The following is a 57,110-nucleotide window of genomic DNA, read 5'->3' as shown; positions in this document are numbered from 1 at the left end:
TTGCCTGTAGGTGTTGATCGGCGCGGGTGACGCTGTCCAGGCCGCGCCAGGCGATCAGGCTGACCACCGCCATCAGCAAAATCGCCACCATCACTTCGATCAGGGTGAAGCCTTGCTGCGCGCGGTTCATGGTGCGCTCACCACGCGCAGCACACCGGCGGCGTCCCGTTGCAGGCTGAGGCGGTGTTGCCCGTTGGAAAGCAGCACTCGCAACGGCGGGTTGATCCATTCGGCGTCAAGCACCAGGGTTTGGCGGGGCTCGATATCGATGTGCATGGGGGGGCTTTGCCACGGGCGCGGGCGCAATTGAGGGTCGCCTTGGAAGGTGTCCAGGCTTAAACCATCGTCGCTGCGGCGGCTGAAGCGAAAGCCCTTGGCGTCCGCGCGCCAGGTAATCGGGCGACCGTCCGCGCGGGCTTCGGCCTGGGCCACTTGGAGCAATTGGCTCAGGCGTTCGGCGTCCTGGCGCAGCAGGTGCAGCGGGTCGGGCTTGATGCTCAGGCTGATGGCGGCACTGGCGATGCCGATGATCACCAGCACCACCATCAGCTCGATCAGGGTGAAGCCGCGTTGGTTCATCGGTCGGTGCCCGGTAAGTCAGGGTGTTTGTGAAATAAAAACGTGCGAATTGCGCGGTAGGCTGATGGCACGGACAAACAGGAGGTCCCGCTCATGGCAATTTCCCTGCGTCTTTGCGCAGCCCACGGCGTGCAGGTCGGCGCGCTGCTGGCCGCGTTGGCTGCGGTGGTGGTGTGGACGCCGCTGTTGCTCACGTCCGCCGAATCCCATACGCCCGCTGCCACGCCCCAGGCCCTGGCGGCGCGCAGCGATAACCCGGCATTGCAATGGTTCTCCACCACGCCGACGGCGGTGCAGGTCAAGGTCACCGGGGTGCTGGCCGGGGCCCGTGGCGCGGTGGCGATCCTCAGCCTCAACGACGGCCCGCCGCGCAGTTTCCAGGTGGGCGAACGCCTCGCCCCAGGGGTGCGCTTGACGCTCATTGAAGGCGACGCGGTGCAGATCGAGCGCGGCGGCGAAACCCTGCAGGTCAAGATGAACAAATTGCCGGATGCGCCGGCGCTGGCGCCGCTCACTCGTCCCTGACCTGGGTGGTCAGGCGCGCCAGCGGTGGCGCCTCGTGGCTGGCGTCGAGTACTTGCACCTGCACCTGATACAGCGGGCCCGCACGATCGATGGTCTGCTCGCAGCGTAATTTCAAGCGACCCTGATCGCAGTCGAAGGTCTTTCTGCCACTGCGCAGTTGCCCCTCCAGACGCAGCTCCGCCAGGCGACTCTGCGCCGCGAGCAAAGCCATGGACTTGTCCCGCAGCAGGCCGTTGCTCTGGGTCATCACCCCGGCCACGCGCACGGCGGCGGCCATGGCCACGGCGATAATTGCCAGCGCCACCAGCACTTCAATCAACGTAAAACCTTGTGCGTGGCGATAGCCGTGCATGGCGCTCTCCAAGCCCGGAAACAGGCCCGCAGACTAGCGCGGCGAGTTGACCGATTGGCGACCGAAACTCCCGAGGATTTTCAATACGACTGACATGTCTTCTTGCAACACTGCGCCCCGAACTGCACTCACCCCAAGGAATGTCGAGATGGATATCGCGCGCCTGACCTGCCCACTGCCCAGCCCTCGCGGCCAGCGTGGTTTTACCCTGATCGAGATCATGGTGGTGGTGGTGATCCTCGGGATTCTCGCCGCAATGGTGGTGCCCAAAGTGCTCGACCGTCCGGACCAGGCCCGCGCCACCGCCGCCCGGCAGGACATCGGCGGGTTGATGCAGGCGCTGAAGCTCTATCGCCTCGATCACGGCACTTACCCGAGCATGAACCAGGGCCTGAAAGTGCTGGTGGAGCGCCCGGCGGATGCCAAGAACAGCAACTGGCGCGCCTACCTCGACCGCTTGCCCAACGATCCTTGGGGCCACCCGTATCACTACCTCAACCCGGGTGCCAATGGTGAAATCGACGTGTTCTCCCTGGGCGCCGACGGCCAACCCGATGGCGACGGTGTAAATGCCGATATCGGCTCCTGGCAGTTGTAAGGCCCGCCATGAAACGGCATTCGCCCATGACGGCGAAGCAGCGCGGCATGGCGATTATCAGCGCCTTGCTGATCGCGGCGGTGGTGGCGGTGATTGCCGCCGGTCTGCTGACGCGCCAGCGCGTGTTCACCCGCAGCCTGGAGGCCGAGCAATTGCGTATCCAGGGCCAGTGGTTATTGCTTGGTGCGTTGGAGGACAGTCGGCAGCGGCTATGGGAGGCGCGTCAGAAGGACGTGCTGACCCGTCTCGACCAACCGTGGGCGCGTGCTCAAAAAGGCCTATTTGAAGGGCGCCTGGAAGACGAGCAGGGCAAGTTCAACCTGCGCAATCTGGTCAACCGGGGGCGGCCGGATGCCGAGCAGGTGCAGAACTTCGAACGGTTGTGCGGCTTGATCGGCGTCGACGGGGCGTTGAGTCGCCGCATCAGTCAGCGGGTGATCGCCTCGTATGACCAAACCGAGCAACCAGCCAAGTACCCGATGCTGCGCAGCCTTGACGACCTGAGTGGTGTGGAAGGGCTCGACCCGCTGCTGTTACAGCGCATGCAGGGGTTTGTCAGCGTGTTGCCCGGGGTCACCTGGGTCAACGGCAACACCGCCCGCGCCGAAGTGCTCAGCGCGGTGGTACCGGGCTTGAGCCTGAGCCAAGCCCAGGCGCTGGTGGCCGAACGGGACGGCGGGCGCTGGTTTATCAACCGTGGCGATTTCGTCAACCGCCTGCACTTGCCCCAGGTGGCGGTGGAGTCGGTGCTGGTGGGCATCACCAGTGAGTGGTTTCGCCTGCAAGGCCAGACCCGCCGCGAACAGCGCCGGGTAACCCTCGATGCCTTGCTGCACCGCCCAGAAAATCGCCAGCCCCAAGTGATCTGGTCGCGGGTGGGGGCATGAAGCGCCTGCGTATCGGCTTGCCGCCCCTCGACCAACTGAGTGTCGACAGCCCGGTGACCTTCGCCTGGCTTGAACGTGGCGCGGTGGTGGCCCACGGGCAGGCCAGCCTGGCCGAACTGGGCAAGACTCGCCAGCCCTTGGATTGTTTTCTGCACCCGCGTGACAGCCTGCTGACCTGTCTGGATCTGCCGCCGCTGCCGCCGAGCAAAACCCATGCAGCGGTGACCTGCGCGGCGCAGGCGCTGGTGCTGGGGCCGCTGGAGCAGATGCACGTCGCTCACGGCCCACGGGGCAGCGACGGGCGCGTGCAGGTGGGCTGGGTGCCCAAGGCCGGGTTGGCGCGGTTGGCTCAAGTGTTGAGTCAGGCGCAACTGAAGCTGCGCGGTCTGTATCCGGCGCCCTATGCCTTGCCGGTGGGCGGCGCAGCGTTAGAGGACGGCTACGGCCTGAATCGTGACAGCCTGCACCTGGCGACGGTGCATCCGCTGGGCTTGCCGCCACTGGCGACGCCCCCGCTGGAGCCCGCGCAGCGCTGGAGCGGTGCGCTGCCCGGCTGGGGCTTGCAGGCGCGCCCAAGCCAACCGTCGGGCGCCGGCTGGGGTAGGGCGCTGGCGTGCGTCGCGCTGGCCGTCGCCCTCTGGACCCTCGGCCTCAACCTGTACGCTGCCCGCCAGGCGGACGAGGGCCAACGGCTCAAGACGCAGATGAGCCAGCAAGTGCGCCAGGCGTTTCCCGAATTGCCGGTGGTGCTCAACCCCTTGCAGCAGGCGCGACAACAATTGGCCGCGCGCCAGGGCGGTACGGACACCGGCCCACGTTTCAGCGCCTTGCTGCAACTGGTCGGCAACCACCTGCCGTTTATGGTCGGCAGTGTTGAGCAATTGACCTTTGAGCAAGGCCGCCTGAACCTGGCGCTGCTGGCCGGCAGTCGTCAGCCCGCGCAGCCGGGGGATTGGCAAGCGGCGTTGGCCCAGGCCGGGTTTGCCGCCACGCGCGATGAGCAGGGCTGGAGCATCGGCCCCGCACAACCTGTCGAGAACGCCGAGGCCAGCGATGAATAAGTGGCTGCGCGTGCGCGGTCAGGCCCAGGTGTTCTGGGCCGGTCTGGCCCAGCGTGAAAAACGCCTGCTGATCGGTGCCGGGCTGCTGCTGGCCAGCCTGTTGACCTGGCTGGTGCTGGTGCAGCCGGCCTTGAAAAAAATCGCTTACTGGCAGGCCGAAACCCCCAAGCTGCGTGCCCAGGCCGAAGCCCTGCAGTTGCTGCTGCAGGATATCGCCGCACCCCAGGTCGCCGACGACAATGCGCTGCGCCAGGCCCTTGATGGCGCCGGTCTGCACGGCCATTACCAATTGCAGCCGCTGGACCCCGGCGCATGGCGCCTGACCTTCGACAATGCCCCGGCCGACGCGGCGCTGGGCTGGCTGCTGGGCAATGTACGCACGTTTTCTCTGGAGGTGTCCGAGGCGCGTCTACAACGTGCCGAGGATGCTGTCGACAACTCGGCCGGCACTGTGTCCGGGACCGTTCGCATGGATCAGGCGCTTGGCGCTAAGGACGCTTCATGAAGTGGTCAGTCCCCCCGTTTCGCACCGTTGCGCCGCTGCTGTTGCTGGCCCTCAGTGCGTGCAGTTCCCAGGAGGCGCACAAACCCTTGCTGGTGGACAGCGAACTCGGCCAGCCCTTGGCCGACACTCGCCGTAGCGGTGCAACCGCTCTGGATCGCCAACGCGAGCCGGCCGCCAGGCCCCCGGTCAAGCACGCGGTGACCAGCAGCGCCCGTGGCCAGGCCCCGGCCACCGTGAAGGTGCGCAACCCGCTGGGGGACCAGCCGGTGCAGCTCAACTTTGTCGATGCCGATATCCAGGCGGTGGTGCGCGCGTTGTCCCGTGCCACCGGCCAGCAATTCCTGGTGGACCCTCGGGTCAAAGGCAACCTGACCCTGGTCAGCGAAGGCCAGGTGCCGGCCCATCAGGCTTACGACATGCTGCTGGCGGCACTGCGCATGCAGGGTTTCAGCGTGGTGGATGTGGGCGGCGTGGCCCAAGTGGTGCCGGAGGCGGATGCCAAGCTGCTCGGCGGGCCGATCTATAGCGCCGGCAGCAGCGGCATGCAGACCCGCACCTTTCGCCTGCAATATGAGAACGCGGTCAACCTGATCCCGGTGCTGCGCCCGATCGTGTCGCCAAACAACCCGATCAACGCATACCCCGGCAATAACAGCATCGTGATCACCGATTACGCCGATAACCTCGCGCGCGTCGCGCAGATCATCAGCGGTATCGACACCCCCAGTGCCATCGACACCGATGTGGTACAGGTGCAGAACGGCATCGCCGTGGACATCGCGGCCATGGTAGCCGAACTGTTGGAGACCCAGGGCGCGGACCCCACCCAGAAGATCAATGTGGTGGGCGACCCGCGGTCCAACTCCATCATCATCCGCGCCGGCAGCCCCGAGCGCACCGAGCTGGCGCGCAACCTGATCTACAAACTCGACAACGCCCAGAGCAACCCCAGCAATATGCATGTGGTGTATTTGCGCAACGCCCAGGCCGGCAAACTGGCGCAGTCGTTGCGCGGGTTGCTGACCGGCGAAAGTGAGTCGGGGGTCAGTGATGAAGCGCGCAACAAGCTCAGCGCCATGGGCGGCAATAGCCTGAACACGACAGCCGGCGGTGCAGCCCAGACCGGCAGCGGCACGCCCACCGGCAGCAGCGTGCAGCCGGTCTATGGGCAAACCGGCGCGGCCACCACCGCAACCAGCGGCACCAGCGCCGCCAGCGATCAAAACACCGCGTTCAGTGCCGGCGGGGTGACCATCCAGGCCGACGCTACCACGAACACCTTGCTGATCTCCGCGCCGGACCCGCTGTACCGCAACCTGCGCGAGGTGATCGACATGCTCGATCAGCGCCGCGCCCAGGTGGTGATCGAAAGCCTCATCGTCGAGGTGGGGGAAGATGACGCCACCGAGTTTGGCGTGCAATGGCAGGCCGGCAACCTGGGGGGCAACGGCGCGTTTGGCGGGGTCAACCTGGGCGGCACTGGTATCAATGGCAGCCCCGCCAGCAAAACCACTATCGACGTGCTGCCCAAGGGCCTGAATATCGGCCTGGTGGACGGCACCGTGGATATCCCGGGGATCGGCAAAGTGCTGGACCTCAAGGTGCTGGCCCGTGCGTTGAAAAGCAAAGGCGGCACCAATGTGCTGTCCACGCCGAACCTGCTGACACTGGACAACGAAGCCGCGAGTATTTTCGTCGGCCAGACCATTCCCTTCGTCACCGGCAGCTATGTGACCGGCGGCGGAGGCACCAGCAACAACCCGTTCCAGACCGTCACGCGCGAAGAGGTCGGGCTCAAGCTCAACGTACGCCCGCAGATTTCCGAAGGCGGTACGGTGAAGCTGGATATCTATCAAGAGGTCAGCAGCCTGGATGCGCGGGCAACCGTGAGTGCCGGCGCGGTGACCAACAAGCGCGCGATCGACACCAGCATCCTCTTGGATGACGGGCAGATCATGGTGCTCGGCGGTCTGTTGCAGGACGGCTACAGCCAAAGCAACGACGCGGTGCCGTGGCTGTCGGATATCCCCGGGCTGGGGGCGCTGTTCCGCAATCAAAAGCGCAGCGTCAACAAGACTAACCTGATGGTGTTCCTGCGGCCCTACATCATCCGCGACAGCGGCGCCGGGCGCAGCATCACCGTGAACCGCTACAACTTCATGCGCCGCGCCCAGGGCGCATTGCAACCGGAACACAGTTGGGCCATGCCGGACGTGCAGGCGCCGCAGTTGCCGGCGGTGGAGAAGGCGATTCCGGGCGCGCAGCCGGGGCCGAGGGCTGCTATCCGCGCAGTGCCGGTGGGCGCACGACCATGAATTTAAATGAAGATCCAAATGTGGGAGGGGGCTTGCCCCCGCTGAGGGTGTGTCAGCCACAGATGTACAAACTGATCCACCGCTATCGCGGGCAAGCCCGCTCCCACATTTGCACCGTGCTCGGTCAGGAAGATGCCTTGTGAGCCTTCTCCCTTACGCCTGGGCCAAGGCCCAACGCATCCTGCTGCGCCACGGCGACAGCGGCATGTTGCTCACCGTGTGCCCCTCGACACCCGGTTGGGCCATCAGTGAAGCGCGCCGCCAGTTCGGCGAGTCGCCCGTGGAGCAGGTGCGCGACGACGAACTGAACGGCCTGCTCGCCACTGCCTATGCCGACACCGGCAGCGCCGCCGCGGTGGTGGGCGCGGCGGAAAACGAAGTCGACCTCGACCGCCTGATGCAGGCCATCCCCGAGATCACCGACCTGCTCGACACCCAGGACGGCGCGCCGGTGATCCGCATGATCAACGCCTTGCTGACCCAGGCTGCGCGGGACGAGGCCAGCGATATTCATATCGAACCCTATGAAAGCCACTCGGTGGTGCGCTACCGCGTCGACGGCACCCTGCGCGACGTGGTGTCGCCGCGCAAGGCGTTGCACGGCGCGTTGGTGTCGCGGATCAAGATCATGGCGCAGCTGGACATCGCCGAAAAACGCCTGCCCCAGGACGGCCGTATCGCCCTGCGCGTGGCCGGGCGGCCGATTGATATCCGCGTGTCGACGGTGCCGACCGGCCACGGCGAGCGCGTGGTGATGCGCCTGCTCGACAAACAGGCTGGGCGCTTGCAGTTGGAAACCCTGGGCATGGACCCGCAGTTGCTGGCGCGCCTCGATACGCTGATCCGCCAACCCCACGGCATCGTGTTGGTGACCGGCCCCACCGGCAGCGGCAAAACCACCAGCCTCTACGCCGCCCTGGCGCGGTTGGACGCCAGCACGCGCAATATCCTCACCGTGGAAGACCCGGTGGAGTACGACCTGCCGGGCATCAGCCAGATCCAGGTCAACGCCAAGATCGACATGACCTTCGCCCTGGCCCTGCGCGCAATCCTGCGCCAGGACCCGGACATCATCATGATCGGTGAGATCCGTGACCTGGAAACCGCGCAGATCGCCGTGCAAGCCTCGCTGACCGGGCACCTGGTGCTCGCCACCCTGCACACCAACGACGCGGTGTCGGCGGTCAACCGCCTGGTGGACATGGGCGTGGAACCGTTTCTGTTGGCGTCGTCGTTGCTGGGGGTGTTGGCCCAGCGTTTGGTGCGGCGGCTGTGCCCGCACTGTAAGCAGCCGGACCCGACCGCGCCGGGCACCTGGCGCCCGGTGGGTTGTGCGCAGTGCAATCAGGTGGGCTACAGCGGACGCACGGGGATCCATGAGTTGTTTTATGTCGACGATGCGGTGCGCGGGCTGATCCATCAAGGTGCCGGGGAACAGGACCTGCGAGTGGCGGCACGCCGCGCCGGCATGTTCAGCCTGCGCGAAGACGGCGAGCGCTGGGTGCGCAGCGGCACCACCGCGCCGGAAGAAATCCTGCGCGTGACCCGGGACGCCGGATGAATCGCTATCGCTATGAAGCCGCCGATGCCAGCGGCCGCATCGAGACCGGGCAAACCGAAGCCGACAGCCAGAGCGCGGCCTTCAGCCTGTTGCGCGGTCGCGGCCTGACCGTGCTGGCGTTACAGGAGCAAACCCCGGCAACGGCAGGCGGCGGCCTGTTCACTGCCAAGCTCTCCGACAACGACCTGGCCTGGGCCACCCGGCAATTGGCGAGCCTGCTCGGTGCCAGCCTGCCCCTGGAAGCGGCCTTGAGCGCCACGGTGGAGCAGGCCGAGAAAAAACACATCGCCCAGACCCTCAGTGCGGTACGCACCGATGTGCGCGGCGGCATGCGCCTGGCCGATGCCCTGGCTGCGCGGCCACGGGATTTTCCGTCGATTTACCGCGCGCTGATCGCGGCGGGGGAGGAGTCTGGCGACCTGGCACAGGTCATGGAGCGTCTGGCCGACTACATCGAAGAGCGCAACAACCTGCGGGGCAAGATCCTCACCGCGTTTATCTACCCCGGCGTGGTGGGGCTGGTGTCCATCGGCATCGTGATCTTCCTGCTCAGCTACGTGGTGCCCCAGGTGGTCAGCGCGTTCTCCCAGGCACGCCAGGACCTGCCGGGGCTGACCCTGGCCATGCTCAACGCCAGCGACTTCATTCGCGCCTGGGGCTGGCTGTGCTTTAGCGGCCTGGTCGGTGCGTTCTGGGGCTGGCGCCTATACCTGCGCAATCCGCTGGCGCGCCTCAACTGGCATAGCCGCGTGCTGCGCTTGCCACTGATCGGGCGCTTCGTGCTGGGCTTGAACACTGCACGCTTTGCCTCGACCCTGGCCATCCTCGGCGGTGCCGGCGTGCCGTTGCTGCGCGCCCTGGAAGCGGCGCGGCAAACCCTGTCCAACGAGCGCCTGAGCCAATGCGTGAGCGACGCCACGGCCAAGGTGCGCGAAGGGGTCAACCTGGCGCCGGCGCTGGCGGTGGAGAAAGTCTTTCCGCCGGTGCTGATCCACCTGATCGCCAGTGGCGAAAAAACCGGGTCGCTGCCGCCGATGCTCGAACGCGCCGCGCAAACCCTGTCCAAGGACATCGAACGTCGCGCCATGGGAATGACCGCGCTGCTGGAGCCGCTGATGATCGTGGTGATGGGCGCGGTGGTGCTGGTGATCGTGATGGCGGTGCTGTTGCCGATCATCGAAATCAACCAATTGGTCACCTGATACGCGCCGGGTTTTGCCTGGCTCCCGATGGCGCGGGGCCAAGCTCGGGTTCCTCATTCCGTCATCTTTCAACCCCGTGCATGGCCCTGCGGCCAGTGGCGAAAACCATTGCGCTCGGCGGCGCCCAAACCGCTCAAAACGATGACCGAAACACCCGAGAATCTTTTTCAAAATCAAGCGCTTTCTCCCGAGGTTTTTTCCTTTAGCTGTCATCGGATGCTGCGAAATTTCCTACCCATGGCCTCCGCCTTCGCCACCCCCGGAACACGGCCTGGGTCCGAAGCCATGGCGTCATGCAAGAGCCATCTACCTCAAACGTACAAACACGATGAAAGGAGATTCTTCATGTTTAAGCGCAACGTTCTCGCGGTATCCATGACCCTCGCTGCACTGTGCTCGGCCCAGGCGGCCATGGCGGACATCAACGGCGGCGGCGCCACGCTGCCACAACCGCTGTACCAGACCGCTGGCGTACTCACCACCGGCTTCGCACCCTACATCGGTGTGGGCAGCGGCAACGGCAAGTCGGCGTTCCTGAACAACGACTACACCAAGTTCGTGGCCGGCGTGACTAACAAGAACGTGCACTGGGCCGGCAGCGATTCCAAGCTGAGCGCCGCTGAGTTGCTGGCTTACAAAACCAACAAGCAACCGACCTGGGGCAAATTAATCCAGGTGCCGTCGGTGGCCACGTCGGTGGCGATTCCATTCAACAAAACGGGCACCAACGCTGTCGATTTGAGCGTCAACCAACTGTGCGGCGTGTTCTCCGGCCGCCTGACCGACTGGAGCCAGATCACCGGCGCTGGCCGCACCGGCCCGATCACCCTGGTGTATCGCAGCGAGTCCAGCGGCACCACTGAACTGTTCACGCGCTTCCTGAACGCCAAGTGCGCCGAAGCTCAACCGTTCGCCGTGACCACCACGTTCTCGTCCAGCTACGGTGGTGGCCTGCCGTCGACTGCTGTTGCCGCCGCCGGTAGCCAGGGCGTGATGGATGCGCTGAATGCAGCGCAAGGACGTATCACCTACATGAGCCCGGATTACGCCGCGACCACTCTGGCCGGCCTGGATGACGCCACCAAAGTCGCCAAAGTCGCCGGTGTTTCCCCTGCGCCTGCCAACGTGTCGACCGCCATCGGCCAGATTCCTGCGCCCACCGAAGCACGGGCTGACGGCTCGTTCATCGACGCGACCAACCAGGACAACTGGGTACCGGTCTTCGCGGCCACGGCCAGCGGCTCAGCCACCTTCGCTTACCCTTCCAGCGGCTACCCGATCCTGGGTTTCACCAACCTGATCTTCAGCCAGTGCTACGCCGATGCGACCCAGACCACCCAAGTGCGCGGCTTCTTCAACCGCCACTACGGCAGCCTGGTGAACAACGACACCGCCATCAACAACAACCGCTTCGTGCCGCTGCCAGCGAACTGGAAAAAAGCCGTGCGTGACACCTTCGCCACTGCCACCAGCGCTCAAGGCATCGGCAACACCAGCGTGTGCAACGCCATCGGTCGTCCGCTGTAACCCCCGCTGTTCAGCACCGCTTTACCGATCAGCAACGGCCCGTGCCGTTGCTGATTTTTTTTGCGCTAACAGCCGTATATGAACTTTGCGTGACAGAAGTTCAGTCCGGCCCCTCGCCAACCGCCTAACCCTCATACGTGAGCCTGTGTTGCTCCTGGCGATAACAAAGAAGGAAGTGTCCCGATGGTCCGCTGCAAACCCACGCTTAAGCTGAATGCCCAGGGCTCACGGGCCCAGACTGTGTTGCGTCTCAAGCCGCTGGCGCAGGTCATCGCCTTATGGGTGGTGGCGGGCAACGCCTCGGCGGCGACGGCGTTCAGTCCGGCCTGGTTCGCGGCCAAGGGGGCGACCCAGGCGACCACGGCGGCGCGCATCACTGCCGGGCAAATGCCGTCGGTGCCGACCTTGAACCAGCAGGCGCGGGTCAATCAGCAGTTGGCGCGTTCCATCAGCACCCTGAACACCAGCGTCGCGGCGATTGCGGCGCAGCAGGCCGCTCAGGCCGCCGGCCGGCAAGCGGCGTTCGGCCAGGTGTCGACGATTCCCGATGGCCTGGGCAAAGGCGGCCTGCAAGTGGACAACAGCCTGACCCAGGGCTGGACCAACGCCAAGGCGCCGACCCAGACCCAGGCCGGCGGCAAGACCACGGTGAGCATCGAGCAGACCGCCGACAAGGCGATCCTCAATTGGGAAACCTTCAACGTCGGGCGCAACACCACGGTGGACTTCCAGCAGCAGTCCACCTGGGCAGTACTCAACCGCGTCAACGACGCCCAGGCTCGCCCCAGCGAAATCCAGGGCCAGATCAAGGGCGCCGGGACGGTGATGATCATGAACCGTAACGGTGTGGTGTTCAGCGGCACCAGCCAGGTCAACGTGCGCAACCTGGTAGCGGCGGCGGCGAACATCACCGATGAACAGTTCACCCAGCGCGGCCTGTATGTCGACACCAATGGCACCCAACCGACATTCACCGACGCGGCGGGCAAGGTTCAGGTGCAGCGCGGCGCATTGATCCAGACCCACAACGCCGCCACCTCCACCGACGCCGGCGGCTATGCCTTGCTGCTGGGCAGCGACGTGGAAAACGCCGGCACCATCATCACCGCCAAGGGCCAGACTACCTTGGCGGCCGGTGACAGTTTCTACATCCGCAAAGGCGTGGGCACGGCGGGTAACGAGCGTTCCACCACCCGTGGCAATGAAGTCGCCACCAGCCTCAAGGCGGGCAGCACGGCGGGTGCGGTGACCAACAGCGGCCTGATCATGGCGTCCACCGGCGACGTCACCCTGACCGGCCATCAGGTGCAGCAGAACGGCGTGGCCCTGGCCAGCACCTCGGTGGACACCCGCGGCACCGTGCACTTGCTCAACGCGGCCAGCGACAGCAGCGGCAGCGTCAGCCTGGGGGAGGGCAGCACCACCGCGATCCTGCTGGACGCCAGTGGCAGCACCGCACTCAACAGTCAGAAAGACGATGGCCTGATCAAACTCGACGGCAGCCCCGCCAATTTGATCGGCGGCGCGTTCAACCACCTCAGCGCGGTAGTCGACCGCACGGACCAGTCACGGATCGAGATCGTCAGCGGCGGCACTGTGGATTTCCGCAAGGGCTCGATCACCCTCGCCACCGGCGGCCAGGTGGCCGTCAGTGCCGGCCAGCGCAGCCTGGTGCGCGACGGGGCGATGATCGATGTATCGGGGGCCGTCGGCGTCAAGGTGGCGATGGAAGCCAACAACATCAAGATCAACGTGCAGGGTAACGAGCAGCGCGATGCGTCGGTCAACCGCGACAACGGCCAACTGATCAACAGTGATGTGTGGGTCGACCTTCGCGACCTGGTGTTTGTGCCCGCCGGCACCAACGGCTACACCACCGACCGCTGGTACACCGCCGGTGGCCTGCTGGAAGTCGGCGGTTACCTCGGCACCCAGGGCCATTCGGTGGGTGAATGGATGGCCCAGGGCGGCACCGTGACCTTTACCGGCAAGGAAGCGGTGACCCAACAGGGCGCGCAGATCAATCTGTCGGGCGGCACCGTGGACGTGCAAGGCGGCTATATCCGCCAGACCTGGCTCAAAGGGCCGAATCGCCGTTTGTACGAGCTGTCCAAAGCGCCCGGCGACATTCTCTATTCCGGTATCTACAAGGGTTACGAAGACACTAGCGTGCGCTGGGGCCAGACCGAGTATTACTACAACCCGCTGATCGCCCCCCAAGGCCGCAATGAGGCCGGGTACACCGTGGGCCGGGACGCCGGCAAACTGGTGGTCGGCACCTCCAGCGCGGTGCTGGAAGGCCGCCTGATCAGCGATGTGTTCCAAGGCGATCGCCAGACTCAGGCGCCCATGCCCAACCTGGACGGTTACCAGCAATCCCAGAAGGCCATGGCCCAGCTCGCGCAGTTGATCGTGGGCCAGTACACGCCGTTCTACAACAAAGCCAACGGCACCTTGCGCTACGCCTTGGGGGCGAACGCCGATCAGGTGACGCTCGAAAACGACACGCAAGCGATTGCCGATGACCTGGACCTTGCCAATGCATTGCCGGCCGACCGCCAGGGCAAGATCGTGCTCGACAGCGACCTGCTCAATGCCGCGCCGTTGGGCGCCATCAAGGTCGCGGCTCGCCAGCAGGTCAGCGTCAGTGGCGCGCTGCGCGTGGCCGACGGCGGCGACATCACCCTGTTCGGGCCGCGCGTCGATATCAATGCCAACCTCACGGCCCACGGCGGCAGCCTTAACGCCGGCAACATTCTCAGCCAGGTCAACCCGTTCAAGGCCGGCGTGGTCGAGGACACCACCCTGGCCGGCGGCACGCAGGTCACGCTGGGCGCGGGTGTCAAACTCGATACCCGCGGGCGCTGGAATAACCTGCTGCTGGAACCCGGCAATGGCAGCGGCCTGGCGTATATCAACGGCGGCAAGGTTTCGCTGCGCAGTTCGAGCCAGTTGAATCTGGCGGCCGGCAGCGAGGTGGACGTGTCCTCCGGGGCCACCCTGGGAGTAGACGGCAAGCTGATCGGCGGCAAAGGCGGCAACGTGACCCTGGGCGCCCTCGGCGCTCTGGCCCTGGATGGCGACGTGCGCGGTTATGGCGTCAATGGCGGCGGCACCTTGGCCTTGCAGGCGCGCACGGTGCAGATCGGCAACCGTGTCGGCGCGATGGACCCGGACACCTTGCACCTGGCCGGCGACTTCTTCGACAAGGGCTTCTCGGCCTACGACATCACCGGCAACGAAGGGCTGATCGTCACCGACGGCACTCAAGTGAATGTCAGCCTGCCGACCTATCGATTGGGCGCGCAGGCATCCACGGTGGCGACCGGCGACGCACCGACCACGGCCCTGGAGCAGTGGACCTCGCCGCTGTATCAGGAAGATGCCGCCAAAGGCGTGCTGACCCAGCGTCGCGGCGCCGGTTTGAGCCTTACCGCCGGCAATGTATTCGCCACGGCGGCGCAACTGGCGAGCACGGCCTTGACCGTGGGCCAGGGGGCGGTGATCAACGTCGATCCTGGGCAGGCCATCAACTTGCGCAGCGTCGGTCAGTTGACAATGGATGGCACGCTCAATGCCTGGGGCGGCAGCGTCAGCCTTGAGGGGCTGACTGCAGCCACTTCGGAAGCGGTGAATGCGGCCGGTCATGGCCGCTCGATCTGGGTCGGCGAACACGCGCTGATCGACGTGGCAGCGCGAGCAGCCACGGCGGTGGACAGCCAAGGGCGCCGTTATGGCGTGGTGCGTGACGGCGGCAGCATCAGCCTGGGCGGCACGCTGGACCTGAACACCGGCCTGGCCAAGGCCAGCGACCTGTTTGTGGTGGTCCGCGACGGCGCACGACTGGACGCCTCCGGCACCCAAACCGAGCTGACAGTGCCGGGGCAGGGCACGGTGTCGGTAGCCAGTAACGGCGGCAGCATCAGCCTGGCCTCCAACAACGGCCTGTACCTGGAGGGCAGCGTGATGGCCCGGGCCGGTGGCGCTGGCGCGGCGGGCGGCAGTCTTAACCTGGCGCTGGAAAGTCCGTATTACACCAAGACCGGGGTCGCTGACCGGGTGCTCAAGGTGCGTGAACTGGTGCTCGGCCAAGGGCATTCACCGAGCGCTCTGGCTGGCACGGCCGAAGCGGCGGCCGATAGCCTGGACTATGGGCACGCACGTCTGGGCGTGGATCAAGTCCAGGCCGGCGGCTTCGATAACCTCGCGCTGCTGAGCAATGGTTTGCTGAGCTTTGACGGCGACATCCGCCTGAATATGGGCCAGAGCCTGCGTCTGTACAGCCGTGGCTATGGCCTGAGCGACAACGCCGCCGCCACGGCACGCATCGACCTGTCGGCGCCGCACCTGCTGCTGGCGGGCTATCTGCCGCCCCCCGAGAGCGGCAAGGATTTCTACGTGCGTCCGGTGCCGGTGCTGCCGGTGCCGTCCCAGCGTGCCACTCAGGCGCAGTTCAACGCCGAGGGGCAGTTGGTCGAAGTGCGTGGCAATGTGATCTTCGGTAACCGCAGCAGTCTGTACCGCGCCGACGCCAGCCAGGCCAGCCTTGAGCGCCGTGGCTTCGACCAGGTCAACCTGACCAGCCAGGGCGACTTGCGCTTTCTGGCGGGGACTTCCGTGAACGACATCATCACCGGCGTCAGCACCCAGTTGCTGACCCAGGGCGACATGACCTTGCGCGCGGCGCAGGTGTACCCCGCCACGGACGTCAGTGCCCGGGTGATTGCCGGCTACCTCGGTGAGTCCAGCACCATTACCCAGGGCCTGGACTTTAATCCGTTGCGCAGCTTGACCCTTGGCCGCGTCGGCAGCACGGAGGCGGCGTTGCCGTATTCGGCGTTCGGGCGCCTGCAACTGGGCGCCGCCACCGTCAAGCAAGGCGGCGTGGTGCGCGCGCCGCTGGGCTTGATCAATATCGGCAGCATGGGCAGCAGCCAGGTGCAATTGCTGCCGGGCAGCGTCACTTCGGTGAGCGGCAAGGGGTTGGTGCTGCCCTATGGCGGCACCCTGGACGGGCAGGTCTACACCTATAACGGCAAGACTGTGGCCTTTCTCGGGCAGGGCGGATTGGTCAATACCAACAGCGACCTGAGCGTCGGCGTGATTCTGGGCGGCCAGTCGGTGGCCGTGCAGGCGGGGGCGGTCGTCGATCTGTCGGGCGGTGGCGAGCTGCTGGGCGCCGGGTTTATCTCCGGACGCGGCGGCTCCACGGATGCGCGCTACAACCCCCTGGTGCAGTTCGGTGCCAGTGCCGGGTTCGTGCTGCCGGGGCTGTCCACCAACCCGGTCTACGCCATTGTGCCGGGGGCGCAGCCGGGTGCGGCGCCGGTTGCGGCCGAGGGCGGTGCCGTGGCGCCGTTGGTGGGCCAACAGGTCACCATCGGCGCCGGGGTGCCGGGCTTGCCGGCCGGCACCTACACCTTGATGCCGTCCACCTACGCGTTGATGCCGGGGGCTTATCGCGTGGAGATCAATGGCCTGGCGGGGCTGGGCAGCGACAACGCGACCACCTTGATGCGCAACGGCTCGTGGGCCACCTCCGGGCAGTTGTCGATTGCCCATACCGGCATCCGCAACAGCGTCGCCACCCCGTTGATCCTGACCTCGGCGGACACCCTGCGCCGCTATTCCCAATACAACGAAACCAGTTACGCCCAGTTCGCCAAGGCCGATGCCGCCCGGTTGGGCGTACCGCGCCCTCTGCTGGAAGCCGACGCCAAAACCCTGAAGTTGGCCTTGCGCCCCGGCGCGGGGGCCGATGGGTTTTCATTCAACGGTATCGGGCGCTTTGACGCCGCCACCGGCGGCTACGGCGGTACGGTCGCGGTGCTCGACCAGAGCCGGTTGGGTATCGAGGTGGTGGCGCCGCAGGCGTCTGCCACCGCCGGTTTCGGCGGCATTAGCCTCAGAGCCGACACCCTCAATGCTATCGGTGCCGCACGGTTGATGATCGGCGGCATGACGGTGGTGGATTACGGTCAGTCGGGTAACTTCATCAGCCTGGCCAGCGGGGTGAATGCCGCCAACAGCAACATCACTGTGCGGGCCGGTGCCACCCTGGCGGCGCCGGAAGTGTTCCTGGTCAGCGACACCGGCGCCATCGTGGTGGAGCAGGGCGCCTCCCTCAACACCTTGGGCCGGGGCAAGGCCAGCTACGATGCCCGCGACGGGTTTATTTATCAGGTCGCCAATATGCTCGGGGTGTCCAACGGCTTGCTCAACGTGGTCAGCGCCTCGCGGCCCGGCGGTGTGATCAGCGAGGGGATCAACATCGGCGCCTGCGCTGCCCAATCTTGCGTCGGCCAGACCGGGCTGTACTCCGAGGGCAGTATCGTGGCCCTGACCGACGGCACGTTCCAACTGGGCGACCAAGTGCGCTATGGCACCCGTCACCTCAACCTGGGCGTGAGCACCATCAACCTGGGCAGCGTCGAAGCCCTGGCCGCGGCGGCCGCCGGCAACCGCTTGCCGGCCGGTTTGACCCTGAACCAGGCACTGCTCGACCGCCTGCTGCGCGGCGACACGCAACTCGGCGCCCCGGCCTTGGAAACCCTGCAACTGTCGGCGCGCGACGGGTTCAACCTGTATGGCAACGCCAGCCTCGACACCTATGACCCGCTGACCGGCAAATCGCTGCTGAGCAACCTGATGCTGTCCACTCCGGCGCTGTACGGCGCCGGCGACGCCAACGACGTGGCGACCCTGCACACCGCCAATCTGATCTGGCTGGGCGCCACCCAGGCCCCGGGCGCAGTGGTAACGGGCGGTGCGGGCACCGGCAGCGGGCGCCTGGATATCAACGCCGAGCGCATTGAGTTCGGGTATGGCGCCTTCGGTCAGCCGAGCAACGTGAAAAGCTTCGACCGGTTGGCCCTGGGCTTTGCCACGGTGAACCTCAACGCCAGCGAACGCATTACCGCCAACCACAAAGGCAGCCTGTCGGTGTACCAGCGCCAGGGTGCCTATGACTCGGTCAGCGGTTACCAGTACAGCGGTGGCAACTTGACCATTCGCACGCCGTTGATGACCGGTGAGGCCGGTTCGGTGAACAGCATCAAGGCCGGCGGTGCGATTGACATCGGTGCGTCGTCAGGCCCCCGTGGCAACGCCAACGGCCAGGGCGCGCAACTGTCCCTGCAAGGCGACAGCCTGCGCGTGGCCAGTGCGGTGGTATTGCCCAGCGGCAAAGTCAGCCTCAGTACACGGGGTGATCTGGTGCTGACCGACGACGCCCTGATCGATGTGGCCGGCCGTGCGATGCGCTTCAACGACGTGACCCAATACGGCTGGGGCGGCGACGTGCTGCTGGACAGCCGCAGCGGCAATATCCTGCAGGCGGCGGGCTCGACCATCGATCTGTCGGCCCAGCATAACCAGGCCGGCAAATTGCGCGCGGTGGCCACGGATGCGGCGGGCGGTATCGTCGATCTGCAAGGCAAGATCCTCGGCAGCAGCAGTGGCTATTTCAACGCCGGCGGCACCTCGATGCCGCAACCGGCGGGCAGCGTGGAGATCCAGGCGCAGCGCCTGGGCAGCAGCGGTGCCTTGGACCAACAGTTCGCCGACCTCAACCAACGCCTGAACCAGGGCCAGGTGTTCGGCGCGCGCAGTTTCCAACTCAAACAAGGCGACCTGACCATAGGCGATGGGCTCAAGGCCGGCAGCATCAGTGTGTCGGTGGACAATGGCAGCCTGCGGGTCACTGGCTTGGTGGATGCCAGCGGCGAGCGCGTCGGCAGTATCAACCTGGCCGGCAAGCACGGCCTGACCCTGGACGGCAGCGCCGTGCTCGATGCCCACGGCAGCAAGTTGCGGGTGGACAGCTACGGCAAGATCATCGACGCGCCGAACCGCGCCATGGTGGTGCTGGGGTCCGGCGATGGCCAACTGACCCTGGCCGACGGCGTGCGCATCGACCTGCGCCACGGCACTGCCGCCACCGGCAACGACGGGCGCCTGCGCGGCACCCTGGAGCTGAATGCGCCGCGCCTGATCAACCCGGATGGCAGCAGCAATGACGTGGCCATCGACGCTCACGGGCGGTTAGCCATCCAAGGCGCGCGCTCCATCACCCTCAACGGCATGGCGCGCTATGACGATGCGCCGGAAAAAACCGACCCGACCGCCAGCGGCAGGCCGTACCAGGAAATCACCCAGGGCTACCTGGACCAGAAACACGCCCTGAGCGACGCCTTTATCAATGCGGCGCTGCTCAATCAGAACCTGCTGGATAACAAACTCGCCGGCCTGAACAACGCCACCTACGCCGATGCCTTGCACCTGCGCCCCGGGGTGGAAATCGTCAGTAAAACCCAGGACGGCGACCTGGTGGTGCAGGGTGACCTGGACCTGTCCGGCTACCGCTATGCCAGCCTCAACCCCCATAGCGTCAAGGACAACGCGGTCTACGGCTCCGGTGAATCCGGCAGCCTGACCCTGCGCGCCGGCGGCGACCTGAATATCTACGGCAGCCTCAACGATGGCTTCGCCAAACCGCCGGTGTCCGAGGATGACAAAGGCTGGGTGCTGCTACCGGGCGTCGACTTCAGCGGCGGCACTATCGTGGTGCCGGGCAACGGCGTGACCCTAGCCGATGGCACGGCGTTCCCGGCCGGCAGCACGTTGAATTACGACCTGCCTATCAAAGCGCTGACGATGGCCGCCGGCACCCGCTTGCCGGTGGCCGCGACGTTGGGCCAGGAGCTGGTATTGCCAGCGGGCAGCGTGGTCTCGGCCGATGTGCGCGATGCCGGCGGCAACCTGTTGCTCGCTGCGGGCACCTTGTTGCGTGAGGCGCAGACCCTGGCGATCGGCACCCAATTGGGCGCCGGCACACTGTTGGCCCAAGGCACCCGACTGGACGGTATGACCTGGCCTAAGGGTGTGCCGCTGCCGGCGATACACCAGGCGAACCCGGCCAATAACACGGTGCAGCTCAGTGGCAGCAAAGCCTTGCCCAAGGGCGCACTGATCCCGGCTGGGACCGATGTGAAACTGCCCAACAATGCGACCTCGGTCGCCCTGCGCGTCGGGGTTTCCGGCCCTGCCGGGCAGGTCTGGGCGATTTCGCCGATGCTGGCCGAAGGTACCCAGTCGTGGTCGTTGCGCCTGGTGGCGGGCGCCGATACCGAGGCGGCGGACAGCCGTCTGCTGCAAGCCCATCCGCGCAGCGGCGATATGCACTTGGCGGACAACCACTACGGGATGTTCGCCAAGCAATTGCCGAGCAAGGGCATTCAGACCTGGACCGCCCTGGCGGTGGCTGAACTGAGTGGCGCGGGTGTGGATGTCAAGGTAGGTGACCCCATCGAGCAATCGTTGCTCGACGCGATGGGCCAGGGTTCGATCGAGGATTTCTGTGCCAGTTCGCCGGACTACTGCGCAATGAAAGTGACCTACGTGTGGACTCAGAAAGCGGCCGATGAATTGTTGGAACAGGCCAGTATCGTGGTTCCGGTAGGGGGGGTGATCACCGAGGAGTTCCTGGCCAGCCTGCAGTTGCCGGGTGTGGACGAGCTGTGCGCCGTCGCGCCGGATTACTGCGCGGCCCAGAGCAAGACCGAATACGGCGCCACGCCGTCGAGTACGCGCTGGAGTGTGATCCGCACCGGCAGCGGCGACCTTGAACTGTTGAGCGCGGGCAACCTGCAGATGGACTCGTTGTTCGGCGTGTACACCGCGGGCACCTCATCGACCGGCACCTTCGCCGGTGACCCCTACAACCTGCCGAAGGCAAAACGGGCGGGCGCCGATCCGTTGACCAGTACGGTGCTGAACGACGCCGGCAGCTTCTTCGAACAGTTCGTCAACGGCTCGTCCACCAGTCTGTACCGCGCCTGGTACCCGGAAGCCGGCGGCAATCTGACCCTGAATGTGGGCGGTGACCTGACCGGGCATATCACCAGCAGCGTAGCCAGCAGCGTGCGCCCCAACCCCAAGGATGTCGGGGTCGACTCGGCGGCCGTCGGCAACTGGCTATGGCGCCAGGGCAGCGGTGCCGTGGCGACGGGCGGGCCGGCGCAACCGACGGCCTGGTGGATCAACTTCGGCAGTTACACCGCAACCGCGGCGGCGGACAAACTGCTCGGTTTCACCGGCTTCGGCACCCTGGGCGGCGGCAACCTGGACGTCAATGTGAGCGGCAACGCCGGGGTGCTGGATACCTTGGGCTACAGCGTGTATCGCCCCGAGGTGAACCCCCATAGCCAGGGCTTGGTTCTGGCCGTCGGCAGTACCGGACGGATCGCCGCCGATGGCAGCCAGCAGCTGACCGGTGGCGGCGATTTGCGTGTCCGCATCGGCGGCGCGCTGAACCCCGCCAGCGTGGCCGCCACCACGGACCACCGTGACGGCGTGCTGGTCAACCTGCGCGGCGACGTGCAGTTGCGCAGCGCCACCGTGGGCAGTGTCGACCTGCTGTACGGCAGCACGGCGCGCAGCCAAAGCCCGGGTGAAACCCGCGCGTTCGACCCGCAGGTCGCGACCCGTGGCGTTGCCCGTGGCGGCATGACCCTGGTCCCCGGTGATGCCACGTTCAACCTGCAGACACTGGGTGATTTGGTGGTGCAGAACGTCGAAGACCCAGGCCGGGTGGTGCTCTCCCATGTGTCGCCGTTTGCCCAAGGCGCCTCACTTGGCGGCGGTTCCAGCTGGTTTACGCTGTGGACCCGAGACACGGCCATCGACCTGTTTTCTCTGGGCGGCAACCTCACGCCCTTCAGCCGCATCGACGCGCTCCCCGACTTGGCGGTGGTGTATCCCTCGATCCTCAGGGCCACCGCCGCCGGCGGCAGCCTGTATTACGGTAAAGCGGCCGAGGCCCAGGCCAACGGCGATAACACCTACATGTTCCCCTTGCTATTGGCGCCCGCCGACAATGGCCAGTTGCAGTTCCTCGCCCAGGATTCGATCTACGCCGGCGGCATGACCGTCAGCCGCTCCGGCACTGCCAGCAGTGCCATGGCGACGCCGTGGAATCCGGCCTTCCAGGGCATGCTCGGCACCCAGGTGGTGGCGAGCAACCTGTCGGCCAGCGGCAACCTGGATGCTCGTGCGCTATTTGCGTTCGGGCCCGGCACCACGTCCGCATCCACCGGCGGGCGTGGTGAGCCCGCGCGGTTTTATGCCATGGACGGCGACCTAGTGGGCGTCAGCAGTGGCCGGATCATTCGGTTCGACACCTCCCCTGGCAGCTTGCATGAAGGTCAGACCTGGTACGAAGGCAGCGGCCCGGTCCGCATGCTGGCCGGGCGGGATATCGTCAGCAGCGGGCGCGCGTTCGGCGATGACATGATGTTTGGCCGTTCGAGCAATAACCTGTTTATGCACGACGCGACCCAGGACATCTCCATCGTGGCCGCGGGGCGCGACATTCTCTACAGCAGCTTCCAGGTGGCCGGCCCTGGCCTGCTGGAAGTCTCGGCCGGGCGCAATATCCTGCTTACCGGTGTCGGCGGTGAGCACAGCGTAACCAGCCTCGGCGCGGTGTTGCCGGGCGACAACCGCCCCGGCGCGAGCATCGTTATGCAGGCCGGTGTGGGCGCCAGCGGGCCGGATTACAGTCGGTTCGTCGAGGCTTACCTGAACCCGCTCAATCAGGCGCAGGCCGGTGAATCCTTGCAGAGCGGCAAAGTGGCCAAGACCTACGACGATGAATTGGTCAGTTGGCTCGCCGAGCGCTTCGGCTTTGTCGGCGACACCGCCCAGGCCCGCGCTTACTACGCTGCGTTGCCCGCCGAGCAGCAACGGGTGTTTGCCCGCGACGTGTATTTCGCCGAGCTCAAGGCCGCCGGTCGTGAATACACCCAGGCCGGCGGCGTGCGCCAGGGCAGTTACGTGCGAGGTCGCGCAGCGATTGCAGCGCTGTTCCCGACCAAGGACGTGGCCGGCAACCCGATCACGTATCAGGGCGATATCACCCTGTTCAACGGCTCGGGTGTGCACACCAACGCTGGCGGAGCGATTCAGATGCTCACTCCGGGCGGTAGCCAGACCTTCGGTATCGAAGGCGCGGCGCCACCGTCGACGGCGGGTGTGATCACCCAAGGCGCGGGTGATATCCAGCTGTACTCGATGGGCAGCATTCTCCTGGGGCAAAGCCGCATCATGACCACCTTCGGCGGCTCGATCCTAGGCTGGACCGCCCAGGGCGATATCAACGCCGGCCGTGGCTCCAAGACCACCGTGGTGTACACGCCGCCCAAGCGTGTCTATGACAACTGGGGCAACGTCGGCCTGTCGCCGTCGGTACCGAGCACCGGGGCAGGGATCGCCACCCTGAACCCGATCCCGGAAGTGCCGGCGGGGGATATCGACCTGATCGCGCCGCTGGGCACCATCGATGCGGGCGAGGCGGGCATTCGCGTGTCCGGCAACGTCAACATCGCCGCCTTGCGAGTGGTGAACGCGACGAATATCCAGACCCAGGGCAAATCCAGCGGCGTGCCGGTGACGGCCACGGTCAATACCGGCGCCCTGAGTTCGGCCAGCGCCGCCGGGGCGGCCGCCTCCCAGGCTGCGGAAGACGCGGCCCGCAGCCAGCAGGCGGCGGCCAGGCAGAGCCGGGCGTCGATCGTCACCGTGGAGGTGTTGAGCTTTGGCTCCGAGCCGGTGCCGCGTGAGCCGCAGGAGCAGCAGAAAACCTCGGCCTACAACCCCGACAGCCCTGTGCAGGTGCTGGGTGCCGGGCCGCTGAGCGAACAGGCGCGGGCGCGGTTGACCGACGAGGAGCGCAGACAGATCAGCCTTTGACGGGGTGCAAGAACCTCTCGATGGACCTTGGGGGCGATCTATGATCGCCCCGTTTTTTTGGGGCGCGCAGCCCTGGGTGATCAGCGCGTAAATGCCCCCGACCCAATTCCAAATGAAGCTTTCATGACAAAAGTTCGGTAGCCCATGGCCACTCCCGTCTCTCCTGTGTAACGCGCTCGACAGCATCCACAAGGTGCTCATCACGCGCATGCGGCAGGCCAGGAGTGGGGCAATGGGAACTATGGAACGTTATTCGAAAGTGGGCATGCAGGAGCTAGATCAGCGCCTGTCGAAGATCGTCGAAGCGGCGCGCAAGAAGCCGGTGTCGGTCTATCGCTACGGTGCGCCCTGGGTGTGGATCGTGTCCCAGGAAGATTGGCAGGGCGCGTTGAAAGAGGTCTCCAGCTATATCCCCGCCGGTCATTCCCTGGTGCTGCTGCGCCCGCAGATCGACGAGGCGCTCGACCAGCACCGCGACTGGCTGGCGGCCGAGCCGTCGATGACGATCGCGCCGCAGACCGTGCTGCAGATCCTGTTGCTGCAATTGCTGTATTCGGTGCCCAGCGAGCAGCAACTGCATGAACAACTCAATTACAACCTGTTGTTCCGCTGGTTCGTCGGCCTGGGGTTGAACCAGAAGGTCTGGAGCATCCAGGTGTTGACCCGCGACATCGCCACGCTGCTGAGCAACCCGCGCGCGGTGCAACTGATTCAGAAAATCATCGGTGAAGTGTTCTGTGGCGCCTTGCTGCACATGCCGGAGTTCTCCTTGAACTTCGCCCTGTTGCACACCTGGCTGGCACGGCATGGCAACCCTGCGATCGCCAGCCATTGAACCGGCCAGACGCAGTGCATAGCGCGGCGACGCACAACATAACTAGTTCAGGGGGCGGTGTGGAGCATCTGTTCAAATCAACGCTGGCGCTGTGCGGCCTGGTGCTGTGGAGTGCGGTTCAACCGGCGCTGGCCGAGGGCGACGCCCCGGTACGCCGGGTGGACGTCAACGAGTACTTCGTGCGCGGCAATACCGTGCTCGACGCGGCGACCATCGAGGAAGCGGTGTACCCGTTCCTGGGCCCGCAAAAGACCCTGGACGATATCGAAGGCGCCCGCGATGCGTTGCAGAAGATCTACCAGGCGCGCGGTTACCAGTCGGTGTTCGTCGAGCTGCCGGAGCAGAAGGTCGACGACGGTATCGTCTATTTGCAGGTCAGCGAAACCAAGGTCGGCCGGGTGCGCGTGGTGGGCGCCAAGCATTACTCGCCGGTGGAGATCCGTGAGCAGGTGCCGGCCCTGGAGGAGGGCGCCGTGCCGGACTTCGCCAGCGTGCAAACCCAACTGGCCGGCCTCAATCGCGGCACGGGGCGCCAGGTTACGCCGCTGGTGCGCGAAGGTCAGCGGCCCGGCACCATGGACGTGGACCTGCAAGTGGAAGACCAGAACCCCTGGCACGCCAGCCTGGGGCTGAACAACGACTACAGCGCCGACACCGAGAAGCTGCGTTCGGTCGCCACCCTGGGCTACGACAACCTCTGGCAATTGGGCCACAGCATTTCCCTGACCTACTTCACGGCGCCCCAGGACACCGAGAACGCCAAGGTCTGGTCGGCCACCTACAGCGCGCCGCTGGATGAGCGCTGGACCTTGCAGTTCTCCGGTTATCAGTCCGACAGCAACATCGCCACCATCGGCGGCAGCAACGTGCTGGGCAAGGGGCATTCGTACGGAGTGTCGGCGATCTACAACCTGCCGGCCGCCGACAACTGGGCCAACTCGTTCTCCCTCGGCGTGGATTTCAAGGACTTCGACGAGCAGCTCAACTTCGGCGCCAGCGGCGATCAAGTGCCGCTCAAGTACGCGCCGTTGACCCTGGGCTACAACGGCTATCGCTACACCGAACAGTCCCAACTGGGCCTGGGCCTGAACCTGGTGGTCGGCACCCGTGCGTTCTTTGGCTACGGCAGCGACGACGACGCATTTGCGTACAAGCGCTACAAGGCCAGCGCCAGTTTTGCCGTGCTCAAGGGCGACCTGAATTACACCTACACCTTCGCCAACGACTGGCAATCGGCGTCCAAGGCCGGCTTCCAGCTGGCCTCGGGGCCGCTGGTGTCCAACGAGCAGTACTCGGCCGGTGGCGCCACGTCAGTGCGCGGCTATCTGGCGGCCGAGCGCACCGGGGACGAGGGGTATTTGCTCTCCCAGGAACTGCGCACGCCGTCCCTGGCCAAGTTCCTCGGCAGTTATGTGCAGGAGTGGCGCTTTTACGCGTTCGCCGAGGGGGCGCGCCTGCGTCTGCACGACCCGCTGCCCGAGCAAGAAGACGAATACAGCCTGGCCAGCGTCGGCCTGGGCACCCGCGCCAGTTTGAGCAAATGGTTGTCCGGCAGCCTGGATTGGGGCTACCCGCTGCTCGATGGACCGAACACCCAGAAACAGGACTCGCGGCTGCACTTCAGTGTGCAGGCGACTTTCTGACTTTTTCTTCCGGAGACTTCACCCATGCAACGCCTATTTCTGAGCCTGTTGATCTGCCTGGGCTTCGCGCTCCCGGCCACCGCCCACGCCTGGTGGCAGGATGACTGGCATTACCGCAAACAGATTTCCGTGGACACCACCGCCCAAGGCGCCGCGATCAATCAGGCCCTGGGCCGTACCGCGCTGCTGGTGCGCCTGCATACCGGCAATTTCAGCTTTGACGGGGTCAAGGAAGACGGGGCCGACCTGCGCTTCGTGAGTGCCGATGACAAGACCGTGTTCAACCACCAGATCGAAAGCTTCGACCCGTTGATGGGCATGGCGCTGATCTGGGTCGATGTGCCCAAGGTCGAAGGCGGCCAACGCCAGGATTTGTGGATGTACTACGGCAACCAGAAGGCCCCGGCCACTGCCAATGGCCAACTGACCTTCGACCCCGATTACACCGCGCTGTACCACTTCGACGGAGCCCCGGCCACGCCGCCGCGCGACACCACGGCCTATGCCAACACCGCGTCGAACGCCACCGGCAGCAGCATCGACGGCGTGATCGGCCGCGCGCTGCAATTTGGCGGCCAGGCGCTGTTGCTGCCGGCCAGCCCCTCGCTGCAACACGCTGCCGGCGCGGCGTTTACCTTCAGTGCCTGGCTGCGTCTGGACCAGGCCAGTGGCGAGCAGATCGTCCTGGCCCGCCGCGACGGTGCTCACAGCCTGCTGCTGGGGTTGAACCAGGGTGTGCCGTTTGTGGAAGTCGATGGGCAACGTGCGGTGTCGACCCAGCCGTTGAACCCCGGCCAATGGCAGCACCTGGCGTTCACCGCCGAGGGCGCCAATGGGCTGCTGTTTGTGAACGGCCGCGAAACCGCACGTCTGGGCGTGGCGCTGCCGGCGTTCAATACGCCACTGGCCATCGGCGCCGACCTGCCGGACGCCGCGAGCAGGCACCTGCCGTTCGCCGGGGCTATCGATGAGCTGCGCCTCTCCAAGGTGGCGCGGCCGGCGGCCCTGTTGCTGGCCGATGCCAGTGCCCAGGGCGCCGAGTCCAAGCTGGTGGCGTATGGCGTGGATGAAGAACAGTCCGGCTTTGGCTTCGGCAGCCTGGGCTTTTTGCTCAACGCGGTGCCGGTGGATGCCTGGGTAATCATTCTGGTGCTGGTGGCGATGATGGTGCAGTCGTGGTTCATCATGCTGCGCAAGAACCGCCAGGTCAGCCGGGTCAGCCGCGCCAACGAAGCGTTCCGTGAGCAGTTCGCCCAAATCGGCACCCGCCTGGAAATGTATTACGACGATGCGCTGCTCGCCGAGCGCCTGAGCCACTCCTCGCTGTGGCGCCTGTATTGCGTGGCGGTCAAAGAAATCCGCACCCGCCGCGCCCAGGGCGCTGACACCTCGTCGGTCTCGGCGGCCACCATCGAAGCCATCCGTTGCTCCATGGACGGTGTGCGCACCCGCGAAAACCAGGCCCTCAGCGCCAAGCTCTCGACCCTGTCCAACGCCATCGCCGGCGGCCCGTATATCGGCCTGCTGGGTACGGTGCTGGGGATCATGGTGGTGTTTCTCGGCACGGCCATGGCCGGTGACGTCAATATCAATGCCATCGCCCCCGGCATGGCGGCGGCCTTGCTGGCCACGGCCATGGGGCTGTTCGTCGCGATCCCGGCACTGTTCGGCTACAACCGCCTGATCACGCGCAACAAGGAAGTCAGCGCCGACATGCGGGTGTTCGTCGACGAGTTCATCACCCGCCTGGCCGAGATGCACGGCGAAAGCCAGCACAGTGAAGCGGCGCATCGGCGCTCGCCGCACGCATCTGTTCCGGCCTGAGGAGAATCGCCATGGCTTCCGTAAATGCCTCCCACGACGATGACGATGACGCCGCCGTCGACAGCATCAATATCACGCCCCTGGTGGACGTGCTGATGGTGGTGCTGGTGATGTTTATCCTCACCGCCACCGCCCAGGTGTCGGGGATCCAGATTCACCTGCCCAAGGCCAGCGCCTCGGTGTCGTTATCGGAGGCCAAGACCAAGGCCATCTCCGTCAACGACGGCGGCCAGGTGTTTCTCGATGCCTACCCGGTGACCCTCGGCGAGCTGGAAGAGCGCCTGCGTATCGAAAAAGCGCTGAACCCGGACTTCCCGGTGATCGTGCGCGGCGATGCCATGGTGCAGTACCAGAAAGTCATCGAAGTGCTCGACCTGCTGCGCCGCCTGGAGCTGTCCCAGGTCGGGCTGGTCACCGGCAAACCGAGCCAGGGCTGAGCCATGACCGCACAGATGCCGATCACACCGCCGACCAAGACCCCACGGCCATTGCGCCCACTGAAGTGGGGCGCGGGCCTGCTGCTGGGCGCCGTGGCCGCCTGGTTGTTGTGGCAGTGGGCCAACGACATGAGCGGCGTGCGCCGCGAGGCGCCCAAGGTGCCGACCATCATTCCGTTGCCGCCTCCGCCACCACCGCCGCCGGAAAAACCCAAGGAACCGGAGCCCAAGGTGGAAGAAAAAATCCCTGAGCCGGAGCCGACTCCGGCGCCGGAAGAGGTCAAGCCGGCCGAGGAAGCACCGCCGTCACCGGCCGATGACCTGGCCAACCCGATGCAGATCGACGGCGACGCCCAGTCCGGCACCGACGGTTTCAACATCGGCGCGGGCAAGGGCGGCGGCATGGCCGGGTCCGGCGGCGGTGGCCTGGGTACCGGCACTTACAAGCAATACCTGGCGGGCGTGTTTCAACGCTTGCTGCGCGACGACCCCGAGCTGCGCAAGAAGGCGTATGCGGTGCAGGCGGATTTATGGCTGAACGCCGAGGGGCAGGTGGTACGCGCCGAGCTGGTCAAGTCCAGCGGCGATGCCCAGACCGATGCCCAGGTGCTGGCGGCGCTGCGTGCGCCCCATGCCACACAGCGAGTGCCGGCGGCCGTGACCATGCCGGTGCGCCTGGCGCTCAAGGGCCGTCGCCCGGATTGATCGAACCCTTTCTCTACGGTTTTTTACAGGAGTTGCGTACACATGATTTCCCCCGTGAATCGACTGACCCTGGCGGTCGGCATGGTCATCGCGACCCTCGTCGGCACCGCGGCGGCAGCGCCGGTGGCGCCCTCGGAAAACGTCACCGTCAACCTGATCCGCCTGTTGGTGCAGCAAGGTGTGCTAACCCAGGACACCGCCAACGGCTTGATCGCCCAGGCCGAAAAAGAGGCCCAGCAGGCGCGCCAGGCCAATGCCGCGCCGGTGGTCGCCAGCGGCCCGCCCACTGCGCCTGGGGATGTGCGCGTGCAGTATGTGCCGCAGGCGGTGCGCGACCAGATCCGCGACCAGGTCAAGGCTGAGGTCATGGCCACCGCCAAACAGGAAAACTGGGCGCAACCCAACACGTTCCCGGACTGGGTGTCCCGCATGAGTTTCGATGGCGATATCCGCTTGCGTGACGAGTCGCGTTACTTCTCGGGGCGCAACGACGACACCATCACCGACTACGCCAAGCTCAACGACAACGGCCCGTATGACGTCAACCCCAGCTCCAATACGCGCTTCCCGCCGTTGCTCAATACCCGCGAGGACCGCTCCAACCTGTTCCGCCTGCGCGCACGCCTGGGCATGAAAGCGGTGATTTCGCCGGAGTGGACCGCGGGCATTCGCTTGGGCACGGGCTCGGACAACAACCCAGTGTCCACCACCCAGACCCTGGGCGGTGGCTTTGGCAAAAAAGACATCTGGCTCGATCAGGGTTACCTGAGCTGGAAAGCCGCCGACGGGGTGACGCTGACCGGCGGGCGGATCGGCAACCCGTTCTATTCCACCGACATGATGTATTCCAACGACCTCAACTTCGACGGTGTGGCGGCGATCTTCAATCACCGGCTCAACAACGAATGGGGCCTGTTCGGCACCCTCGGCGCGTTCCCGGTGGAGTACACCTCCGACACCGCCAGCAGCAACGGCATCGACAAGGAAAGCAGCGACACCAAGTGGCTGTTTGGCGGACAGATCGGCGCGGACTGGAAGATCAACCGCGCCAACACGCTCAAGCTCGCGGCGGCCTATTACCAGTTCCAGGACATCGAAGGCGAGCGCTCCAGCCCGTGCAGCCCATGGGCCGGTCAACCCGGCTGCGACACCGATGGCTCGCGGGTGGCCTTTATGCAAAAGGGCAACAGCGTGTTCAACCTGCGCAATATCACGCCCAACCCGGCCACCCCCGGCACGACGCCGGAACCGCAATACGTCGGCTTGGCCTCCAAGTTCAACGTGCTGGACCTCAACGCGGTATGGGACAGCGAGTTGCCCAGCGACTTCAAGCTGCGCACCCAGGCCAACTTCATCCACAACCTGGCCTACGACAAGGGCGAGATGCTCAAGCGCAGCGAGGGCCAGATCGTCAACAACATCAACAGCAACGGCCAGTTTGAAAGTGGCGGCAATGCCTTGATGGTTTCGTTCACCCTCGGCAGCGCGCTGGAGATGCGCAAACGCGGCGACTGGAACCTGTTGGCCGGCTACAAGTACATCCAGCCCGACGCCTTGCCAGACGGGTTTAACGACTCCTCGTTCCACTTGGGCGGCACCAACGCCAAGGGCTATTTCATCGGCGCCAACTACGGCATCGAAAAGAATATCTACGCCAGCGCCCGTTGGTTGAGCGCCTCGGAAGTCTACGGCCAGCCGTTCGAAGTCGATGTGATGCAACTGGAACTCAACACGCGCTTCTGATGCGCAGGGAGATGCCCCATGAACACGCGAATCTGCGGGTTGTTATTGCTGCTGGTCGCCGGCGCGGCCTCGGCCGAAGGCATGGAGGAGCGCCTGCGCACGCAACTGCGCAGCACCACCCAGCAATTGCAGGCCCTGCAAAGCGAGCAAGCCCAGGCCAGTGCCGCGCGACTGGCCGCCGAAAACCAGGCCAAGCAGGCCCAGGTGCAAATCCAGCAACTGACCGCCGAGCTGAACAAGGCGCGCGGCGTGGCCGAGCAGCTGGCCGGCCAGCAACAGAGCCTGCACAACCAGGCCCAGGCCCAAGTGGCGGCGAGTAACGAGCAGATCGGCAAGTTCAAGAAGGCTTATGACGAACTGCTGGTGCTGGCCAAGGGCAAGGAGGCCGAGCGTGCGCGCTTGCAGGCGCAATTGGCCGAACGTGACACACAAGTGCAGCAATGTTCAGTCAAGAATCAACAGATGTACGGCGTGGCCCGGCAGCTGCTGGCGGCCTACGAAAAAATCGACGTGGCCGAGGTGATGAGCATCCGCCAGCCCTTCGCCAGCAGCGCGCGGGTCAAGTTCGAAGAACTGGCCCAGGGCTTTGGCGACGATTTGTACAAGAGCCGTTTCGATGCGCCCCAGGCGGGCGCCCACCCCTGATCGACAAGGAAGCACCGAACATGAACGCATTGATCAATCACGTCACCGCCCAGAGCCTGACCGAATTGCTGCAAGAGGCCGGCTACCGGGTCAATCAGACCGACCAGAACGGCATCGTGCAATTGCTCAGCGCCAGCCAGGGCATCGGTTTTGCCGTGCGCTTCGGCAACCCGGCGACGGAGCAGGGCGCCTATGTGGATTTCACCTACAGCTGCGCGCTGCGGGTGCAGGGCCAGTTGCCTGAGGGCCTGGCCCAGGTGTGGAACGCTTCGCGCCGTTTCGCCCGGCTGTCGCTGCAAGGCGAGTTTTTGCTGATGGAAATGGACGTGGTGGTGGCGGGTGTCGCGGCCACTCACCTGCGCAGTCAGTTGGAATTGTGGGACCGCCTGTTGCAGGAGTTTATCGTCTACCTGCGCGAATACAGCCAGAACGCCGCGCAGCTGCAGGCGCAAAGCGCCGCTCCGGCGGTGGCTGAAGAGGAGGTGGCAACGCTGTGAAAAAGCCAACCATGATGGTCGGCGCGGGTGCGCTGGCCCTGTTGGTGGTGGCCGTGGGGTTGAGCCTGCGCCCGGGCAGCGACCCGGTCGCCGCACAAGCCCCGGCGCCGGTCGCCAGCCCCAGCGTTGCGGGCCCGGCGGTGGCGCGTCTGGGCAACCAGCAGATCGACCCGCAAGAGCTGAAAAGTGTGCTGGCCAGCCTGCCCGCCGAAACCCGCGAGCAACTGCGCGGCAACCGCGGCGCGCTGGAAACCTGGATTCGCTCGCGCCTGGCGCAGAAGGCCGTGCTCGAACAGGCCGACGCCCAGGGCTGGCGGCAACGCCCGGAGGTCGAGCAACAGACTCGCGCCGCCACTGAGCAGATCGTGTTCCGCGATTACATGCTGTCGGTCAGTCAGGTGCCGGCCGATTACCCCAGCGCCGCCGAATTGCAGCAAGCCTATGACAGCGGCAAGGCGCAATGGGTGACGCCGCCGTTGTACCGCGTCAGTCAGATCTTCCTCAGCGTGAATGACCCGCAAAGCCTTGAGACGGTACGCCGCCAGGCCCAAGAGCTGAGCCGCAAGGTCCAGGCCGCGCCGGCGGATTTCGCCGCCCTGGCCACGCAGTTTTCCCAGGACCCGGACACCGCCGCACGCGGTGGCGATTCGGGCTTGCAACCCTTGCAACAACTGGTGCCTCAGGTGCGCGAGACGGTGGCGCGCCTCAAGGTCGGCGCGGTTTCGGACGCGGTGCAAAGCGCCGCTGGGTTCCATGTGCTCAAACTCACCGCCCAGCAACCGGCGCGCACCGCCACCCTCGACGAGGTGCGTGAACGCTTGACCCAAGCCCTGCGTGCCCAACGCCAGGAGCAGATCGCCAAGGCTTATCTGGAGGGCATGCTCAACACGGCGACCCTGAGCATCGACGGCGCCGAACTCAACAAAGTGCTGGAGTGACACGCGGCAAGCGGCATTGGATGCACCGACCCACAAGACAAGGAGTCTGCCATGGCATTACTGGAACCGTCCGGCCCACAGGGCACCGCCGCCTATCGCGTGCCCACCGAGTCACGGCGCAATTGGCTGGCATTGGCCGATGAGATCGACCCGGAGGTGGCGCGCTATTTCCTCGTGAGCGCCCGTTGCGGCTGTTTTATGCAGGCAGCGCGCAGTTTGAACGTCAAGGCGACCCTGCTGCGCAAACGCCTGGCGCAACTGGAAGAACAGCTGCGCCGTGGGCTGTTCAGCTACCACGGCAACGGCCTGGTGCTCAGCCGCGACGGTCAGCACTTGCAGGCGCAACTGCTCGCCCTGGCCAATGAGCGGCGTTTACCGGTGGTGGAGCAGCCGCTGATTCGCCTGGCGGTGGCCGCGCCGATCCTGCATGACATCCTCGGGCGCGACCTGATCGCCTTGCTGCGACGCAACGCCAGCGTGCGCCTGGAGATCATCGCCCTCGACAGCCATCTATCCCTGCACGCCGTGGAGGCAGACGTGGTGCTGTGGCTGGCTGACAGGGACGAGCGTGCATCCGGCCCGAGTTTTGCCACCCACGCGCCCCAGGCCCTGGCGCGCCTGCGCTACCTGCCGCATATCGCCAAACGTTATTCACGCCTGACCACCCGCCCGGACAGTGTGGAAGACCTGGACGACTACATGCTGGTGCAATGGCAGCCCGATGCCCAGGTCGATGCGCTGCAACCGTGGAACCAACTGGTGCAGCAACGGCTGGCCGCCATGGTGCAGGTGCACGCTTATGCGCTGATGCTGGAGATGATCCGCTGCGGCGCCTGCATCGGTCTGTTGCCGCAGTATATGAGCAGTGTCGACCGCGGCCTGGTGGCCCTGCCGGGGTTACTGGCCGACAGCATGCAGCGCCAGGTCTGGCTGGCGGTGAATGCGCAGGTGCGCCACCCCGAAGCGGTGCAGATGATCGTCGAGCTGATCGTCGGAACATTCGAGGGGCGGCGCGACTGGTTTGACTAGTGCCATCGGGCAGCCGTCGTTGCGTCCTAGCGGCAACTGCGCCAGGCTTGCCGGTCTTGACTGCTGCGTTGGAGCCGCCTGCGATGCGCGCCACCCGTTTGACCCTGATCTGCCATGCCGTCACCCCCCACCAAAAGCAGGGGCGCTTTGCCGATGACGAGTCGGTGCTTATGGATTGGCAAAGCGCGGCGTTATCCCTGGCCGACCAATACGGCCCCAATTCGCAACTGTTGAGTGGGCCGGAGGCGCGTACCCGGCAGACGGCGGGGTTGTTCGGCGCGGCGGTGCAGATCCACCAGGCCCTGGGCGATCTCGACCTGGGGCATTGGAAGGGCCGGGATATTGGCCGGATCGAGCCGGCCCAGTTGAGTACCTGGCACACCGACAGCGCCAGTGCGCCCCACGCTGGCGAGTCGGTCGACCAGCTGTGCGCGCGGGTGGCGCTGTGGCTGAAGTCCCTTGAAGGGCAACCGGGCCATGTGGTGGCCGTCACCCATCCGTTTGTGATTCGTGCCGCGCTGCTATCGGTTATGGCGTTGCCGATGTCGATGTTCTACCGCATCGATGTCGAGCCACTGTCGGCCACCGAGCTGCGCTTCAATGAGGTGTGGCGCCTGCGCCTGGAAACTCACGCCCAAGCCGCGAACATGGCAAAATCCACGCCCCGCACTGAGAGCACCCCATGAAACGCATCCTGATCATCGGCATTGGCGCCGGCAACCCTGACTACATCACGATGCAGGCCGTGAAGGCGCTGAATCGCACCGACGTGTTTTTCCTGATGGACAAAGGCCAGAGCAAAGACAAGTTGATCGACCTGCGCCGCGAGATCTGCGAGACCTACATCACCGAACCCGGCTACCGCTTCGTCGAGGCCGACTGCCCCGAGCGCGTGCGCGGCGATATCGACTACACCACCGCCGTGCAAGACCTCAACCGCGACAAGCAAGCCACCTTCGAGCGCATGATCAACGAGGAAATGGCTGATGGTGAAGTCGGTGCGTTCCTGGCCTGGGGCGACCCGGCGCTGTACGACAGCACCATTCGCATCCTGCAGGCGATCCTGGCCAGTGGTCGATGCGTGTTCGAGTTCGAAGTAATCCCCGGCATCACCAGCGTGCAGGCCCTGGCGGCCCAGCATAAGGTGGCGTTGAACCGCATCGGCAAGTCCGTGGAGATCACCACCGGGCGACGCCTGGCGGCGGGGCAGGCCAGCGATGCCGATACCCTGGTGGTGATGCTCGACGCCGAAGACTCCTACCGCACCGTCGCCGATCAAGACCTGGACATCTACTGGGGCGCCTACCTGGGCACGCCGGATGAAATCCTCATCAGCGGCAAAGTGGCTGACGTGGCCGAAGATATCCAACGGGTGCGCAAGGCCGCGCGCCAAGCCAATGGCTGGATCATGGACACCTATTTGCTGCGCAAACCCTGAGGTAACGCCCGATGTTCAAACTCTTCGCCCTGGCGCTGGCCATGATGGCCGGCGGCGCCCATGCCGACACCGAGCTGCACACTGACTTGCCCCTGGCCTACCTGGAACAGACCCAGAGCGAGGCGCGCAACCAGCCGCTGGTGATTTTCCTGCACGGTTTCGGTAGCGACGAGCGAGATCTGTTCGGCATCAAGGACGCGCTGCCGTCGACCTGGACTTACCTGTCGGCACGCGCCCCAATGCCGGTGGCGCCCAGCGGTTATCGCTGGTTCACCAAGACCCCGGGTGAGGGCGAATACGACGGCGAGACCGCCGACCTGCAGCGCAGTGCCGCGCTGATCCAGGACTTCGTGGGCCAGGCCACCGCCAAATACCACACCCGCAGCGATCGGGTGTTCCTGATTGGGTTCAGCCAGGGCGCGATCATGGCGTATGAAGTGGCGTTGCGTGATCCGCAGCGGGTGCGTGGCATCGCAGCGTTGAGCGGCAGCGTTCTGCCGGTACTCAAGGCTGAGCTAAAGCCCGATCCGCGCTTGAATGAACTGGCGATCTTTATCGGCCACGGCACCTTGGATCAGGCGCTGCCCTACGCATCGGCGACGCGGGCGAACGAGGTGTTGAGGGGGCTGGGCCTTAAACCGACGTTTCATGGGTATCCGGGGATGCCGCATACCATCAGCGAAGCAGAAGTGCAGGACGTGAAGGTGTGGTTGGAAGATAGCCTGAAGTAATGCCTGATCCAACTTTTGGGGCGCACTTCACACCGCCATCGGGGGTAAGCCCCCTCCCACAGTAGATCGAGAATGTGGGAGGGGGCTTGCCCCCGGCGGGTCGATACTCATCTTCTGCACAACTAGCAAGTCGGGTTATTTGCCGCCGGTAATCTGCTTGACCAGTGCCGCATGACCCTTCGCGTCGTCGGCCCGAGAAATCGCTTGGATCACCAGCAGATGGTTGCCCGAACCGCCAAGGAACGTGGAGTTGAGCGTCTTGCCGCCGCCCTGGGTGGCAGTGCTGTCCACCTGGCGCAGGCCGAGGCCCTTGAAAGTGAGTTTTTTCTCGCTCAGTTTCTTGAAGTCGGGCAGGGCGGCGCTCTGGTCCTTGACGAAGCCGGCCACGGCGCCATCGAGGAACTGCGGGTCGTTGTCCTGGATGTCGATAGCGTCGTTGCGTACGGTTTCGGCGACGATCACCACACTTTTCGTGGTCTGGTTGGCGTACATCGTGCCTTGGGTGACACCGCTGCCGTCCTGGGCCTTGTCCGGCGGCAGGGTGTCGGCGGCATAGGCCTTGGGCAGCGTGAAGCTGAACTTACCGCCCAGGGTGGTGATGGTTTGCGTGGTCGGTTTGGCGGCGGCGAATACGCTGCCGGCGGTAAGCGCAAGGGCCAGCAGGACGGCGGTCTTGGTGAAAGTGGCCATGAAGCGCTCCAGGGATAAACGAAATTGCGGCGTATTCTGTCAGAAATTTCGCAAGATCGTTTATCCCTCACCTCACACCTTGTCGGACTCTTCTTCAAGTCGGTCCATTTCAAACAGCCGCGCCAGCTCTGCCCGGGCTTCCTGGGCGGTCTGCATGACTTTGGCGGCGTCGTCGTACACCGCGTGTTGGGCGGCGAGCACTTGCTGGTCGTGGTTCTTGAAGCGCGCGATGCGCGCATCGGCCTGGGCCTGGCTGAGCCCCAGGCCGACCAGGGCGCGGCGGCTCATTTCCAGGCTGGAGTAGAAGGTCTCGCGCACCGGTGAGGCATCCAGGTCCACCAAGCGATGGACGTGCTGGCGGTTACGGGCACGGGCGATGATTTTCATGTGCGGGTAGAGGTTACGTACCAGCTCGGCGGTCTTGATGTTGATCTCCGGGTCGTCCATGGCGATCACGAAGAACTCCGCCTGGTCGACCTTGGCCGCGTGCAGGATCTCGGGGCGCTGCGGATCGCCGTAGAACACCGGCATGCCGCCAAAGCTGCGGGTCAATTCGATGGTTTCCACCGAAGTGTCGAGGGCAATAAAGGAGATGTTCTGCGCGCGCAGGATCCGCGCCACGATCTGGCCCATACGGCCCATGCCGGCAATGACCACGCGCGGTGCGTCGCTTTCGATGGCGCGGTATTCCTCGGGCACTTCCACCGGTTTGACCTTGGGCCTGAACAGCTTTGGGCACACCAGCAACAGCAGCGGCGTGACGGCCATGGACAGGGTGATGGTCAGCACCAGCACGTCGTAGAGGTGCGGCTCGAACAGGCCCTGGTCGCGGCCGATCTTGAACACCACGAATGCGAACTCACCGCCGGCCGCCAGCACCACGCCCAGGCGCAGGGCGCTTTCGCGATTGAGATCGCCCACCAGACGGCCGACCGCGTACAGCAACGGCAACTTCAGACCGATCAGCAGCAGGGTCAGCCCGATCACAATCAACGGTGAGCTGAGCAGCAGACTGAGGTTGGCGCCCATGCCCACGCTGATAAAGAACAGCCCCAGCAGCAGGCCCTTGAACGGTTCGATCTGCGCTTCCAGTTCGTGGCGGTACTCCGAGTCCGCCAGCAGCAGGCCAGCGAGGAAGGCGCCGAGGGCCATGGACACACCCGCCAGTTCCATCAGCCACGCCGTGCCGATCACCACCAGCAGTGCGGTGGCGGTGGACACTTCGCGCAAGCCGGTCTTGGCGACGATACGAAACACAGGGCGCAACAGGTAGCGTCCGCCGACGATTACCACGGCGATGCTGCCGAGGATCTGCAACACATGCTGCAGGCCCTGGGCTTCAGTGGTGGGGTGATCGCTGCCGGCCAGCAGCGGCACCATGGCAATCAGCGGGATCGCGGCGATGTCCTGGAACAGCAGGATCGCGAAGGCCAGACGACCATGGGGCTGGTTCAGCTCCTTGCGTTCGGCCAGGCTTTGCAGGCCAAACGCCGTGGACGACAGCGCCAGGCCAAGGCCCAGCACGATGGCGCTGTTCCATGTCTGGCCAAATAGCCACAGTGCCACCACGCCCATCACCAGACCGGTCAACAGCACTTGGGCCAGGCCGACGCCGAACACCGCCTTGCGCATCACCCATAAGCGCTTGGGCGACAGTTCCAGGCCAATGATAAACAGCAGCAGCACCACCCCCAGTTCCGAAAACTGCGCCACGCTTTGCGGGTTGCCGATCAGACCCAGCACCGACGGGCCGATGATCACCCCGGCGAACAGATAGCCCAGCACCGCGCCCAATTGCAGGCGTTTGGCCAGGGGCACGGTGAGCACAGCCGCGAGCAGAAACACCACGGCTGCTTGTAACAGGTTGCCTTCATGGGGCATTGCGAACTCCAAAATCTTCAAAACCAATCAACAGGCGGGTATTAGAGCGCTTTTTACAGGATGAGAATTGTGTTTTTGCTGCGTAGCAGGTGGCGACCTTCCCGGATGGGCAGGGGAAAATCGATAACTTCGCCAGTTGGGCGTTTTGCCATCGCCTGAGCCTGTCTCGGGCTTATGCATGGAGGCCGAGCATTAGAAACGGCCACGCCGGTCAGGATTCACCTTGCCGTCACTCACAGTTTGTTACTATCGCCGTCCCTCGTTACCCGGAGTCTTTACCCCATGCAGCACCAGTGGGATGACATGCACCGCACCCGCAAGCCCACGTTTCTGCTGTGCGGCGAACCCCAGGGCGAGGTGCTCAATCTCTACGTGCACGGGTATTCGGCATTCTTCAACCGGCAGCAGTTGGGCAATTTCACGCAACAACTGGCCGGCATCGAAGGCTCGACCAACCTGATGCTGTTCTGGCCAGCGGGACATTTTCTGGAGAACCTGTTCGCGCCGTTCAAGGACGTGATCACGGCCATGCTCGGCGGCGGTAGCCTGGGCGCGGCGACAGTGGGGGTAGGCAAGGCCATTGCCTATTTCCTCGATCACTACAAGAGCGTTGAGGCGCGGGTCGATGAAGTGGCCAAGAGTTTGCTGCCTGAATTGGCCAGCTACCTGCAGCAAGCGTCGTTGCCGGTGCAGCGTATCAACCTGATCGGGCATTCCCTGGGCGCGCGGATTCTGGTCAAGAGCCTGCTGGCCAACCCGGACACCGCTCGCGAGTTGCCGCTGGACAACCTGCTGCTGATGGGCGGGGCGATCTGCACGTCGAGCCCGTGGGATGAGGTGTCGGCGCTGCTGAAAGGGCGGGTGATCAACTGCCATTCCAGCAAGGACTGGGCCCTGGCCATCAAGCCGGACACCGAGCGTTGCATCGGCCGCTATCCGATCCCGGTCACCCCTGCGCTTAAAGCCAAGGTCTGCAATGTGCACCTGGCCACCTTCGATCACGCGGCTTATTGGCCGCAATTGCGAACAGTGGTGCAGTACACCGACCTGCTGCACGAGCGGCGCGGCATGATCCGTTCAGACCAGCGCAGCAGCGAAGTGCGCTTTGCGGAGGAGGACGCGGATCTGTATACGGCCCTGGTGCAAGGGCGGCCGGAGGAGTTGAAGTTTCTGGCCGAGCTGCTGGCGCAAAAACGCAGTGCCTCGATCGACGCCACGGTGCGTGACCCGCTCAAGTTGACCATCGCCTTGCAACGCATGGGCGGTGACAGCTTTATGAACCTTGCCCGTGGCCATGGCGTGAGCTACCGGCAAATTGCCGACGATGTGGCGCAGCGCCTGGGCATCACATTCGAGGCGCCACTCGAAACCCTGGCGTTGGCTGACCTTGAGGCCCGGATCGCGGAAAAACTGATCGCGCAGTACAAAGACAAACTCAGCAACGCCGACCGGCTGGTGTTCGATGCGGAACTCAAGGTGGCCGCGCAGAAAGAGCAGGGCGTCTTCAGTCGTTTCGACAAGGGGCGTTCGGCCACCGCAGCATTGAGCGGCACCGCCCTGGCCGGGCTGACCGGTTTTATCCTGCGGCGTGGGGCGGCCACGGCTATTCCGGTGGTGGGTCAGGCGTTGGCCGCCGCGATGCTGCTGGTAACCGGTGTGCGGGCGTTTTCCGGCCCGGCGTATTCGGTCACCACCCTCGCGGTGCTGGTGATCGGCGCGATTCGCCAGCGCATGGAGCGCGAAGCGCTGAATCAGGAGCTGGACCTGGTGGTGCAGGTGGTGGAAGCGTATGACCTGCCTCGGGAGACGGTGATGCGCACGGTCGCGTCCGACTGATAAGCTGCACGCTTGTCGAGTGTGTTTGCCTGGGATACCGCGTGAAATTCAGCCTGCCAAAAATCGCTACCGCCCCTTTTTGCCCGCCGGAAGTGGCCGGCTCCGTTATCGTTGATCCCAAGGCGTCGTTTTTCAAGCGCGCCCTGATGTTCGCCGGCCCTGGGCTATTGATCTCCATCGGGTATATGGACCCAGGCAACTGGGCCACGGCCATCGAGGCGGGTTCGCGTTACGGCTACAGCCTGTTGTTCGTGGTGTTGCTGGCCAGCCTGGCGGGCATGGCGGTGCAGTGCCTGTGCTCGCGGTTGGGCATCGCCACCGGCAAAGACCTTGCGCAACTGTGCCGCGAACGCTACAGCCGACGCTCGGCGCGCACCCAGTGGGTGCTGGCGGAAATCTCCATCATCGCCACCGACCTGGCCGAAGTGCTTGGCTGCGCCCTGGCGTTTCATTTGCTGCTGGGGGTGTCGCTGACCACCGGCATTGTCATTACCGCATTCGATACCTTGTTGGTCCTGGCCCTGCAAAACCGCGGTTTCCGTCGCCTGGAAGCGATCATGCTGGCGTTGGTGGCGACCATTGGCGTGTGTTTCTTTGTCGAGCTGGTGCTGATCAAACCCCATTGGCCCGAGGTATTCAGCGGCTTCGTGCCGTCATTGTCGGCGATCAGCGATGCGGCGCCGCTGTACTTGGCCATCGGCATCCTGGGCGCCACGGTGATGCCCCATAACCTTTATCTGCACAGTTCCGTGGTGCAAACCCGCTTGATCGGCAAGGACCTCGCCAGCAAACAGGACGCGGTGAAGCTGGCGCGCATCGACACCATCGGCTCCCTGGCCCTGGCCCTGCTGGTGAACGGCGCGATCCTGGTGTTGGCCGCCGCCGCGTTTCACCAGACCGGCCACACCGATGTGGTGGAAATCCAGGACGCCTATCACCTGCTCGACCCTCTGGTCGGCGGCGCCTTCGCCAGTATTCTGTTCGGCATCGCCTTGCTGGCGTCCGGACAAAGTTCGACCTTTACCGGCACCATCGCCGGGCAGGTGATCATGGAGGGCTACCTCAACCTGCGCATTCCCTGCTGGCAACGCCGCCTGATCACCCGCGGGCTGGCGCTGATCCCGGCGTTTGTCGGGGTGTGGCTGATGGGCGATGAGGCGATCGGCAAACTGCTGGTGCTCAGCCAGGTGGTGCTTAGCCTGCAATTGCCGTTTGCGCTGTACCCGTTGATTCGCATGACCGGTGACAAACAACTGATGGGGCCCTTTGTGAATCGGCTGCCCACGCGTTTGCTGGCGTGGCTGCTGTTCGCACTGATCAGTGGCGCGAATGCGTGGTTGATTGGGCAGTGGTTGTTCTGAATCCAGGCATCGTCACACCAGGATCACCCATGCTGTGTATTGAGTCAGGCGCAGGTCGGCAGTCAACAGTTTGATCGGCTCATTCATAGCGGTTGCGACGATCAGGCGATCGAACGGGTCCTTGTGGTGATGGTCGAGATTTTTTACCGCGATGGCGTGCTCTGAGGTGATGGGCAGTTCCAGGAAGCCACTTTCCAGGCAGTATTCACGCATTTCTTCCAGGTCCACATCGAGTTTTCCCAGGCCGACCTTGATCGCCATTTCCCAGAATGTCGCAGCGCTGATGTAAATCTCTGTGGCACTTTCGATCAGTTTTCGGGCCTTGTGGGATAACTTCGGGTGGTCGCACAAGGCCCAGAGCAGGATATGAGTGTCCAACAACACTCTCATGGAAGGCTGCCCTCAATCGTAGATAGCAACTCATCTGGCAGTGGATCATCGAAGTCATCGGGGATCTCCAGCTTTCCTTTCATGGCGCCAATCCGCCGACGTTGCGCGTCCTTTGGCCAGCTATAGCCAAAACCCTGTGAACTATCGGAAACGGACCCAGCATTTACCGCAGCGGCCCGCTCAGTGCGTGAGTGTTTTTTATAGGTCAAGCCCATGGCGCCTCTCCTGAAAAGATGTCGCCAAAGTCTGCCGTAACCCGTACTTGCCCTTAAATAGTGGCCCGTGAAATCAGAACGAGCCTACTTTTTTCCATCAGAAAAATCCTCAACAGTCGCACGCCTCGTCATAGGTACCGGTCACCTGTCCCAATACGGCACTGCGCCAAAACACTCCACAAAGTAATCGATCACCGTACGCACCTTCAGCGACAGGCGCCGGCTGCCCGGCCACAACGCGGCGATCTGTTGCGGTTCGAGGGTGGTTGCCACTTCGTAGTCGGTCAGTACCGCCTGCAAGGTCCCGGCACGCAGGCTGTCGCCAATCAACCAGGAGGGGAACACCACCAGCCCCAGGCCCTGTTCGGCGGCGTGGGTGAGGGTGTCGGCGTGGTTGCCGGTGATGGGGCCTTTGACGCTGTACGGCGTCCAGTCGCCCTGGGCGCGGCGAAAGAACCAGCGTTGCTGGCCGGTGACGCCTTTGTAGGCCAGGCACTGGTGCTGGACCAGTTCGTCGGGATGACTGGGCGTGCCGTGCCGGGCCAGATACGCGGGGCTGGCGGCGATGCGAAAGCGCTGCGGCGCGAAAATACGCGCCTGCATGCTGGAGTCGTTGAGCACGCCGATACGAAACAGCAGGTCGGTACCGTCCTGCAAGGGGTCGACGTAGGTGTCGGTTTGCTGGATATCCAGTTGCAGCTTCGGATAGCGCCGGCATAACTCGCCCAGCCATGGCGAGAGGTGGCGCTGGCCGAACACCATCGGCGCGTTGATGCGCACCAGGCCGCTGGGTTCGCGCTCCTGCTCCTGCAGGGCTTGCCCGGCGGCTTCCAATTGCTCCAGCACCAGGCGCGCATGCCGCCCGAGCAGGCGCCCGGCCTCGGTGGGGCTGACCGCGCGGGTGTGGCGATACAGCAACTGTTGCCCGAGGGCCTGCTCCATTAATTGGATCTGCCGCGATATCGAAGAGGGCGCCAGGCCCTCGCGACGCGCCACTTCGGAAAAACTGCCGTGGTCCAGCACCGCGACAAATAGGCGCAACGCCTTGAAACTCAGCTCATTCAAACCCTGCATGGCGGCTCCGTACTGTGCGTTTTGCGCAAAGGTGTTGTCCGCATACTCCCATTTATCGCACAGCGCGGCCACCGGATAATCCCCGCCATCTTTTCAATCTCGAAACGCGGGTGATGTATGCAGGCAAGTTCCATCGAAGACGCGGCCCAGGCCAGGCCGAAAAGAAATTTATTGCGCTTGCTGCTGTTGCCGCTGGTGATCCTGGCCGGCATGGGCTTATCGGTGGAAGCCGGTTTGCTGGGGCCGTTGGGCGAGCAGGTGGGGCATTTGTGGGCGACCTTAAGCATTTTCGGCGTGGGTGCGGCGATTCTGTTTTTGCTGCTGTTGTTCAGTGGCCCGCAAAAAGGCCCGGCGCTCACCGAACTGCCGCGCTGGCAGTTGATCGGCGGCTTCCTCGGGCCGATGTACGTAGTGGTGTTGACCCTGGCCACGCCGCACATCGGCATTGCAATGACGATGATCGCGATCCTCTCGGGGCAGGTGGGCAAGAGCGTGCTGATTGACCATTTCGGCTGGTTCGGCACGGCGCGCAAGCGGGTTAATGGCGAGCGCTGGATCGCGCTGGCGTTGATCGTGGCGGCACTTGTTTTGATTGCACGAGGGTAAGGCGATGAATCTGATTTTTTTACTGATATTGGTGATTGCCGCCGGCGCGGTCCTCAGCGTGCAGGCGGCGATTAATGGCCGCCTGGGGCAGACAGTCGGCGTGCTGCGCAGCAGCCTGTTGACCTTCGCGGTCGGTGCATTGACCACGGCGCTGTTGATTTTCTTCTTTGAGCCGGCCCAGGCCGTCAGCTTGCTGGACGTGCCGAAGTGGCAATTGACCGGGGCGTTGTTCGGCGTGGTGTACATGATGGTCATGGTGGGCGCGGTGCCGGTGGTCGGCACGGCGGTGGCCACCGTGGCGGTGATCGTCGGGCAATTGGGCATGGGCATGCTGATCGACAATTTCGGCTGGCTGGGCAACCCGGCCATCGAACTGTCCGGCAGCCGTCTCGTCGCCATGGCCTGCCTGGCCTTGGCACTGGTGTTCATGTACCGCAGCAATACGCGCACCGACTGATGGTGGGAACGATCCGCGCAGGCTGGCAGTCAGTGCTATGGGTGCCGGCGCTCGCCGCACCGTGACGACCATGAACGAGGAGTCTGACCATGCCAGATCAAACCTGTGCCTGCCCACACTGCAAATGTGTGCTGGGCGTCGATGCGGTAATGAAGGACGGTAAGGGTTATTGCTGCCAGGGCTGTGCCGAGCACCATGCCCATGGTGAACCCTGTGCTTCGGCCACGGGGTGTGAGTGCGCCAAATCGGCGAAAACCTGAAGGCGCCGTAAGTACGGTGATGGTGGCGAGCAGCCTTGCTCGCCACGCAGGCTTTCAGGCGGCGTTACTGAGTCTCCAGCTCCAACCGCAGGCTGTGGTCGGCCAGGCGCTGACGGTCTTTGACCACGGCGCTGGTGCGTCGACCCTCCAGTGCGAACACCACGGTTTGCGCGTCTTGAAGATCTTCAGGTAAAGGCTGGAACACATCGAGCACCAGCCAATCGGGTGTGTGCTGAAGGCTGACCTGACATTCGGCATGTTTGGCCAGCGGACCGAACAGGGTGTCTTGGGTGTAATCAATCCGCGCCTTGCCGTTGACTCTTTGCGGTAAAACCATGGTGTTATCTCCTTGTTCACGCCTGGGCGCGCGCGTCCGAGCGGCGCCATTGCACATTCTGGATGCCGTATTTCTCAGCCTGGGCCGGGCTGGTTTTTTTCACCTGTTCCCGCGCGAAGCGGCCAATACGGCCGACGCCCGCGTCACAACTGGCCCAATGCCAGGCTTCCAGAGTGTCGAGTTTTTCCAAGCGGATAATGAATGACTTGGCTTCGCCATGAAGGGTGTAGTCGATCACAAACAGTTTTGCGTTATTCATGGGGCCATCGTCCCTGGTGGTGTAAGCAAGTGATCCTGGGGCGCGCTAAAAATTCACTCGGACTGTCGAGCGGTGCTGTTTACCATGGCGGCTCATTCACCACCGACTGACTGCCCATGGCCCTGGCCGCGCCCCCCGACCTGACCAATCACGCCGTTCCCGTGCAGCCGCTGGCGCGCACTTACCCGCGCGGCCTGTACATCGAACCGCACCGCCATGACTGGGGTCAATTGCTCTACGCCATGAGCGGCGTGATGTGGGTGGAAACCCCGCGCGAAGCCTTGGTGGTGCCGCCCCAGCGTGCGGTCTGGCTGCCACCGGGGGTGGAACACGGGATTCGCGTGGTGTCGGATTTGCAGATGCGCAACATCTACCTGCGCCCGGTGTTGGCGGCGACACTGGATGCCGAGGTGCAGGTGATTGAGGTCGCAGGGCTGCTGCGCGAGCTGATCGTCACGCTGGTGGAGCAGGGCGACAGCGGCGATGGCGCCTACTACGACGCGGTGGTGGGCCTGGCACTGCTGGAACTGCACCGCGCGCGGCGTTCGTCGATCCGCATCGCCATGCCGGTAGACGCCGACCGCCGCCTGATCAACGCTTGCCAGGCGGTCATGGCGGCGCCGTCCCTGGCGATTGCGTTCGAGCAGCATGCCGAAGCGGCGGGTGCCAGTGTGCGTACCCTGGCGCGGTTGTTCCAGACTCACTTGGGTATGGGCTTCGCCGAGTGGCGACGTCAGGTGCAATTGGCCACGGCGGTGGCTGCGCTGATCCAGGGGCAGTCGGTGAGTGGCATCGCCCGCGCACTGGGCTATTCGCCGAGCAGTTTCAGCGACATGTTCCGCCGCGAGCTGGGAGTGGCGCCGTCGCAGTACTGCAGTTGAAGAGTTGGCCGAAATCCTGAAGCAGTTGGCCGATACCGGCGCGGCGCGCTGCCTAGACTGGCGGCTTCAACTGACACGGCGTAATCCCCATGGACTATCTGATTTCCCTTGCCATCGGCCTGCTGGTGGGCGTGCTCTACGGCGCCCTGGATTTCCGCTCGCCCGCACCGCCGGCCATCGCCCTGGTGGGCCTGCTGGGCATGCTGCTGGGCGAAAAGCTCTGGCCCATGGGCCGGCATCTGGTCAGCGGCTGGTTGTCCTGAAGCCTTTTCTTCTGCTGGAGAGTGAACATGAACGCATTGCAATTTTCCGCCACCGGCGACCTCGCCGCGCTGCGCCTGGTTGACATCCCCACGCCGGTTCCGGCCGCGGGTGACGTGCTGGTGCAGATCAAAGCCGCCGGCCTCAACCCCAGCGACGTCAAAAACGTGCTCGGGCGTTTCCCCTACACCACACTGCCACGCATCCCTGGCCGCGACTTTGCCGGCGTGGTGGTGCAGGGCCCCCAGGCGCTGCTCGGCCAGGAAGTGTGGGGCACGGGTCGGGACCTGGGGTTCTTTGCCGACGGCTCCCACGCCCAGTATCTGACCGTGTCGGCCCAAGGCGTGGCGCGTAAACCGGCGCAGTTGAGCTTTGCTCAGGCCGCCAGCCTCGGCGTGCCGTACACCACCGCGTGGGATGCGTTGGAGCGCAGCGGTGTCGGCAGCGGCACACGGTTGCTGGTGATCGGTGCCAATGGCGCCGTGGGCCGCGCGGCCCTGGCCTTGGGGAAGATTCGTGGGGCCCAGGTACTGGCGGCGGTGCGCCGTGCGGATCAAGTCGAGGCGTTGCAGGCCGAGGGGTACACCGCGATTGCCCTGGGCGAGCCTGATGCGCTGGGCGCCCAGGTGCATGGGGTGTTCGAGGGCGGCGCTGAGGTGATCTTCGACACTACCGGTTTCTGGCTGCCGGCGGCGGTAGCGGGTCTGGCCCCGTTCGGGCGCATCGCGATCATCGCCGCGCCTGCGGACGGTCATGTGCAGCTACCGGCCCTGGCCCTGTATCGCAAGGGCGGCTCGGTGGTGGGCATCAATTCATTGCTCTACAACTGCGAACAATGTGCGGTGATGCTCGCGCAACTCGGGCGCTTCTTCGATGAAGGTACGTTGCCGTTGCCGACGGGCCTGCGCGAGGTGGCGCTGGCCGATGGGGTGGCTTGTTACGACGCGGTGAACCGGGGCAGCGCGGATAAATTCATTCTGCTGCCGTGAGAGGGCCAGGGCGCTTGCCTGCTAGAGCAAGCGCCCCTCGCGCGGGGCCATCCGCTCAGGCGTCTGGCACCCCTTTTTCCCACGCCGACCAGTTGTTCAAAATCGCCTGCACCAGCGGGTTACCGGCGCGGTACAGGTTCTCCAGCGCCGGCACGAAGCCGCCCTGGTCGGCGTACTTGAGCAGGTTATCCACCTCGCTGTAGCCGGGGTAGGGGCGGTCGAAGTCCGAGCCGGCGCGCACTACCGCCAGGCGCTGGATGTCTACCCGGCCCTCGCGGCTGGCGCGCAGCAGGGCTTCGTAGGTGGAGTTGTCTTCCTGCTGGGTGGTGCAGTACTCGCCTTTGTTGTCGGTCAGCAGCTTGGTCCAGACCTCGGCGCGTTCGCTCAGCCGCGTGCCGGAGAACCAGGTGTTGCCGGCCAGGGTGTCACAGCGAGTGACCTGCGGCGGCTGGTTGGCCGGGGCGGCGGGGTAGTGTTTGCGCCAGGCGGCCGACTCTTTGCTTTCACTCAGTTCGACCTTATGGGACAAGGCAAACGCCTTGGCCTGCAACGCCGGGTTTAGCTCGAATACTTCGGTCTTGTAGTCCAGCGGTGGCTTTTCGTTGGGGCCTTTGGTGTTGATACCCAGGTAACCGGTCGGCCAAGCCTTGGGTGCATCCCGTGAATCCAACTCCCATTGAGTGCCGAATTCCACCAGGTAATGGGCCCACGCGGCGGTGCCGAGGGTGCCGTGCTTGGGGCTGATACCGGCGATACCGGCGACCAGGAAGTAGCTCTGGCGCAGGTCGAACTGCGGCGACAACGCCAGGGCCAGGGTGGACGCGGCGGCGTTGGTCTGGCCCATGCCGGTGACCAGCAGGCACACGTCCTGGGTGTTGCAGCGGATCACTGGATATTCGGCCGACAGACCCGGCACGCGCACTTCCTGCTTGAGCGCCAGACGGTCGATCCAGGTTTGCGCCTCGGGGGCGAACATGGTGATCAGCATCACTTTGGGCTTGATCGGCGCCTGTGCCAGCGCCACAGGGGCCAGCAAGGCGAGGCCGATGGCGATTGAGAGGCGGTTGAATACATTCATCGAGTGCTCCTTAGATCAGAATTGGTAGCCCACGCCGGCGTAATAACCCCAGCCGTCGGAACGCGCGCGGAAGTTGCCTTCGCCGAAATTCAACTCGCTGCCGTCCTCCCAGTTGCCGCCGTTGTGAAAGTAGCGGCCGACCAGGGTGAAGCGCAGGTGCGTGAACGAATACAGCAGCACGTTGGTCGCCACCAAGGCGTTGGCGGTGCGCGCCGGGTTGTCCTTGTGCAGGTCCGAGCCGAAATCGTAGTTGGTGAAGCCGATGTAGGTCAGCGAGGCGCCGTTGTCGAACTTGCCGATGGGCACGATGTACTTCATCTGCGCGCGGTAGCCGTCCCACGAATACTCGTTGCTGGCCCCGTAGTTTTCCCACTGGTAGCGCCCGTAGAAGTTGGCCGACAGGTTGACCCGCGAGTGGGTCTCGATGTCGGTGCCCAGCCCGCTGTACAGCGTATTGGCGCGGTTTTCCTTGTTGCTGCCGTGGTCGTAGATCCAGTCGAACGCCACGTACCATTCCTTGAACGGGCCGACGGCCAGGCTGCGGCCGGCCAGGTAGTCGATGGAGATTCGCGGTTCGTGCTCCATGAACACCGGCGAGCCATGGTCCCATACGCCTTTGTCATTGCTGTTACCGATGGTGAGGATCTTGGGCACATCGATATAGCCATACAGCTCGAACGGGCCTTTGCGGCCGAAATACTCGTATTCCAGGTAGATGTCATCGGTGGGCTTGGGGCCGAAGCTGATGTCTTTACTGCCGATCAGCGTGAGGTCCTGGTTGAACCAGTCCGACAGGTACACGCCTTGTTTCGCCGGGCTGGCTTCGGGGGCCAGGGTTTCGCCCTGTGCTGAGTCATCGGTGGGCTTGGACTGCGCCAAAATGGGTGCGCTGAGTAGTCCCGTAACGGCGGCCAGTAGCACAGAAACAGCCAATGGAGCGGGGAGCCGAGAGGTGCGATGCATTGAAAATCCCTGTTCTTGCGCGGTTTGAACCCGATTCTTCGGGCAGATCGGAACTTGTCTGGCAAGTTCTTAGCGCAAACGTTTGCACAGGCTGTACCAACTTTGGTTAGCGCACTGAAATAACTGGGAAATTCGGTTAATAGTCGACCTGTTGATCAACATTGGCTGGGTGTCATTTTTTGCTGCTGTCGAACAGGTGCACGGCGGTGTCGCGCCGATAGTCGCTGGGGGTTTGCTGCATCTCGATGCGAAAGTGCCGGTTGAAATTGGATAGGTTGGCGTAGCCCACTTCAAAGCAGATATCCGCCACCGACATCTCGCTTTGCAGCAGCAAGCGGCAGGCGCGCTGCACGCGAAATTTGCGCATCAGGTCGATAAAACCATGGCCGGTGTTGCGCTTGAAAAAACGCGAGAAGCCCGGCTCGCTCATGTCCAGCTGACGGGCGATCTCCGACAGGCGCACGTCGCCGGTCAGTTCGCGCATGAGGTAGTCGAACGCCTTGTGGATGCGTTCGGCGCTGCGTGCGTCCAGGGTGGGGGCGTAGCAGGGGCTGGCCAGGGTTTGCATCTGATGCGTCGGGGCGTTTTTCAGGGTGTCGAGCAATTGCAGGAACAGGATCAAGCGTTGCAGGCCATGGGCGCGACCGATGTCTTCCATCAGGCACGCGGCCCGCACGGCGGTGTCGCCGCTGAAGGCCAGGCCGCGCCTCGCCTGTTCGAACAAGCGTTGTAAGTCGCCGAGTTCCGGCAGGGTGTTGCGCAAGGCGAGCAGGGCAGCCCCGTCGAATTGCAACACCACGTCGCGGCCGGCCAGGTATTCGCCGGGGGCGAGGTCGCCGATCCAGTCGTGGGGCAGGTCGGGGCCGATCAGCGCAACGTGCCCGGCGCTGAACGCACCAATGTAATCGCCCGCCACCAACTTGCCGCTGCCGTGGCGGATCAGGTGGATTTCAAACTCGGGATGATGGTTCCAGCGCGCCAGTTCATAGGGATAGTCGTGTTCGAACCAGCGAAAGCAATGGTCCGGCTCGGGCAGGATCACTTCGCGCTCTGCCGGGCGATGGTCGAACAGGGTAGCGCGGCTGACGGGCATGGGGATGCCTCTTGTTGGAGGGGAATGCCTAAAAATACGCCGCTGGCCACCCGTGCGCTACCCGCGCCTCGGCCCGCCACTGATACTTTTTTGCCTCTACGCCAAGGGTTAAAAAAGTACCAGAAGGGCATCCGCCACGGGTTTGTGAGGGCGTGACCAAGCTGCTGTAATCGGCGCTCAACAACAAAAACAACAGGTGGAAACCGCCATGCTCCCAACCTGCAAAATCACACTTGCCCATGCGTTGTTCGCGCTCAGCGGCCTGGCCCTGGCACTGCCCAGCCAAGCTGCCGACACCGTGACCATCGCCACCGTCAACAACAGCGACATGATCCGTATGCAGCGCTTGTCCAAGGTGTTCGAGCAGCAGCACCCGGACATCAAACTCAATTGGGTGGTGCTCGAAGAGAACGTCTTGCGCCAGCGCCTTACCACCGACATCGCCACCCAGGGCGGGCAGTTCGACGTGCTGACCATTGGCACTTATGAGACACCGTTATGGGGCGCCAAGCACTGGTTGGAGCCGCTCACTCAACTGCCGCCCGACTACGATGTCGACGATATCTTCCCCTCGGTGCGTCAGGGCCTGTCGGTCAATAACACCCTGTACGCCTTGCCGTTCTACGGTGAAAGCACCGTGACCTACTACCGCACCGACCTGTTCCAGCAAGCCGGGCTGAGCATGCCCGCGCACCCTACCTGGAGCCAGCTCGGCGAATTCGCCGCCAAACTCACCGACAAAGCCCAGGGCCAATACGGGATGTGCCTGCGCGGCAAAGCCGGTTGGGGCGAGAACATCGCGCTGCTGAGTACCATGGCCAACGCCTTCGGTGCGCGCTGGTTCGACGAGCAATGGACACCGCAACTGACCAGCCCCGAGTGGACGGCGGCGGCCAATTTCTACGTTGACACCCTCAAGCAGTACGGGCCGCCGGGCGTGTCCAGCAATGGTTTCAACGAAACCCTGGCGCTGTTCAACAGCGGTAAATGCGCGATCTGGGTCGATGCCAGCGTGGCTGGTTCTTTCACCACCGACAAAAGTCAGAGCAAGGTCGCCGACCGCGTAGGTTTCGCGGCGGCGCCCACCGAAGTCACCGACAAAGGCTCTTCCTGGTTATACGCCTGGTCATTGGCGATTCCGGCCACGTCCAAGCACAAGGATGCGGCCAAGGCCTTTATCACCTGGGCTACGTCCAAGGAGTACATACAATGGGTCGCCGATCAAGACGGCATCACCAACGTACCGCCGGGCACCCGCCAGTCCACCTATAGCGCGGCCTATCTTAAAGCTGCACCGTTTGCCCAAGTGACCCTGGCGATGATGCAACACGCCGACCCCGCCCATCCGTCGCTTAAACCGGTGCCGTACGTGGGCATTCAGTACGTGACCATCCCCGAGTTCCAGGCCATCGGTACGTCGGTCGGCAAGCTGTTCTCGGCCGCGTTGACCGGCGGCATGTCGGTCGACCAAGCCTTGCAGCAGGCGCAAACCAGCACCGAACGCGAGATGAAACGCGCCGGCTATCCCAAATAATGATCAGGACATCACCATGAAACGACTCGACGGTAAGAGCGCGTTGATCACCGGCTCGGCGCGGGGCATTGGCCGCGCGTTTGCCCAGGCCTATATCGCAGAAGGCGCCACGGTCGCCATCGCCGACATCAACCTGCAACAGGCGCGGCAAACCGCTGCCGAACTGGGCCCCCAGGCGTATGCGGTGGCCATGGATGTGACCGAGCAAGCCTCCATCGATGCGGCCATTGGCGCCGTGGTGGCCCACGCCGGCAAGCTGGATATTCTGATCAACAACGCAGCGTTGTTCGACCTGGCGCCCATCGTCGACATCACCCGCGAAAGCTTCGAACGGCTGTTCTCGATCAACGTCGCCGGCACCCTGTTCACCCTGCAGGCGGCTGCGCGACAGATGATCCGCCAGGGCCACGGCGGCAAAATCATCAACATGGCCAGCCAGGCTGGACGGCGCGGCGAACCGCTGGTGGCGGTGTACTGCGCGACGAAGGCGGCGGTGATCAGCCTGACGCAATCGGCGGGGCTGAACCTGATCCAACACGGCATCAACGTCAACGCCATCGCCCCCGGCGTGGTGGACGGCGAGCACTGGGATGGCGTCGACGCGCTGTTCGCCCGGCATGAGGGCCTGGCGCCGGGCGAGAAGAAAAAACGCGTGGGGGCCGAAGTACCGTTCGGGCGCATGGGCACTGCCGAGGATCTGACCGGCATGGCGATCTTCCTGGCGACCAAGGACGCTGATTACGTGGTGGCCCAGACCTACAACGTCGACGGGGGTAACTGGATGAGCTGAGCCAGCCGGGCAGCCAGGCTACTCGGCAAAACTGCGATCAAAAAAGTACACCGCCCCAGGCTTCAGTTGTTGCAGCGTCGCCTGGGGCCTGCCGCCTTCGCCCGGCTTTTTACGGCCAGTCTCGCGCAGGTAGCCCGCCTCGGTCAGCTTCAACAAACGCTGACGAATACTGGTCTTGAGCACCGGTCTGCCCAGTACCACGGAAAAGATCGCCGTCGCTTGCGGCGCGCTGAATTCGTGCCCGAGGAACATCAACGGCAAGCTGCTGTATAGCGACTTGGACAACAACCGCTCCAGCACGGCTGCGACGATCAGGTTGTGATCGAATGGCAGCCGGATCCTGCCGTCCGCCACGGCATTGAGTGAAAACCAGCCCTGACGCTCACCCAGGCTGACCTCACCCGCCACGATTGCCAGGTAATACGTCGACGACGACCAGCAGCGCGGGTCGCGAAACGCATCGCCCACCGTGCCGACCTGTTCGCACCAGGCCAGTTCCAGGCCGACCTTGTCACTGGCGCGCAATCGCTCCACGGCATCTTTGAGGCTCAGATCTTGCACGTCGCCATTGACCACCACCCCCGGAAGCGCCCAGTGCTCGGCGAACGGTTCGGCTTCGCGCTGATTCAGCAGCAGTTTGATCTCTCCCGACTCGCGGCAATAAAACAGCACGCACAGGTCGACGGTGTGGAGGTAGGGGCTGAGTGACATGGGGCATCCTTCTAAACAGCGGTGGGGCACAGTCTAACGGATCGAAAAAATATGTCATGTACTTGCACCGATACTTATTGATAAATGTTTCTTGCAATGAAAGTACATGACGTGTACTTTTGTTTCCAGGCCACAGGAGAACCGCCATGACCCTTTCCAAAACTGCCATTGCTTCATTCGACGTCGATGCCCAGAAGAGCTTTACGCCCCTGTGCCCCAACGAGTTGCCCGTGGCCGGCGGTGATCAGATCGGTGCCGAGCTGAACTACATGGCCAGCCTGGTCGGCCATCGTATCGGCAGCAAAGATGCGCACACCCCTAACGCTCCGTGGGTGGTCCAGCAGCAGAGCGACATGATGCAAGCCACCGGCCTGGAGCACGCCGACCTCACCTGGGTCAGCCACTGCGTGCCGGGCACCGAAGGCTTTACCTTGCTCGACGAACTGCCCACCCCGTATGACTACGATTACTTCGTCTGGAAAGGCGTCGAACCCGACCTGCATCCCTACGGCGCCTGTTACCACGACCTGCACGACAAGCTGTCCACTGGTGTCATCGAATATTTGAAAGCCCACGGCGTGGCCCGTGTGATCGTCGGCGGCCTGGCCCTGGATTTCTGCGTCAAGACCACCGCCTTGCAACTGCTCAAGGCCGGCCTGGAAGTGGTCCTGCACCTGCCGGCGTGCCGTGGGATCAGCGAGGAGGGCGGTGTGCAGGCCGTCAATGAGTTGCTCAAGGCGGGGGCCGTTATCAGCCGCACCCGCGAAGAACTGGCCGCGATGGCCACGCGTTAAGGAGAGACACCATGGAAAGTGCATACGACTACGAATCCCCGGTGATTCAGGGCTTGCTCGACACCGACTACTACACCTTCACCATGATGCAAGCGGTGTTGCACCAGCACCCCAACGTGGATGTCGAATACAACTTCATCGTGCGTTCCAAGGAAAAGCTCGGCCACTTGATCCCCGAACTGCGCGCCGAGCTGGAAAAACTCGCTGGCCTGCAAATGCGCGAAGGCGAGCTGCGCTTTTTGTTCAACCCGCGTTTTCGCGAATACCTTACACCCGACTACGAGCGCTTCCTCGGTCTGTTCCGCTTCAACCTGCGCTATATCCATGTGAGTGAAGTGGACGGCCAGCTCAACATCCGCGTGATCGGCCCGATGCTGCACTGCATCATGTTCGAGCAACCGGTGCTGGCCCTGGTCAGCGAACTGCGCAACCGCGATAAATACCCCGACGTGACTCTGGAAGACGTCACCCGCAAGCTCTATCAGAAATTCGACTGGCTGGAAAAAAACCTCAGCCGCGAGGAACTCGCCGACCTGCGGGTGTCCGATTTTTCCACCCGTCGGCGCCTGTCGTTCAAGGCCCAACGCGAAGTGGTAGACATCATGCGCCGCGATTTCCCCGGCCAGTTTGTCGGCACCAGCAACGCCCACCTGGCCTACGAGTTTGACCTGCCGCTGATCGGCACCATGGCCCACCAATGGCTGATGGTGCACCAGCAACTGGGGCGCCTGCGCGAAAGTCAGAACGCCGCGCTGGAAAATTGGGTACGTGAATATCGCGGCCGCCTCGGCATTGCCTTGACCGACTGCATCAGCACCGATTTTTTCCTCAAGGATTTCGACCTGTACTTCGCCAAGCTCTACGACGGCCTGCGCCAGGACTCCGGTGATCCCATCGTGTGGGCCGATAAAGTGCTGGCCAGATACAAGGAACTTGGCATCGACCCCATGACCAAAGACCTTATGTTTTCCGATGGGCTGAACTTCGAAAAATGCCTGCCGATCCTGCGCCACATTCGCGGCAAGGCCCGCTTCGGTTTCGGCATGGGCACCAGCCTGGCCTGCGATGTGGACGGCGTGGAGCCGCTGAGCATTGTGATGAAACTGGTGCGGGTCCACGGCGAACCGGTGGTGAAGTTTTCCGATGACCCGGTGAAAAACGTCTGCGAAGACGCCTCGTTTTTGCAGTACGCCGCGCAAGTCTTCAACGTTGGCAAAGTGGAGGTGTGACATGCAAACCCAGGACCGCATCGCTCAGGAACTGAACATCAACCGCGCGCTGGTCAAGGGCGGTGAGCCCCAGGAAATCCAACGTCGCATCGATTTCATCACACACACATTGCGCCAGTCCGGCTGCACAGCGCTGGTGCTGGGCATCAGCGGTGGCGTCGACTCGCTGGTGGCAGGCCGCTTGTGTCAGCTGGCCGCCGAACAATTGCGTGACGATGGTTATCCCGCGCGGTTTATCGCCATGCGCCTGCCTTACAAGAGCCAGGCCGATGAGCACGATGCTCAGGCCTCCATGGACTTCATCAAGCCGGACCAGATCGACACCCTGAATATCGCCGCCAGTGTCGACGGCTTGATGGCCAGCCTGGCGGCCAGCGAAGCCAGCGCTGCGCAGGTGGATTTCATCAAAGGCAACGTCAAGGCCCGTGCCCGCATGATCGCGCAGTACGCCGTGGCCAACCTGCACAACGGCCTGGTGGTGGGTACTGACCATGCCGCCGAAGCGCTGATGGGCTTCTTCACCAAGTTCGGCGACGGCGCTTGTGACCTGGCGCCGCTGTCCGGCCTGACCAAGACCCAGGTACGCCTGCTCGGCACCGCACTGGGCGCCCCGGCCAACCTGGTCAAAAAAGCCCCCACCGCCGACCTCGAAGAACTGGCGCCGGGAAAACTGGACGAAGTCGCTTACGGCTGCACCTATGACGATATCGATGCCTACCTGATGGGCGAACCCGTCAGTGAGCAGGTACGCACGATAGTGGAAAGCGCCTACCGCAAGACCGCACACAAACGCGCGCTGCCCATCGTCCCCCTCTAACCTCGTACCCTGTCCGGGACGAGTGGGCTTGCTTATGGTGAACAGGCTCGCAAGTGGTGAGCGAGCCCCCTCCCACAGTTAGATTCCTCTGAGCGAGCACCCGGCAACTCGGTGCATTTGGCCCCAATAGCCATAGATCGCTACACAAGTTTTAAGGCTGAAATAACTCTGTGGTGAGCGGGCTTGCCCCGCGCTGGGCCGCGAAGCGGCCCCATTCCAGGCGATGTGGTTTAGCTGACACACCGAGGTGCCTGGGTTTGGGGCTGCTTCGCAGCCC

The 57,110-nt window shown here is 64.1% G+C and carries 50 protein-coding genes (1 of these 50 running past the window's edge); 36 read left to right on the top strand and 14 right to left on the bottom strand.

Translation table 11 applies throughout. The annotated features are described in order from the left end of the window. Both ACFZPT_RS24855 and gspH read right to left on the bottom strand, forming a co-directional pair. On the bottom strand, positions 1–130 hold the 5' portion of the coding sequence (locus tag ACFZPT_RS24855; protein ID WP_099312354.1) for a type II secretion system protein J. 473 nt of this gene lie to the left of the window's left edge; 130 of the gene's 603 nt are visible here — the first part of the coding sequence; it begins with the start codon at positions 128–130; its stop codon lies beyond the left edge, outside the window. Continuing rightward, positions 127–579 (bottom strand): type II secretion system minor pseudopilin GspH, encoded by a 453-nt coding sequence (gspH, locus tag ACFZPT_RS24850; RefSeq protein ID WP_099312352.1) that lies wholly within the window; start codon positions 577–579, stop codon positions 127–129. Before gspH ends, ACFZPT_RS24855 begins: the two co-directional genes overlap by 4 nt. A 93-nt stretch (positions 580–672) precedes the next feature. On the opposite strand from gspH, the gene ACFZPT_RS24845 reads away from it, so the two are divergent. Beyond that, complete coding sequence (locus tag ACFZPT_RS24845) at positions 673–1,104, top strand: type II secretion system protein N (RefSeq protein WP_034096912.1); 432 nt, start codon at positions 673–675, stop codon at positions 1,102–1,104. Here the strand turns inward: ACFZPT_RS24845 and gspI are convergent. After that, positions 1,091–1,456, bottom strand: a complete 366-nt coding sequence (gene gspI, locus ACFZPT_RS24840) for a type II secretion system minor pseudopilin GspI (RefSeq protein WP_099312350.1) — start codon at positions 1,454–1,456, stop codon at positions 1,091–1,093. The genes ACFZPT_RS24845 and gspI overlap by 14 nt on opposite strands. Positions 1,457–1,604: 148 nt before the next feature. On the opposite strand from gspI, the gene gspG reads away from it, so the two are divergent. The 22 genes from gspG (at position 1,605) to ACFZPT_RS24730 (ending at position 36,327) form a co-directional block, all read left to right on the top strand. Beyond that, positions 1,605–2,054 carry a type II secretion system major pseudopilin GspG gene (gene gspG / locus ACFZPT_RS24835; RefSeq protein WP_034096914.1) on the top strand — a complete coding sequence of 150 codons (450 nt, stop codon included), beginning with the start codon at positions 1,605–1,607 and terminating at the stop codon, positions 2,052–2,054. An 8-nt stretch (positions 2,055–2,062) separates the two neighbouring features. Then, the gene (gene gspK / locus ACFZPT_RS24830) at positions 2,063–2,941 is read left to right on the top strand and encodes a type II secretion system minor pseudopilin GspK (RefSeq protein ID WP_158231132.1); all 879 of its coding nucleotides are present in this window, start codon (positions 2,063–2,065) and stop codon (positions 2,939–2,941) included. Further along, positions 2,938–4,002, top strand: coding sequence for a type II secretion system protein GspL (gene gspL, locus ACFZPT_RS24825; protein ID WP_099312348.1), 1,065 nt, complete (start codon positions 2,938–2,940; stop codon positions 4,000–4,002). Before gspK ends, gspL begins: the two co-directional genes overlap by 4 nt. Further along, a complete protein-coding gene (gene gspM, locus ACFZPT_RS24820; protein WP_099312346.1) occupies positions 3,995–4,507 on the top strand; it encodes a type II secretion system protein GspM in 513 nt (170 codons plus the stop codon). Before gspL ends, gspM begins: the two co-directional genes overlap by 8 nt. Continuing rightward, positions 4,504–6,822, top strand: coding sequence for a type II secretion system secretin GspD (gene gspD, locus ACFZPT_RS24815; RefSeq protein ID WP_099312344.1), 2,319 nt, complete (start codon positions 4,504–4,506; stop codon positions 6,820–6,822). The genes gspM and gspD overlap by 4 nt, the downstream gene beginning before the upstream one ends. A gap of 139 nt (positions 6,823–6,961) precedes the next feature. Next, positions 6,962–8,383, top strand: a complete 1,422-nt coding sequence (gene gspE, locus ACFZPT_RS24810; RefSeq protein ID WP_099312342.1) for a type II secretion system ATPase GspE — start codon at positions 6,962–6,964, stop codon at positions 8,381–8,383. Continuing rightward, positions 8,380–9,585, top strand: coding sequence for a type II secretion system inner membrane protein GspF (gene gspF / locus ACFZPT_RS24805; protein ID WP_034138698.1), 1,206 nt, complete (start codon positions 8,380–8,382; stop codon positions 9,583–9,585). The genes gspE and gspF overlap by 4 nt, the downstream gene beginning before the upstream one ends. Positions 9,586–9,930: 345 nt before the next feature. Continuing rightward, positions 9,931–11,112 (top strand): substrate-binding domain-containing protein, encoded by a 1,182-nt coding sequence (locus ACFZPT_RS24800; protein ID WP_034096920.1) that lies wholly within the window; start codon positions 9,931–9,933, stop codon positions 11,110–11,112. Between the two features lie 183 nt (positions 11,113–11,295). Further along, complete coding sequence (locus ACFZPT_RS24795; protein ID WP_099312340.1) at positions 11,296–23,862, top strand: filamentous hemagglutinin family protein; 12,567 nt, start codon at positions 11,296–11,298, stop codon at positions 23,860–23,862. A 241-nt stretch (positions 23,863–24,103) separates the two neighbouring features. Further along, a complete protein-coding gene (locus tag ACFZPT_RS24790; RefSeq protein ID WP_034096922.1) occupies positions 24,104–24,697 on the top strand; it encodes a transposase in 594 nt (197 codons plus the stop codon). 59 nt (positions 24,698–24,756) lie between these two features. Continuing rightward, a complete protein-coding gene (locus tag ACFZPT_RS24785) occupies positions 24,757–26,340 on the top strand; it encodes a ShlB/FhaC/HecB family hemolysin secretion/activation protein (protein WP_034096923.1) in 1,584 nt (527 codons plus the stop codon). Positions 26,341–26,364: 24 nt separating this feature from the next. After that, the gene (locus ACFZPT_RS24780; protein WP_099312338.1) at positions 26,365–28,164 is read left to right on the top strand and encodes a DUF2341 domain-containing protein; all 1,800 of its coding nucleotides are present in this window, start codon (positions 26,365–26,367) and stop codon (positions 28,162–28,164) included. A gap of 11 nt (positions 28,165–28,175) precedes the next feature. Next, a complete protein-coding gene (locus tag ACFZPT_RS24775; protein WP_010211136.1) occupies positions 28,176–28,601 on the top strand; it encodes a biopolymer transporter ExbD in 426 nt (141 codons plus the stop codon). Positions 28,602–28,604: 3 nt separating this feature from the next. Beyond that, entirely contained in the window at positions 28,605–29,306 is a 702-nt protein-coding gene (locus tag ACFZPT_RS24770; RefSeq protein ID WP_034113041.1) for an energy transducer TonB, read from the top strand. A 42-nt stretch (positions 29,307–29,348) separates the two neighbouring features. Next, positions 29,349–31,049, top strand: coding sequence for a putative porin (locus tag ACFZPT_RS24765; RefSeq protein ID WP_034113042.1), 1,701 nt, complete (start codon positions 29,349–29,351; stop codon positions 31,047–31,049). Between the two features lie 18 nt (positions 31,050–31,067). Beyond that, on the top strand, positions 31,068–31,694 hold the full coding sequence (locus ACFZPT_RS24760; RefSeq protein WP_047882895.1) for a hypothetical protein: 627 nt from the start codon (positions 31,068–31,070) through the stop codon (positions 31,692–31,694). A gap of 20 nt (positions 31,695–31,714) precedes the next feature. Next, the gene (locus tag ACFZPT_RS24755) at positions 31,715–32,191 is read left to right on the top strand and encodes a YbjN domain-containing protein (protein WP_034138689.1); all 477 of its coding nucleotides are present in this window, start codon (positions 31,715–31,717) and stop codon (positions 32,189–32,191) included. Next, complete coding sequence (locus ACFZPT_RS24750; RefSeq protein ID WP_099312336.1) at positions 32,188–33,129, top strand: peptidylprolyl isomerase; 942 nt, start codon at positions 32,188–32,190, stop codon at positions 33,127–33,129. Before ACFZPT_RS24755 ends, ACFZPT_RS24750 begins: the two co-directional genes overlap by 4 nt. Before the next feature lie 51 nt (positions 33,130–33,180). After that, positions 33,181–34,158, top strand: a complete 978-nt coding sequence (locus ACFZPT_RS24745) for a LysR family transcriptional regulator (protein WP_034096930.1) — start codon at positions 33,181–33,183, stop codon at positions 34,156–34,158. An 83-nt stretch (positions 34,159–34,241) separates the two neighbouring features. Continuing rightward, positions 34,242–34,844 carry a histidine phosphatase family protein gene (locus ACFZPT_RS24740; RefSeq protein ID WP_052198984.1) on the top strand — a complete coding sequence of 201 codons (603 nt, stop codon included), beginning with the start codon at positions 34,242–34,244 and terminating at the stop codon, positions 34,842–34,844. Next, positions 34,841–35,596, top strand: a complete 756-nt coding sequence (cobF, locus tag ACFZPT_RS24735; RefSeq protein WP_034096931.1) for a precorrin-6A synthase (deacetylating) — start codon at positions 34,841–34,843, stop codon at positions 35,594–35,596. Before ACFZPT_RS24740 ends, cobF begins: the two co-directional genes overlap by 4 nt. Positions 35,597–35,607: 11 nt before the next feature. Then, a complete protein-coding gene (locus ACFZPT_RS24730; RefSeq protein WP_099312334.1) occupies positions 35,608–36,327 on the top strand; it encodes an alpha/beta hydrolase in 720 nt (239 codons plus the stop codon). 135 nt (positions 36,328–36,462) lie between these two features. On the opposite strand, the gene ACFZPT_RS24725 is transcribed toward ACFZPT_RS24730, so the two are convergent. Beyond that, the gene (locus ACFZPT_RS24725) at positions 36,463–37,017 is read right to left on the bottom strand and encodes a hypothetical protein (RefSeq protein WP_034096933.1); all 555 of its coding nucleotides are present in this window, start codon (positions 37,015–37,017) and stop codon (positions 36,463–36,465) included. A gap of 72 nt (positions 37,018–37,089) precedes the next feature. Beyond that, positions 37,090–38,898 (bottom strand): monovalent cation:proton antiporter-2 (CPA2) family protein, encoded by a 1,809-nt coding sequence (locus ACFZPT_RS24720; protein ID WP_034096934.1) that lies wholly within the window; start codon positions 38,896–38,898, stop codon positions 37,090–37,092. A gap of 282 nt (positions 38,899–39,180) precedes the next feature. Between ACFZPT_RS24720 and ACFZPT_RS24715 the strand changes: the two genes are divergently transcribed. Then, positions 39,181–40,734 (top strand): DUF726 domain-containing protein, encoded by a 1,554-nt coding sequence (locus ACFZPT_RS24715; protein ID WP_034096935.1) that lies wholly within the window; start codon positions 39,181–39,183, stop codon positions 40,732–40,734. 41 nt (positions 40,735–40,775) lie between these two features. Next, positions 40,776–42,095: an Nramp family divalent metal transporter gene (locus ACFZPT_RS24710; RefSeq protein ID WP_034096936.1), complete on the top strand. Its 1,320-nt coding sequence runs from the start codon at positions 40,776–40,778 to the stop codon at positions 42,093–42,095. A gap of 12 nt (positions 42,096–42,107) precedes the next feature. Here ACFZPT_RS24710 and ACFZPT_RS24705 read toward each other — a convergent pair whose 3' ends face one another. The 3 genes from ACFZPT_RS24705 to ACFZPT_RS24695 all read right to left on the bottom strand — a co-directional run bounded on the left by ACFZPT_RS24705 (position 42,108) and on the right by ACFZPT_RS24695 (position 43,774). After that, positions 42,108–42,485: a type II toxin-antitoxin system VapC family toxin gene (locus ACFZPT_RS24705; RefSeq protein WP_034138684.1), complete on the bottom strand. Its 378-nt coding sequence runs from the start codon at positions 42,483–42,485 to the stop codon at positions 42,108–42,110. Further along, positions 42,482–42,700, bottom strand: coding sequence for a hypothetical protein (locus ACFZPT_RS24700; protein WP_034096938.1), 219 nt, complete (start codon positions 42,698–42,700; stop codon positions 42,482–42,484). Before ACFZPT_RS24700 ends, ACFZPT_RS24705 begins: the two co-directional genes overlap by 4 nt. A 141-nt stretch (positions 42,701–42,841) precedes the next feature. Continuing rightward, positions 42,842–43,774 carry a LysR family transcriptional regulator gene (locus ACFZPT_RS24695; protein ID WP_047882911.1) on the bottom strand — a complete coding sequence of 311 codons (933 nt, stop codon included), beginning with the start codon at positions 43,772–43,774 and terminating at the stop codon, positions 42,842–42,844. A gap of 117 nt (positions 43,775–43,891) precedes the next feature. On the opposite strand from ACFZPT_RS24695, the gene ACFZPT_RS24690 reads away from it, so the two are divergent. The 3 genes from ACFZPT_RS24690 (at position 43,892) to ACFZPT_RS24680 (ending at position 45,097) form a co-directional block, all read left to right on the top strand. After that, entirely contained in the window at positions 43,892–44,380 is a 489-nt protein-coding gene (locus ACFZPT_RS24690; protein WP_034113053.1) for a DMT family transporter, read from the top strand. A gap of 4 nt (positions 44,381–44,384) precedes the next feature. Further along, the gene (locus ACFZPT_RS24685) at positions 44,385–44,837 is read left to right on the top strand and encodes a DMT family transporter (protein WP_034096940.1); all 453 of its coding nucleotides are present in this window, start codon (positions 44,385–44,387) and stop codon (positions 44,835–44,837) included. An 89-nt stretch (positions 44,838–44,926) separates the two neighbouring features. Then, positions 44,927–45,097 (top strand): metallothionein, encoded by a 171-nt coding sequence (locus tag ACFZPT_RS24680; RefSeq protein ID WP_080758716.1) that lies wholly within the window; start codon positions 44,927–44,929, stop codon positions 45,095–45,097. Between the two features lie 64 nt (positions 45,098–45,161). Here ACFZPT_RS24680 and ACFZPT_RS24675 read toward each other — a convergent pair whose 3' ends face one another. Both ACFZPT_RS24675 and ACFZPT_RS24670 read right to left on the bottom strand, forming a co-directional pair. Further along, positions 45,162–45,434, bottom strand: a complete 273-nt coding sequence (locus ACFZPT_RS24675; RefSeq protein ID WP_034113054.1) for a hypothetical protein — start codon at positions 45,432–45,434, stop codon at positions 45,162–45,164. Between the two features lie 16 nt (positions 45,435–45,450). Continuing rightward, positions 45,451–45,693, bottom strand: a complete 243-nt coding sequence (locus tag ACFZPT_RS24670) for a DUF6555 family protein (protein WP_034096942.1) — start codon at positions 45,691–45,693, stop codon at positions 45,451–45,453. Positions 45,694–45,809: 116 nt separating this feature from the next. Here ACFZPT_RS24670 and ACFZPT_RS24665 point away from each other — a divergent pair, with 116 nt between their 5' ends. The 3 genes from ACFZPT_RS24665 to ACFZPT_RS24655 all read left to right on the top strand — a co-directional run bounded on the left by ACFZPT_RS24665 (position 45,810) and on the right by ACFZPT_RS24655 (position 47,824). Beyond that, positions 45,810–46,574: a helix-turn-helix transcriptional regulator gene (locus ACFZPT_RS24665; protein WP_099312332.1), complete on the top strand. Its 765-nt coding sequence runs from the start codon at positions 45,810–45,812 to the stop codon at positions 46,572–46,574. A gap of 89 nt (positions 46,575–46,663) precedes the next feature. Then, entirely contained in the window at positions 46,664–46,837 is a 174-nt protein-coding gene (locus ACFZPT_RS24660) for a DUF1427 family protein (protein ID WP_080758717.1), read from the top strand. A gap of 27 nt (positions 46,838–46,864) precedes the next feature. Next, positions 46,865–47,824: a zinc-binding alcohol dehydrogenase family protein gene (locus tag ACFZPT_RS24655; RefSeq protein ID WP_099312329.1), complete on the top strand. Its 960-nt coding sequence runs from the start codon at positions 46,865–46,867 to the stop codon at positions 47,822–47,824. 55 nt (positions 47,825–47,879) lie between these two features. Here ACFZPT_RS24655 and ACFZPT_RS24650 read toward each other — a convergent pair whose 3' ends face one another. The 3 genes from ACFZPT_RS24650 to ACFZPT_RS24640 all read right to left on the bottom strand — a co-directional run bounded on the left by ACFZPT_RS24650 (position 47,880) and on the right by ACFZPT_RS24640 (position 50,958). After that, positions 47,880–48,902 carry a purine nucleoside permease gene (locus ACFZPT_RS24650; RefSeq protein WP_034113061.1) on the bottom strand — a complete coding sequence of 341 codons (1,023 nt, stop codon included), beginning with the start codon at positions 48,900–48,902 and terminating at the stop codon, positions 47,880–47,882. A gap of 15 nt (positions 48,903–48,917) precedes the next feature. Next, positions 48,918–49,865, bottom strand: coding sequence for a nucleoside-specific channel-forming protein Tsx (locus ACFZPT_RS24645; RefSeq protein WP_099312327.1), 948 nt, complete (start codon positions 49,863–49,865; stop codon positions 48,918–48,920). Positions 49,866–50,037: 172 nt separating this feature from the next. Further along, positions 50,038–50,958, bottom strand: coding sequence for an AraC family transcriptional regulator (locus ACFZPT_RS24640; protein WP_099312325.1), 921 nt, complete (start codon positions 50,956–50,958; stop codon positions 50,038–50,040). 208 nt (positions 50,959–51,166) lie between these two features. Between ACFZPT_RS24640 and ACFZPT_RS24635 the strand changes: the two genes are divergently transcribed. Both ACFZPT_RS24635 and ACFZPT_RS24630 read left to right on the top strand, forming a co-directional pair. Next, entirely contained in the window at positions 51,167–52,492 is a 1,326-nt protein-coding gene (locus ACFZPT_RS24635; RefSeq protein ID WP_099312322.1) for a sugar ABC transporter substrate-binding protein, read from the top strand. Positions 52,493–52,508: 16 nt separating this feature from the next. Further along, complete coding sequence (locus ACFZPT_RS24630; RefSeq protein ID WP_099312320.1) at positions 52,509–53,282, top strand: L-iditol 2-dehydrogenase; 774 nt, start codon at positions 52,509–52,511, stop codon at positions 53,280–53,282. Positions 53,283–53,300: 18 nt separating this feature from the next. Here ACFZPT_RS24630 and ACFZPT_RS24625 read toward each other — a convergent pair whose 3' ends face one another. Continuing rightward, positions 53,301–53,993: an NUDIX hydrolase gene (locus ACFZPT_RS24625; RefSeq protein WP_034096950.1), complete on the bottom strand. Its 693-nt coding sequence runs from the start codon at positions 53,991–53,993 to the stop codon at positions 53,301–53,303. A gap of 146 nt (positions 53,994–54,139) precedes the next feature. On the opposite strand from ACFZPT_RS24625, the gene ACFZPT_RS24620 reads away from it, so the two are divergent. The 3 genes from ACFZPT_RS24620 to nadE are packed head-to-tail and all read left to right on the top strand — an operon-like array spanning position 54,140 to position 56,833. Further along, entirely contained in the window at positions 54,140–54,787 is a 648-nt protein-coding gene (locus ACFZPT_RS24620) for a nicotinamidase (protein WP_034096951.1), read from the top strand. A gap of 11 nt (positions 54,788–54,798) precedes the next feature. Beyond that, complete coding sequence (gene pncB / locus ACFZPT_RS24615; protein WP_099312318.1) at positions 54,799–56,016, top strand: nicotinate phosphoribosyltransferase; 1,218 nt, start codon at positions 54,799–54,801, stop codon at positions 56,014–56,016. Position 56,017: 1 nt separating this feature from the next. Beyond that, positions 56,018–56,833: an ammonia-dependent NAD(+) synthetase gene (gene nadE / locus ACFZPT_RS24610; protein ID WP_379555663.1), complete on the top strand. Its 816-nt coding sequence runs from the start codon at positions 56,018–56,020 to the stop codon at positions 56,831–56,833. The last annotated feature ends 277 nt before the right edge of the window (positions 56,834–57,110 follow it).

Origin of the sequence: Pseudomonas sp. MD330_10 (assembly GCF_042610415.1) — a bacterium.
In the GTDB taxonomy this organism is placed as follows: Bacteria; Pseudomonadota; Gammaproteobacteria; order Pseudomonadales; family Pseudomonadaceae; genus Aquipseudomonas; species Aquipseudomonas rhodesiae.
This window is presented reverse-complemented; position numbering and strand designations above follow the sequence as displayed.

What these genes read in the sequence shown, in the direction of transcription:
- ACFZPT_RS24635 (WP_099312322.1), top strand. Translation starts at nt 51,167, where the DNA reads ATGCTCCCAACCTGCAAAATCACACTTGCCCATGCGTTGTTCGCGCTC.
- ACFZPT_RS24675 (WP_034113054.1), bottom strand. Translation starts at nt 45,434, where the DNA reads ATGGTTTTACCGCAAAGAGTCAACGGCAAGGCGCGGATTGATTACACC.
- cobF (WP_034096931.1), top strand. Translation starts at nt 34,841, where the DNA reads ATGAAACGCATCCTGATCATCGGCATTGGCGCCGGCAACCCTGACTAC.
- ACFZPT_RS24625 (WP_034096950.1), bottom strand. Translation starts at nt 53,993, where the DNA reads ATGTCACTCAGCCCCTACCTCCACACCGTCGACCTGTGCGTGCTGTTT.
- ACFZPT_RS24715 (WP_034096935.1), top strand. Translation starts at nt 39,181, where the DNA reads ATGCAGCACCAGTGGGATGACATGCACCGCACCCGCAAGCCCACGTTT.
- ACFZPT_RS24680 (WP_080758716.1), top strand. Translation starts at nt 44,927, where the DNA reads ATGCCAGATCAAACCTGTGCCTGCCCACACTGCAAATGTGTGCTGGGC.
- gspH (WP_099312352.1), bottom strand. Translation starts at nt 579, where the DNA reads ATGAACCAACGCGGCTTCACCCTGATCGAGCTGATGGTGGTGCTGGTG.
- ACFZPT_RS24765 (WP_034113042.1), top strand. Translation starts at nt 29,349, where the DNA reads ATGATTTCCCCCGTGAATCGACTGACCCTGGCGGTCGGCATGGTCATC.
- ACFZPT_RS24725 (WP_034096933.1), bottom strand. Translation starts at nt 37,017, where the DNA reads ATGGCCACTTTCACCAAGACCGCCGTCCTGCTGGCCCTTGCGCTTACC.
- ACFZPT_RS24760 (WP_047882895.1), top strand. Translation starts at nt 31,068, where the DNA reads ATGAACACGCGAATCTGCGGGTTGTTATTGCTGCTGGTCGCCGGCGCG.
- ACFZPT_RS24705 (WP_034138684.1), bottom strand. Translation starts at nt 42,485, where the DNA reads ATGAGAGTGTTGTTGGACACTCATATCCTGCTCTGGGCCTTGTGCGAC.
- gspM (WP_099312346.1), top strand. Translation starts at nt 3,995, where the DNA reads ATGAATAAGTGGCTGCGCGTGCGCGGTCAGGCCCAGGTGTTCTGGGCC.
- gspI (WP_099312350.1), bottom strand. Translation starts at nt 1,456, where the DNA reads ATGCACGGCTATCGCCACGCACAAGGTTTTACGTTGATTGAAGTGCTG.
- ACFZPT_RS24720 (WP_034096934.1), bottom strand. Translation starts at nt 38,898, where the DNA reads ATGCCCCATGAAGGCAACCTGTTACAAGCAGCCGTGGTGTTTCTGCTC.
- ACFZPT_RS24745 (WP_034096930.1), top strand. Translation starts at nt 33,181, where the DNA reads ATGGCATTACTGGAACCGTCCGGCCCACAGGGCACCGCCGCCTATCGC.
- ACFZPT_RS24690 (WP_034113053.1), top strand. Translation starts at nt 43,892, where the DNA reads ATGCAGGCAAGTTCCATCGAAGACGCGGCCCAGGCCAGGCCGAAAAGA.
- ACFZPT_RS24695 (WP_047882911.1), bottom strand. Translation starts at nt 43,774, where the DNA reads ATGCAGGGTTTGAATGAGCTGAGTTTCAAGGCGTTGCGCCTATTTGTC.
- ACFZPT_RS24740 (WP_052198984.1), top strand. Translation starts at nt 34,242, where the DNA reads ATGCGCGCCACCCGTTTGACCCTGATCTGCCATGCCGTCACCCCCCAC.
- ACFZPT_RS24670 (WP_034096942.1), bottom strand. Translation starts at nt 45,693, where the DNA reads ATGAATAACGCAAAACTGTTTGTGATCGACTACACCCTTCATGGCGAA.
- pncB (WP_099312318.1), top strand. Translation starts at nt 54,799, where the DNA reads ATGGAAAGTGCATACGACTACGAATCCCCGGTGATTCAGGGCTTGCTC.
- ACFZPT_RS24770 (WP_034113041.1), top strand. Translation starts at nt 28,605, where the DNA reads ATGACCGCACAGATGCCGATCACACCGCCGACCAAGACCCCACGGCCA.
- gspF (WP_034138698.1), top strand. Translation starts at nt 8,380, where the DNA reads ATGAATCGCTATCGCTATGAAGCCGCCGATGCCAGCGGCCGCATCGAG.
- gspK (WP_158231132.1), top strand. Translation starts at nt 2,063, where the DNA reads ATGAAACGGCATTCGCCCATGACGGCGAAGCAGCGCGGCATGGCGATT.
- ACFZPT_RS24780 (WP_099312338.1), top strand. Translation starts at nt 26,365, where the DNA reads ATGCAACGCCTATTTCTGAGCCTGTTGATCTGCCTGGGCTTCGCGCTC.
- gspG (WP_034096914.1), top strand. Translation starts at nt 1,605, where the DNA reads ATGGATATCGCGCGCCTGACCTGCCCACTGCCCAGCCCTCGCGGCCAG.
- ACFZPT_RS24845 (WP_034096912.1), top strand. Translation starts at nt 673, where the DNA reads ATGGCAATTTCCCTGCGTCTTTGCGCAGCCCACGGCGTGCAGGTCGGC.
- ACFZPT_RS24650 (WP_034113061.1), bottom strand. Translation starts at nt 48,902, where the DNA reads ATGAATGTATTCAACCGCCTCTCAATCGCCATCGGCCTCGCCTTGCTG.
- gspL (WP_099312348.1), top strand. Translation starts at nt 2,938, where the DNA reads ATGAAGCGCCTGCGTATCGGCTTGCCGCCCCTCGACCAACTGAGTGTC.
- ACFZPT_RS24755 (WP_034138689.1), top strand. Translation starts at nt 31,715, where the DNA reads ATGAACGCATTGATCAATCACGTCACCGCCCAGAGCCTGACCGAATTG.
- ACFZPT_RS24790 (WP_034096922.1), top strand. Translation starts at nt 24,104, where the DNA reads ATGGAACGTTATTCGAAAGTGGGCATGCAGGAGCTAGATCAGCGCCTG.
- ACFZPT_RS24655 (WP_099312329.1), top strand. Translation starts at nt 46,865, where the DNA reads ATGAACGCATTGCAATTTTCCGCCACCGGCGACCTCGCCGCGCTGCGC.
- ACFZPT_RS24795 (WP_099312340.1), top strand. Translation starts at nt 11,296, where the DNA reads ATGGTCCGCTGCAAACCCACGCTTAAGCTGAATGCCCAGGGCTCACGG.
- ACFZPT_RS24685 (WP_034096940.1), top strand. Translation starts at nt 44,385, where the DNA reads ATGAATCTGATTTTTTTACTGATATTGGTGATTGCCGCCGGCGCGGTC.
- ACFZPT_RS24645 (WP_099312327.1), bottom strand. Translation starts at nt 49,865, where the DNA reads ATGCATCGCACCTCTCGGCTCCCCGCTCCATTGGCTGTTTCTGTGCTA.
- ACFZPT_RS24640 (WP_099312325.1), bottom strand. Translation starts at nt 50,958, where the DNA reads ATGCCCGTCAGCCGCGCTACCCTGTTCGACCATCGCCCGGCAGAGCGC.
- ACFZPT_RS24775 (WP_010211136.1), top strand. Translation starts at nt 28,176, where the DNA reads ATGGCTTCCGTAAATGCCTCCCACGACGATGACGATGACGCCGCCGTC.
- ACFZPT_RS24800 (WP_034096920.1), top strand. Translation starts at nt 9,931, where the DNA reads ATGTTTAAGCGCAACGTTCTCGCGGTATCCATGACCCTCGCTGCACTG.
- gspD (WP_099312344.1), top strand. Translation starts at nt 4,504, where the DNA reads ATGAAGTGGTCAGTCCCCCCGTTTCGCACCGTTGCGCCGCTGCTGTTG.
- ACFZPT_RS24660 (WP_080758717.1), top strand. Translation starts at nt 46,664, where the DNA reads ATGGACTATCTGATTTCCCTTGCCATCGGCCTGCTGGTGGGCGTGCTC.
- ACFZPT_RS24620 (WP_034096951.1), top strand. Translation starts at nt 54,140, where the DNA reads ATGACCCTTTCCAAAACTGCCATTGCTTCATTCGACGTCGATGCCCAG.
- ACFZPT_RS24700 (WP_034096938.1), bottom strand. Translation starts at nt 42,700, where the DNA reads ATGGGCTTGACCTATAAAAAACACTCACGCACTGAGCGGGCCGCTGCG.
- nadE (WP_379555663.1), top strand. Translation starts at nt 56,018, where the DNA reads ATGCAAACCCAGGACCGCATCGCTCAGGAACTGAACATCAACCGCGCG.
- ACFZPT_RS24630 (WP_099312320.1), top strand. Translation starts at nt 52,509, where the DNA reads ATGAAACGACTCGACGGTAAGAGCGCGTTGATCACCGGCTCGGCGCGG.
- ACFZPT_RS24730 (WP_099312334.1), top strand. Translation starts at nt 35,608, where the DNA reads ATGTTCAAACTCTTCGCCCTGGCGCTGGCCATGATGGCCGGCGGCGCC.
- ACFZPT_RS24665 (WP_099312332.1), top strand. Translation starts at nt 45,810, where the DNA reads ATGGCCCTGGCCGCGCCCCCCGACCTGACCAATCACGCCGTTCCCGTG.